This window comes from Flavobacterium sp. LC2016-23 (assembly GCF_009674775.1).
GTDB lineage: Bacteria > Bacteroidota > Bacteroidia > Flavobacteriales > Flavobacteriaceae > Flavobacterium.
The window spans coordinates 57672-105328 of the sequence record NZ_WKKE01000024.1; the positions used below are offsets into that span (position 1 = coordinate 57672).

Annotated in this window: 43 protein-coding genes and 1 pseudogene (1 of these 44 only partly in view); 31 read left to right on the top strand and 13 right to left on the bottom strand. The window is 37.4% G+C overall.

Features of this window, described 5'->3' with window-relative positions; all coding sequences use genetic code 11:
• From GJU43_RS18680 to GJU43_RS18705, 6 genes are all read right to left on the bottom strand, one after another.
• A protein-coding gene (locus GJU43_RS18680; RefSeq protein ID WP_154342827.1) for an RHS repeat-associated core domain-containing protein crosses the window boundary here: on the bottom strand, positions 1-3785 show its 5' portion. Its footprint begins 2659 nt before the window's first position; 3785 of the gene's 6444 nt are visible here — the first part of the coding sequence; it begins with the start codon at positions 3783-3785; its stop codon lies beyond the left edge, outside the window.
• A 3-nt stretch (positions 3786-3788) separates the two neighbouring features.
• Positions 3789-4247, bottom strand: a complete 459-nt coding sequence (locus GJU43_RS18685; protein WP_154342829.1) for a T9SS type A sorting domain-containing protein — start codon at positions 4245-4247, stop codon at positions 3789-3791.
• 21 nt (positions 4248-4268) lie between these two features.
• Positions 4269-5201 (bottom strand): hypothetical protein, encoded by a 933-nt coding sequence (locus GJU43_RS22845; RefSeq protein ID WP_195760066.1) that lies wholly within the window; start codon positions 5199-5201, stop codon positions 4269-4271.
• A 26-nt stretch (positions 5202-5227) separates the two neighbouring features.
• Positions 5228-5425: a hypothetical protein gene (locus GJU43_RS18695; RefSeq protein ID WP_154342831.1), complete on the bottom strand. Its 198-nt coding sequence runs from the start codon at positions 5423-5425 to the stop codon at positions 5228-5230.
• A 640-nt stretch (positions 5426-6065) separates the two neighbouring features.
• Positions 6066-6479, bottom strand: coding sequence for a hypothetical protein (locus GJU43_RS18700; RefSeq protein ID WP_154342833.1), 414 nt, complete (start codon positions 6477-6479; stop codon positions 6066-6068).
• A gap of 237 nt (positions 6480-6716) precedes the next feature.
• Positions 6717-7241 carry a hypothetical protein gene (locus GJU43_RS18705; RefSeq protein ID WP_154342835.1) on the bottom strand — a complete coding sequence of 175 codons (525 nt, stop codon included), beginning with the start codon at positions 7239-7241 and terminating at the stop codon, positions 6717-6719.
• Between the two features lie 457 nt (positions 7242-7698).
• On the opposite strand from GJU43_RS18705, the gene GJU43_RS18710 reads away from it, so the two are divergent.
• The 10 genes from GJU43_RS18710 to GJU43_RS18755 all read left to right on the top strand — a co-directional run bounded on the left by GJU43_RS18710 (position 7699) and on the right by GJU43_RS18755 (position 20410).
• Complete coding sequence (locus GJU43_RS18710; RefSeq protein WP_154342837.1) at positions 7699-8403, top strand: hypothetical protein; 705 nt, start codon at positions 7699-7701, stop codon at positions 8401-8403.
• Between the two features lie 245 nt (positions 8404-8648).
• A complete protein-coding gene (hsdR, locus tag GJU43_RS18715; protein ID WP_154342839.1) occupies positions 8649-11099 on the top strand; it encodes an EcoAI/FtnUII family type I restriction enzme subunit R in 2451 nt (816 codons plus the stop codon).
• Complete coding sequence (locus GJU43_RS18720) at positions 11100-11732, top strand: hypothetical protein (RefSeq protein ID WP_154342841.1); 633 nt, start codon at positions 11100-11102, stop codon at positions 11730-11732. It abuts the gene before it with no gap.
• Positions 11733-11735: 3 nt separating this feature from the next.
• Positions 11736-13172, top strand: a complete 1437-nt coding sequence (locus GJU43_RS18725; protein ID WP_154342843.1) for an N-6 DNA methylase — start codon at positions 11736-11738, stop codon at positions 13170-13172.
• Positions 13169-15106 (top strand): restriction endonuclease subunit S, encoded by a 1938-nt coding sequence (locus GJU43_RS18730; RefSeq protein WP_154342845.1) that lies wholly within the window; start codon positions 13169-13171, stop codon positions 15104-15106. The genes GJU43_RS18725 and GJU43_RS18730 overlap by 4 nt, the downstream gene beginning before the upstream one ends.
• Before the next feature lie 78 nt (positions 15107-15184).
• Positions 15185-17197 carry a hypothetical protein gene (locus GJU43_RS18735; protein WP_154342847.1) on the top strand — a complete coding sequence of 671 codons (2013 nt, stop codon included), beginning with the start codon at positions 15185-15187 and terminating at the stop codon, positions 17195-17197.
• A 274-nt stretch (positions 17198-17471) separates the two neighbouring features.
• Positions 17472-17885: a helix-turn-helix domain-containing protein gene (locus tag GJU43_RS18740; RefSeq protein ID WP_154342849.1), complete on the top strand. Its 414-nt coding sequence runs from the start codon at positions 17472-17474 to the stop codon at positions 17883-17885.
• A gap of 381 nt (positions 17886-18266) precedes the next feature.
• Positions 18267-19292 carry a virulence RhuM family protein gene (locus tag GJU43_RS18745; protein ID WP_154342851.1) on the top strand — a complete coding sequence of 342 codons (1026 nt, stop codon included), beginning with the start codon at positions 18267-18269 and terminating at the stop codon, positions 19290-19292.
• 12 nt (positions 19293-19304) lie between these two features.
• On the top strand, positions 19305-19457 hold the full coding sequence (locus GJU43_RS18750) for a hypothetical protein (protein ID WP_154342853.1): 153 nt from the start codon (positions 19305-19307) through the stop codon (positions 19455-19457).
• A 5-nt stretch (positions 19458-19462) separates the two neighbouring features.
• The gene (locus tag GJU43_RS18755; protein ID WP_154342855.1) at positions 19463-20410 is read left to right on the top strand and encodes a restriction endonuclease; all 948 of its coding nucleotides are present in this window, start codon (positions 19463-19465) and stop codon (positions 20408-20410) included.
• A gap of 169 nt (positions 20411-20579) precedes the next feature.
• On the opposite strand, the gene GJU43_RS18760 is transcribed toward GJU43_RS18755, so the two are convergent.
• On the bottom strand, positions 20580-21605 hold the full coding sequence (locus GJU43_RS18760) for a hypothetical protein (protein ID WP_154342857.1): 1026 nt from the start codon (positions 21603-21605) through the stop codon (positions 20580-20582).
• A gap of 197 nt (positions 21606-21802) precedes the next feature.
• Between GJU43_RS18760 and GJU43_RS18765 the strand changes: the two genes are divergently transcribed.
• The 9 genes from GJU43_RS18765 (at position 21803) to GJU43_RS18805 (ending at position 30138) form a co-directional block, all read left to right on the top strand.
• A complete protein-coding gene (locus tag GJU43_RS18765; protein WP_154342858.1) occupies positions 21803-22318 on the top strand; it encodes an RNA polymerase sigma factor in 516 nt (171 codons plus the stop codon).
• A gap of 50 nt (positions 22319-22368) precedes the next feature.
• Positions 22369-23268 carry a FecR family protein gene (locus tag GJU43_RS18770; RefSeq protein ID WP_154342860.1) on the top strand — a complete coding sequence of 300 codons (900 nt, stop codon included), beginning with the start codon at positions 22369-22371 and terminating at the stop codon, positions 23266-23268.
• A gap of 27 nt (positions 23269-23295) precedes the next feature.
• The gene (locus GJU43_RS18775; protein ID WP_229655083.1) at positions 23296-25800 is read left to right on the top strand and encodes a TonB-dependent receptor; all 2505 of its coding nucleotides are present in this window, start codon (positions 23296-23298) and stop codon (positions 25798-25800) included.
• A gap of 448 nt (positions 25801-26248) precedes the next feature.
• Positions 26249-27160 (top strand): hypothetical protein, encoded by a 912-nt coding sequence (locus tag GJU43_RS18780; protein ID WP_154342864.1) that lies wholly within the window; start codon positions 26249-26251, stop codon positions 27158-27160.
• A gap of 119 nt (positions 27161-27279) precedes the next feature.
• Positions 27280-27672: a hypothetical protein gene (locus tag GJU43_RS18785; RefSeq protein WP_154342866.1), complete on the top strand. Its 393-nt coding sequence runs from the start codon at positions 27280-27282 to the stop codon at positions 27670-27672.
• 21 nt (positions 27673-27693) lie between these two features.
• Entirely contained in the window at positions 27694-28536 is an 843-nt protein-coding gene (locus GJU43_RS18790) for a DUF5777 family beta-barrel protein (RefSeq protein WP_154342868.1), read from the top strand.
• 196 nt (positions 28537-28732) lie between these two features.
• A complete protein-coding gene (locus GJU43_RS22850) occupies positions 28733-29113 on the top strand; it encodes a cytochrome c (protein ID WP_195760067.1) in 381 nt (126 codons plus the stop codon).
• A gap of 5 nt (positions 29114-29118) precedes the next feature.
• Positions 29119-29673 (top strand): YceI family protein, encoded by a 555-nt coding sequence (locus tag GJU43_RS18800; RefSeq protein ID WP_154342870.1) that lies wholly within the window; start codon positions 29119-29121, stop codon positions 29671-29673.
• 63 nt (positions 29674-29736) lie between these two features.
• On the top strand, positions 29737-30138 hold the full coding sequence (locus GJU43_RS18805) for a hypothetical protein (RefSeq protein ID WP_154342872.1): 402 nt from the start codon (positions 29737-29739) through the stop codon (positions 30136-30138).
• 8 nt (positions 30139-30146) lie between these two features.
• On the opposite strand, the gene GJU43_RS18810 is transcribed toward GJU43_RS18805, so the two are convergent.
• Both GJU43_RS18810 and GJU43_RS18815 read right to left on the bottom strand, forming a co-directional pair.
• Positions 30147-31259, bottom strand: a complete 1113-nt coding sequence (locus tag GJU43_RS18810) for a PepSY domain-containing protein (RefSeq protein WP_154342873.1) — start codon at positions 31257-31259, stop codon at positions 30147-30149.
• Positions 31260-31317: 58 nt separating this feature from the next.
• Positions 31318-33705, bottom strand: a complete 2388-nt coding sequence (locus GJU43_RS18815; RefSeq protein ID WP_154342875.1) for a TonB-dependent receptor — start codon at positions 33703-33705, stop codon at positions 31318-31320.
• A gap of 304 nt (positions 33706-34009) precedes the next feature.
• Between GJU43_RS18815 and GJU43_RS18820 the strand changes: the two genes are divergently transcribed.
• From GJU43_RS18820 to GJU43_RS18850, 7 genes are read left to right on the top strand one after another with little or no spacing between them, the layout of a single operon-like run.
• Complete coding sequence (locus GJU43_RS18820; protein WP_154342877.1) at positions 34010-35134, top strand: NAD(P)/FAD-dependent oxidoreductase; 1125 nt, start codon at positions 34010-34012, stop codon at positions 35132-35134.
• Positions 35135-35848 carry a methyltransferase domain-containing protein gene (locus GJU43_RS18825; protein ID WP_154342879.1) on the top strand — a complete coding sequence of 238 codons (714 nt, stop codon included), beginning with the start codon at positions 35135-35137 and terminating at the stop codon, positions 35846-35848.
• Positions 35845-36897: a type III polyketide synthase gene (locus GJU43_RS18830; protein WP_154342881.1), complete on the top strand. Its 1053-nt coding sequence runs from the start codon at positions 35845-35847 to the stop codon at positions 36895-36897. The genes GJU43_RS18825 and GJU43_RS18830 overlap by 4 nt, the downstream gene beginning before the upstream one ends.
• Positions 36898-36916: 19 nt before the next feature.
• Positions 36917-37354 carry a 3-hydroxyacyl-ACP dehydratase FabZ family protein gene (locus GJU43_RS18835; protein ID WP_154342883.1) on the top strand — a complete coding sequence of 146 codons (438 nt, stop codon included), beginning with the start codon at positions 36917-36919 and terminating at the stop codon, positions 37352-37354.
• Positions 37351-38625 carry a beta-ketoacyl synthase gene (locus tag GJU43_RS18840; RefSeq protein ID WP_154342885.1) on the top strand — a complete coding sequence of 425 codons (1275 nt, stop codon included), beginning with the start codon at positions 37351-37353 and terminating at the stop codon, positions 38623-38625. The genes GJU43_RS18835 and GJU43_RS18840 overlap by 4 nt, the downstream gene beginning before the upstream one ends.
• 4 nt (positions 38626-38629) lie before the next feature.
• The gene (locus GJU43_RS18845; protein WP_154342887.1) at positions 38630-38884 is read left to right on the top strand and encodes an acyl carrier protein; all 255 of its coding nucleotides are present in this window, start codon (positions 38630-38632) and stop codon (positions 38882-38884) included.
• Positions 38881-39408 (top strand): 4'-phosphopantetheinyl transferase superfamily protein, encoded by a 528-nt coding sequence (locus GJU43_RS18850; RefSeq protein WP_154342889.1) that lies wholly within the window; start codon positions 38881-38883, stop codon positions 39406-39408. Before GJU43_RS18845 ends, GJU43_RS18850 begins: the two co-directional genes overlap by 4 nt.
• A 325-nt stretch (positions 39409-39733) precedes the next feature.
• Here GJU43_RS18850 and GJU43_RS18855 read toward each other — a convergent pair whose 3' ends face one another.
• The 3 genes from GJU43_RS18855 to GJU43_RS18865 form a co-directional block, all read right to left on the bottom strand.
• A complete protein-coding gene (locus GJU43_RS18855; protein WP_154342891.1) occupies positions 39734-40144 on the bottom strand; it encodes an ester cyclase in 411 nt (136 codons plus the stop codon).
• A gap of 76 nt (positions 40145-40220) precedes the next feature.
• The gene (locus GJU43_RS18860; protein WP_154342893.1) at positions 40221-41066 is read right to left on the bottom strand and encodes an AraC family transcriptional regulator; all 846 of its coding nucleotides are present in this window, start codon (positions 41064-41066) and stop codon (positions 40221-40223) included.
• A gap of 124 nt (positions 41067-41190) precedes the next feature.
• Positions 41191-41730 (bottom strand): YceI family protein, encoded by a 540-nt coding sequence (locus tag GJU43_RS18865; RefSeq protein WP_154342895.1) that lies wholly within the window; start codon positions 41728-41730, stop codon positions 41191-41193.
• 119 nt (positions 41731-41849) lie between these two features.
• Between GJU43_RS18865 and GJU43_RS18870 the strand changes: the two genes are divergently transcribed.
• The 4 genes from GJU43_RS18870 to GJU43_RS18885 all read left to right on the top strand — a co-directional run bounded on the left by GJU43_RS18870 (position 41850) and on the right by GJU43_RS18885 (position 44541).
• Positions 41850-42191 carry a helix-turn-helix domain-containing protein gene (locus GJU43_RS18870; RefSeq protein WP_154342897.1) on the top strand — a complete coding sequence of 114 codons (342 nt, stop codon included), beginning with the start codon at positions 41850-41852 and terminating at the stop codon, positions 42189-42191.
• A 195-nt stretch (positions 42192-42386) separates the two neighbouring features.
• Complete coding sequence (locus GJU43_RS18875) at positions 42387-42614, top strand: hypothetical protein (RefSeq protein WP_154342899.1); 228 nt, start codon at positions 42387-42389, stop codon at positions 42612-42614.
• Between the two features lie 207 nt (positions 42615-42821).
• The gene (locus tag GJU43_RS18880; protein WP_154342901.1) at positions 42822-42965 is read left to right on the top strand and encodes a hypothetical protein; all 144 of its coding nucleotides are present in this window, start codon (positions 42822-42824) and stop codon (positions 42963-42965) included.
• A 163-nt stretch (positions 42966-43128) separates the two neighbouring features.
• Complete coding sequence (locus tag GJU43_RS18885; RefSeq protein WP_154342903.1) at positions 43129-44541, top strand: MFS transporter; 1413 nt, start codon at positions 43129-43131, stop codon at positions 44539-44541.
• Positions 44542-44735: 194 nt separating this feature from the next.
• Here the strand turns inward: GJU43_RS18885 and budA are convergent, their stop codons facing one another.
• Positions 44736-45515, bottom strand: a complete 780-nt coding sequence (gene budA / locus GJU43_RS18890; RefSeq protein WP_154342905.1) for an acetolactate decarboxylase — start codon at positions 45513-45515, stop codon at positions 44736-44738.
• Between the two features lie 644 nt (positions 45516-46159).
• Here budA and GJU43_RS18895 point away from each other — a divergent pair.
• Positions 46160-47657 (top strand): annotated as a pseudogene (locus tag GJU43_RS18895) (hypothetical protein); the annotation flags it as partial.

The window sequence follows — 47657 nt, forward strand, 5'->3', positions numbered from 1 at the left end:
ATACCAGTACGAATTTTTCTGCCCAATTCGTCAAATAACTCTTCACTATAAGTGTCGTCCGTGTTTCCTGTCAGCGTAATTTTAGCTTTTTCGTTTTCCCTTACATACGTATAAGTATGGGGTTTACCCAAATAATCAGTGACTACAGTTTTCCTGAACCAGGAATCATATTCATAACCTGTTAACAAGGCATTATTCCAGGAACCAAGTTCACTTTGGTTGTTTTCTGATTTAAGTGTACCGTTAGGATAATACTCAAATGCTGTTTTAAATCCTTCAATATCAGTGCTTTCTTTTAAAAAAATACCTGTTGGATCATATACGAAATTTGTTTTTCTATCAGCCATACCAGGTGCTGATATCGTTTTTATTATAACATTCCCAAAAATGTCATACCCATTGGTTTCTGTAATAGCATTTGTATTATTACCCCATTTTTGAATTACTTTTAATAAATTACTTTCTGACCCTGAGCCATATTGATAAGTTTCCTTAGAATTCATACTATCACCAGAAGCAGTTACGTTTTGTGTTTTGCTTTTAAGCCTGCCTACCATATAAGGGGAGGTTATAACCGGATCATATGCTATTATACTAGTACTAATTTGCTGGTTAACTCCACCTGATCTAATTTTAGTTATAGACTCTAAAGGATTGTTGAAATTATCATATACAATATTCGTTTCATCACTGCTATCATTTAGAATATCGTAATTGTTGGACCTCACATTTTGGAGTTTAAAAACCTTGGATGCAGACAGGCTAGTTTCATAAAACGATAAGGATTTACTAATCAGGTCATATAGTGGTGTGGTATTTGTTTCTGTATATCCATTAGCGTCGTAATCAGAAGTGATTTTGGCAATAAAAGTATTACCTGCTCCTGGGCTAATAATTGCACCGGGACTAAAAGTAATACTGTTTGTTGCTAAAAGAGTTTCAGTTGCTGTTCTGGTGTTGTCTACGGTAACTTGGCTTGCTCTAGGAACGTTTGGAGCCGCATTATTTAAAGCAATTGAAGGGCTAACTATCCCTAAATAAGTATAACTCTCAACAATAGCTCCACGCAAATTTGGATCAAACTTAGACACGGTACTAATTGCCTTGCTATCATCTTCGAACCAATTAGTTCGCATTGAAGCACGAAAACCCATAAAACCTAATCCTTCTAAATTGGAAGTTGCACCCGCATAGGTAAACAATTGTTTTTTATAAACAGAGGCACTTTGTTTCTCCAATTTGGTAACTAGCTGTAGAGTTGCTGCAGATTCTATATCTATCTTGGGATAAGTCTCCGCATATCCAGTAGTATATATTGACATATATCGCTCATTATAAGAAGTCGTAGATAATGGCTGATAAGTAATTGATTCTCTAACTCCATTTCCTGTGGTTACAGTTCGCAGTAATTGATCTGTGGTGTTATCTTTATTAGAATTAAAATAAAAAATTTGATCGTTACCCAAAAATGCAATTTCGAGAGTTGGATTATAGGGTTTGCCGTTAGTTGCGATTCCCCTTCCTGTGGGTAGGTAAATCGGCATAATATCCAGTTTAATACCTGACCTGAATAAACTACTACTTGTATATCTAAAACTAGGGCTGAAACCACCACTAAGATTTGGATAATAGTTAACCTCTATTTGAGCGTATATACCAGCTTGGTCTAAATATGTTTTGGTACGAATTAAATCTGATTTTCCATCTTTATTACAATCAGAAACTATATAATTATTAGTACTTGACGTTGTGTTTTGTAAAAAGGTAATATTATTATTTTGAACTACCTTGATAAAATCAGTTCCTGTAGAACTATATTGATACCATTCTGTAAATCCATATCCTTTCGGTATCATAAAATCGGTTTTCCCATCACCATTATAATCACCTAATAAAATTGTTTTACTTAAATCTACAGAGATATTTGCATCTGGATAGTTCCATAATAAAACTAATTGATTCGCACTATTGAGTGTATAGGTTGTTACCTTTCCATTTTCAAAAACCATAAAATCAGATTTACCGTCTCCATTTACATCGGCCACTTCCACCTTAGAACTGGAAGTTATAACTGAAGCCAATTCACCAGAATAGGTTAAAAAATTGGTAGTATTATCTCTTTTTAAATCTACAAAATATACTTTCTTGGAAGTTATTATTTCTGAATTTGTTAAACAGCCAGAATAATAATCATCAGTATAACTAAATGATCGAAGCTCTAGGTCAATAGCAATAACATCAGTTATACCATCACCATTAAAATCTCCTGAAAGTATTTTTTTCGGGAAAATAGTTTCTACATCAACTGTTGAGCAATAATCATCACCAGATCCCCCAATAGTTTGAGTTGGAAAATTTACCACTTTTTCGTATTGGTAATAAATGGGTGACGATATTCCAGCAGAATAAACCGTAAAAGTATAATTGGTTGCTGACTTTTTTGCCACAGCCCAACCTTGTTTTGCATAAAGCTTATTATTCCAAGTCAACCAATTAACAGGGAAAATAGTCTCAAAATACCCCACTTTATGTTCGAAACCCAAATTAGTGCCGCCAGAATTTATATCAGAATACAGCCAATACTTTGATTTAGTATCTGGACCAATTGTAGGATATATCAAGAAATCCATTTTTTCATCACCTCCAAAATCTCCGGAAACAGTGGCTGCATTTTGAGCAGATATATTCCCAACGCTTAAGTTTGTGGTAATATCTGCATAAGATATTGATTCGAGGGAGTTTTCATAAGTGAATACCGTAGGGTTATAACTTTTAGTTCCATCCCCACTTAATTCAAATACTTTTTCTAAACGCTGATATCCTAAAGAGCTAGAATTGTATGAAAAGTTATAATTTCTATAACCTATTCCATTGCCTGTCACTTGAATTTTTTCTAATATCTTGTTATTCATTATGCTTTTACCACCTATATAGGACTGTTCTGGCCTGGTACGAGTACCATAAACAAACTGAATTTCGTTAATAGGAGCTGTTGTTCCTATTGTACCATATTTTATGCTAGTTATAGCAATAATGTTATCTGATTTCGTATAATTATATGAAATTCTTACTCCTTGCGGATTTTGCCAATAATTTATGGTCCATGTGGTAATTGATTGGGAGTCTAAAGTAGAACCAAACTCTGCTACAGAACCATCAGGGTAATTTACTAAGAAGGAGGCAGGTCCATAATTACTTCCTTGTGGCGATACTCCAACTGCAGTAATCTTTAGATTTGAGAAATTTTCGGTTTCATAAGTCGAACCAGCCGCGCCATACGCTGTGCCAGTTTTTAAAATTAACCGTTGTCCATCCAGAGCAAAACGATCCTTGGCATCAAGATTTATTCCTCCAACGTTTCCATCATGGAATTTTGTTCTAGGAATTCTAGTTATAGCTGAGACACCTGAAATGTTCCAACCGTAACCTGCAATTCCATTTCCTGCCTGACTGCTATAAACTAAATTTACCTGAGGAACTACACCATTAATTCCTGCTGGTACTGCAATTGGAATAGAATAACCTGCTACTCCGTTAAGTGAAACTGACAATTGACCTTCTGTAAAACCTACTTCTGTTGAACTTCCAGTAGGAGCTGGTATGGTATTGGCAACTAATAAGTTCGCGGTTTTGCTATTGATTTCAGCCTTATTAACTGGAGTTTTTAGTATTTCACTGCTTCTCTTTATGAGAGTTACTCCTTCAACAGGTGTTCCTCCGGAATCCTGAGCTGAAGCAAAAAACGATAAACTGATAAATAAAAATGTAAAGTAAAAATCTCTCATATATTATTTCTTGATAATTTTAATTGATTTTTGCTCACCGTTACTGTAGTAAAGCATAACAGCATAAATACCGATTGGATAATCCTGAAAAGCAATATTCTGGCTGTCATTTCGAACAGTTGGCTGATAGCTTCTGAGTAACTGTCCTGTTAAATTGAAAACCTGTATAGAGTTAACATAATTGTCATCTTTGAGTTCCCATTTTATATATAGCTCTTCTTTAACGGGGTTTGGATAATAGGAAATAACATCTTCCTGTGAGAATTTCAATAAATCTTCATCTACTAAAGCTTCAATTTCTTTTACTTCTTCTTTCGCCGGTTTTGCCAGTGGGTTACAACCTGAAAGGCATAATTCTCGTAGGATTTGATTCCCGGCAGAATCATAGTTGAAAGTTATTTTTTGTTGGGCATTTGAAAAAATGGTTATTCCAAACACTATAAGAGTAATTATTTTTTTCATATTTATATTTTTACGCTTAAATTATTTTCTTTCAACTTCTTCTAATCTTCTAGTGAGTGTTTCAATAACTTTAGTTAATTTTTCAGTGTTCTTCTGTTGTTCAATTGTATACAAGGTCAATTCTTCAATTTTCTGCAAAAGCTTTATATTCATCTCAGATAAATTAATCCCATCTTTTTTCATTTCATCAGCCGAAGCGATTTCAGGTAGATGTTTATTTTCTTTGATGTATTGGTCAACAGTATCCAGAGAAGGTAAATTGTAATTGTTTTCGAAAACAAAATCAGCACCGGCATCAACAGTAACTTTAACTTCACGAGAAGCAATATCTCCTGCTACGGTCAGTTTTGCTGTTGGATTTGTTGTTCCTATACCAACGTTACCGCCAATAGGATTTATTGCAATGTTTTTTTGACCAATGCCACCTTTTACAGCTTGTAAATAAGAATACTCCCCTGCCGTATTGATTCCAATATTAATACCCAGCCTATTAGTCGCTCCATCGTGTATAGCTATACCATCAGAACTGGACGTACCTGTACTTGTTGGTACTTTAACCTCAAATGTATTTAATGGATTAGTTACTCCGATACTAAGGTTGCCATTTATAATTTGAGTTCCCGTAAATGTATTGGCACCACGTATAGCTAATTCAAACCAGGGATTCCAAGTATTCGCATCACCATTTTTGGTTCTATACGATATATGGTTACCTCCATTAGGGCCATAGTCAGAACTTATTTGGGTATCGTAGCTGTTTGAAAGTCCTCCATAACTAATAAGGGAACCATTCCATGGAGTTCCTGCAGTTGCATAAGAAAATGTATAACCACCCTTAAAATTATTTGCTGCGCCTGAGTTTGCAATATTAGGAGTTGGAGTAAAACTTTGTGCTTTTGAACTGATCGTAAAAACGATAAAAAATATTATAAGTATTGTAGTTTTATTTTTCATTTATAATTGATTTGATATTTTTAATTTCATTTTTTTAATTCCGCAACTTTCTTCAACAAATTCATATTCATTTCGGCCAGCATTAAACCATTCTTTTCAATTTCATATGCAGAGGGAATTTCAGGCAAATATTTGTTTTCTCTTACGTAATCTTCTACTTCCTGTAATGATTTAAGTTTGTAGCTCTTTGCAAAAACATAATCAGCAACTAACGGTCCGGACATATCAACTCATTGCGAATATTTTTGAATTCATGATAATTATACTTGAATGATTTGGTATTACAAACACTTGTTAAAAAAATGCAAATAAATAAAAAACATACTGCAATTCCTATCTATTTAAAAAGTTTAAATAATAATAATACAACTATACATTAAAATAGTAGTATTCAACTTAATTACGCCATTTACTATTTGATTATTCTTAATTGGAAATTCATCTAAAAAATTAAACTCTACTAATACTGGATTTAAAGTTTTTAAATCATCTATAAAATGGTTCGAGAATTATCACTTTAAGTACAAGATCCTGTATTTCATTTCTAAGAAAGTTTAAAAGCTAGTTGCATTGAGTTTTGTGGTAAAATCGTGGCATTTAGTATTTTTAAAACAAGAAATTCAGCAATATCAAGCCCTAAGAAGTTTACGTTCGAAACTGTATATCTCTGCTCCAAATTGGATTCACTCACAATTGAATATTCCGCAACAAAATCTTCAAAATAATCATGCTAAGCTGTTAATTTCTGCATTGGAAAATAGCAATTAATAAACGAGTCAGGCAGCAACGCCCTATAAAAAAATACGCTGCAAAAAAAGGGTTGTCCCATCAGGACAACCCTCTTTCTTCTACAAAACGAATAGTTTACAAAGTCGCTTTATGAGCCGTTAGTTCGGCTACAAAAGTGTCTACTTCTTTTATTTCGTTTTCAATACGCTGAATATCCAGCTCTTTTTGCAGCAAGGCCAGGAGCCCGTAGGTTTGTTTGCGGTTTTCGAGTAAGAACTGTTTGTATTCTAATTTTTTTATCTTCACGCCCATGTCTGCCTTAGCCTTCCCCCCTTCAGGCAACCGGACTACTGCTACTCTTAGCGCCGATAGCTCGGCCAGTACCCCTTGTAAAATGGCTTCCACTTCTACTGAAGTAGTCTCAAATTTATCGGTTAAACGATCTTCAGACAACAGTTCAAAATCCAAATCTGCTTTCTCTCTTGCTGCCCATGTCAATAAGACATCGCAGTCTGCTACTTGTGTAATTCTCTTAATGGAATAACTCATAATGTTTCGGTATTTAAATTAATGGTGCAATACTATTAAAAATTAATATTGCTTATTTAATATCAGAAATAATTTACAATAATTTTAACAAATTGTAAGAAAAAAAGTATGTATTGTGAATTTTAAACAGATAAATATACTTATGATATACCCCATAAAGGCACCCATTACGGGGTATTCCTCCCTAAGTAATCAAAATTTATGCTGTAAAGTCACAGCTAATAGCTTAGATTTTTTTTATTTACCCGATAGTTTCTCTTTCAGTAACAATTCCTCGTGTTGCAATAACCGAAGTTTAAATTCGTACTGCTCCTGCAGTTCCGGGCCATTTTTCTGCATAACCGCTTCTGCCCTGTTTTTAATGTGCTGTAAAAGTTCTTGCTCCCATTTGGTTTCCTGTTCTTTAGTAGACAGAAAATTACTGAGCTGCCAGGCGATCACTGCCTGCTCATATTTTTCGGTACATTTTTCGAGGCTGGCTGCTATACGGGTTCGATTGAGTTGGTTATCAATCAGCTTCCCTTCCCAGAAATTATTTTTCTTTGATGCCGGCTGCCTTGCAGGTGGTAAATCAACTTTCTCTTTTTTATCTAATTGAGCTATAAAAGCGAACATTTCAGCCAGTTTTAGTTGCGCTTCCGGAGGTAGACCGCGCTCTCCCAATACATACATCGACCATTGGGTACGTGTGACCCGCAACAGCATCGCCATTTCTTCTTGCTGCATCCCTAATAACGCTCCCATATTTTTATCTTTTTTCATCACTCCCAATTTATGCGTTGCCATTGATTGTTGTGGCAAATTTATTTTTCATTTTAATTTTGCCACGAAAAGCGTGGCAATTTTATTCTCTTTAGTTTTTTTGCCACAAAAAAAACGTGGCAAATTTATTTTTATTTCTTTTTTTGCCACGGTTAAAATGTAGGTTACAATACTAAGTAGGCATTAGCAAAAACTCCTCATTGCCATTTAACAAGTCCCTTTAAAAAACAGCTATAGAACAACTGAAATAAATTTTATGAAACAGGTATTTCTACTTACAACATAATCAAATATTTAAAATATTTTTCAGTATTAATTTAAACCTGAAAAACCAAGCGTATCCAAAGCTATGCGTGCCATACTGCGGGCATCAATAGTAGGATTAAAATTATAGAACCTGCAAAAAAAATATAATAATAAGATTACAAATATATAGTGTATTCTAAATAATAACAATATGAAAAAATTAATTACTACCATTTTATTTTTTGGGTCTTCCATTTTTGTTTTTGCACAAAGCTCAAAATTGGTTACAGACTTTAAGCAAACAACAGTTATTGTATCTGACCAATTTGCTGATTGCAACCATGATCATAAATTAGGAAACTGTGTATCGATTGCGGTTATAAAATGTGCTCTGGGTCAGTTTGGTGCAATTGAAAATGTCTTTAAAAGTTTTATCAAAAATGATGATGGAAGTTTTAATGTAGAATTTTTTGACGGAATAAAAGTTAAAGTCACAACAAGTGAGATTGACATTGTCAAACAAATTTCGGGCATAACACCAAACGCGAATAGCAAATATTTTGAGGATGCGATTATAATTTATGCTTGTATGTGCAAACGAATCTACGAAGAAGCACAGTCCGAAAAAAAATGCATTTTAACTTTTACTAATGCTGTGGAATCATTAAATAGTGGTTACCCAACAATAGATGGAAGCAAATTACTGGGAATGGATAGAACTGATCTTACACTAGAGCAAATTAAAACAGAACCTAATGCCGTTATTTGGTGTTCTGCACATGCAGCTTATATATCATCCGGAACTCAGGACTTATTGGGCAATCCGATGCCGCTACGAAATAACAAAATGAGAAATCTTGCGAGGTATAGTAAAATTAAAGGCGGGTATAAACTGAAAATCAATCAAAAGAGTTAAGCTATCTTTTCGGCCATCATAAAACGTTACGATTTTTGCGGGCATTATCTCGGAAAGAAGATTTGGGATAAAGAAGTTTTTTATGAATAAGCAGAAAGAGTTTGCAACAGAGTCAAAAATTAATAATAACTATAATAAAACAAACCAGAAGAAATATATTTGTTTGCTATTTACGGTTTTCCTCAGCTAAAAAGTACTTTTTTTCAATATCTTAGCCAAAATTATATTTCCGTAATATAAATCTTATGAGTAAAAAAGATCTTTCAGAAAGAGACATTTGTACAAAATTTATAACTCCTGCTTTAGTACAAGCGGGTTGGGATGTACAAAAACAAATTTTAGAAGAAGTTTTTTTTACAGATGGAAAAATTTATGTGCGTGGTAAACTTACAGCACGAGGCGAAAGAAAAAGAGCCGACTATATACTTTATTATCAAGATAATCCAATTGCCATAATCGAAGCAAAGGATAACAAACATTCCATTCGTTCCGGAATTCAACAAGCTTTGGGGTATGCTATTATTTTAGATATCCCCTGTGTTTTCAGTAGCAATGGTGATGGTTTCTTATTTCATGATCGAACTGTAAATAATGAGGATATTGAAACAGAATTATCGAATGATGAATTTCCTACTCCTGAAGTTTTATGGGATAAGTACAAAAAATATAAAGGCATTGTAAATACAGAGGGAGAAAAAATTGCCTTGCAAAAATATTTTTATGACGGTTCCGGTAGAAAACCTCGTTACTATCAACAAAATGCTATTAATAGAACTGTTGAAGCAATTGCTAATGGGCAAAACAGAATTTTATTAGTTATGGCAACGGGTACAGGAAAAACCTATACTGCTTTTCAAATCATATACCGTTTATGGAAGTCAAAAAATAAAAAGAGAATTTTATTCTTAGCTGACCGAACTGCCTTAATCGATCAAACACGAAAAGGTGATTTTAAGCACTTTAAAGACAAAATGACCGTCATTAAAAAGAAAGTCTTAGAGGGTAATAATGGAAAAGAAGAATTAATAAGTAATAAAAAAAGAGGAATTGATACTTCTGATAAAGCTTACGAAATATTTTTAGGTTTGTATCAGGGTTTAACAAATAACGAACCAGGCATTGAAGATGCCTACAAAGATTTTTCTCCGGATTTTTTTGATTTAATAATTATTGATGAGTGTCATCGTGGTAGTGCAAACGAAAATAGTTCATGGCGTGAAATATTAACCTATTTTAAAAATGCAACCCATATCGGTTTAACTGCAACCCCAAGAGAAACACAAGAAACAAGCAATACCGAATATTTTGGTGATCCTGTTTATACGTATTCTTTAAAACAAGGCATCGATGATGGTTTTTTAGCACCTTACAAAGTAATTCGTGTGGCACTGAATGTTGACAGTGAAGGGTATCGACCCCAACAGGGAAAGACGGATAAAGAAGGAAACCTAATTGAGGATCGCATCTACAATCGAAGAGATTTTGATAAAAAATTAGTAATCGATGAGCGTACCGATGTTGTTGCTCAAAAGGTGACAGAGTATTTAAAAGGATTAGATCGATTTGCTAAAACTATCATTTTCTGTGTTGATATTGACCATGCTGAGCGTATGCGTAATGCTATAGCGATACACAATGCTGATTTGGTTTCTGAAAATTACAAGTACGTCATGCAAATTACGGGAGATAACGACGAAGGAAAGCGCGAACTGGATAATTTTATCAATCCGGAAGAAATTTATCCTGTTATTGCAACCACATCGGAGTTAATGACTACTGGCGTTGATGCCCAGACTTGTAAAGTTATTGTGTTAGATACTAATATCAATTCGATGACAAAATTCAAGCAAATTGTTGGGCGTGGTACAAGGATTAATGAGGAATTTGGTAAGCTGTATTTTACCATTCTAGATTTTAGGAACGCAACAGATAACTTTGCTGACCCAACATTTGATGGAGATCCATTAAGAGTTAAACCTATTACTGATGATGTAGATTTAATTACTATTATAGATGAAGAATATGATGATAGTACACCTATCCTAGATGTGGTGAGTGGCGAAGAAATAATAATTGAAAGACCACAAGTTAGAAATCCGGGAAATGACCAGAACACTGTCCTAGAAAGAAGAGGTAAACAATACATAAATGGTATTGATGTGAGTATTTTAGTTAGTCGTGAATTGTATTTCGATTCTAATGGAAAACCAATTACAATCAGTTTACAAGATCATACTAAAGGAATTATTAAAGGCAAATACGCTTCATTAGATGATTTCTTATTAACATGGAATCAAGCTGATCGAAAAGAAGCCATAATCAAAGAATTGCAAGAGCAGGGCATATTAGTTGAAGCTTTATATGAAGCTGTTGACAAAGATGTTGATTTATTTGATTTGATTTGCCACGTGGCATATGACCAAAAACCTTTGACGAGACAAGAGCGGGCAGATAATGTAAAAAAGCGAAATTATTTCACTAAATATGAAGCTAATGCACGTAAAATTTTAGAAACATTATTAGACAAATATGCTGATGAAGGAGTTGAAAATATTGAGAGTATAGAAGTTCTACGTGTAAAACCTTTTGATGATTTTGGTTCTACTATTGAAATTGTGAACGGAATTTTTGGTGGCAAAAACAGTTATATGGAAGCTGTAAAAGAATTAGAAACAGAATTATATAGAAAAGTTTAAATGGATGAATTAAATATTTTTGAAAATTTAATTATTATAGCACTTTCAAATGTTAATCAATCATATTATCAGACGACCTACAATAACATCCAAAATTTCAGAAGAGCTCTAGAATATAGAAATGGAAGGTTTTTTAATAATGATTTTGAAAGGTTTGGTGAACGAGTGTTCTGCTATGAATTTTATCATCAATTAAGAATACTAATTGATAATGAAAGAATTAATAATCCTCTTTTTCTTGATGGAGCTTTATTACAGGCCGAGGTAGAAAAAATGCAGATTATTGAACTTGTTGAGAGATTTGGGTTAAGAATACTAAGAGGGAGAATGTCTCCTGATTTTTTAATGCATACTCCTGGTAATGCCAATTTTCATCCTTATGTAATAGAAGTAAAATGCGAACATGAATTATCGTCAAGAAAATTATTGTTTGATTTAGAGAAAATAGATCAATTTATTACAAGATATAATTATCAGCGTGGTATATTTTTAGCAATTAACGTAAATAATGAGCTTATTCAAACAAGAATTGATGAAATTCAAGAAAGAATAAATGAACTCGAGGGCAGAAATAGAATAAAAATAATTAGTAAAACAACCCAATTAGCTGAACACAGAGTGTGGCAATTATAAATTATGAGTAACATTTCAAGCATACTAAAAAGCATACAAAACATCATGTGGCAAGACACCGGACTAAACGGTGATGCACAAAGAATCGAACAATTGGGTTGGATGCTTTTTCTTAAAATATTTTCAGATAAAGACAAAGAATTAGAACTACTAGATGATAACTATACCTCACCTATTCCTGATTTATTTCATTGGGTAAACCAAAAAGGAAATTGGGCTGGTGATCCAGAAGGAATGACCGGAGATGAATTATTAGAGTTTGTTGACAGACAATTATTTCCGACACTTCGTGATATTGACGTAAGTACTGGCAACCGTCGTGCATTGATTGTGCGTGAAGTTTTTGACGGCAACAATAATTATATGAAAAGCGGAACCAATATTCGTAAAGTATTAAATAAACTTAACGAAATGGACTTTAATATTGCTAAAGATCGTCATGCTTTCGGCGAGTTATATGAAACTATTTTAAAAGGATTACAAAGTGCTGGTAAAAGTGGCGAATTTTATACTCCTAGAGCTATTACTTCATTTATTACAGAAATGATCAACCCACAATTGGGTGAAAAAATTTTGGATCCAGCCTGTGGAACGGCAGGATATTTAACTTCTGCTATTGAGCATTTAAAAAAACAAGCGAATAGTGTGGAAGAGCTTCAGAGTATAGGCGAAAATGTGATGGGTTGGGAATACAAACCATTGCCTTATTTATTAGCAACTACAAACTTAATTTTACATGACGTAGTAGTGCCAAACATTAGATTTGGTGATGCATTAGATCAACCTCTAAGTAATTTTACTGAAAAACATAGAGTAAATGCAATTTTGGCAAATCCGCCATTCGGTGGAATTGTTGCCAATAATAACGAAACAAACTTTCCTCAAAATTTTAGGACAAAAGAAAGCGCTGATCTATTCCTGATTTTGATGATACATTTATTAAAACAAGGCGGTCGTGCAGGAATCGTTTTGCCTGATGGTTCATTGACTGGCGATGGCATAAAACAAAGGGTACGAAAAAAATTATTGGAAGATTGCAACCTCCACACGATTATCCGTTTGCCTATTTCCGTGTTCCAACCGTATGCTTCAGTAGCTACCAATTTATTATTTTTCACTAAAGGAACGCCTACTAAAGAAGTTTGGTATTACGAGCATAAATTACCCGAGGGGCAAAAAACCTACAACAAAACTAAACCAATACAAGCCAAAGAATTCAACCCTATAAAAACATGGTGGACAGACCGTAAGGAAAGTGATATTGCTTGGAAAGTTTCGATACAAACTATCATCAACCGTAACTATGATTTGGACATAAAAAACCCAACCAAACAAGAAGAATTACACAAATATAATAGTGTGGAATTAATGCAATTATTACATGCTTCTTTTGACAAAAGCAATGAGTTGTTGGAACAATTAAAGAAAGCTGTAAGATGAATTGGAAAACAGTTAAGTTGGATGAAGTTTTAAAACATCGGAAAGGTTTTATTACAATTGATGATAAACAAGAATATAAATTATGTAGAGTACAACTACATCGAAGAGGTGTTTTATTAAGAAATATTGTTTTTGGAAAGGATATAAAAACGAAAAAACAACAAGTTTGCAAAGCGGGTGATTTTTTAGTAGCAGAAATGGATGCTAAACTTGGAGGCTACGGATTCGTTCCCAAAGAATTAGATAAGGCAATTGTAAGTAGTCATTATTTTTTATTCGAACTAGATAAAGAAAAAATTCGTCCGAGATATTTAGAAGTTATTTCTCAACTTTTAATTTTACAAGATCAAATTAAAGCAGTTGGCTCTACTAATTATTCTGCAATTAGACCAAGAAATGTTTTGAATTGGGAAATACCAATTCCTTCTATTGAAGAACAAATTGAGATTGAAAAATTATTCGATGATACAAAATCAAATGGAGATCTATTAAAAAATGAACTAGATCACCAACTGAACCTTATCAAAGAACTACGTGAGGCATTTTTACGTGAAGCGATGCAAGGAAAGTTGGTTAAAAGCATGGATATCAAAGAAACTGGACAACACCTTCTAACAAAAATACTAGTCGAAAAAGCAAAACTCATTGCTGAAAAAAAACTCAAAAAAGAAAAAGAATTACCACCAATAACAAATGAAGAAATTTCTTTTGAAATTCCTGAACATTGGGCTTGGTGTAGGTTGGGAGTAATAGCCGAAATCAAAAGAGGAAAAAGTCCAAAATATTCTGAAAAAGGTGTACTTAAGATGCTAAATCAAAAATGCGTAAGATGGTTTACAATTAATGTAGAACATTCAAAAGCAGTTGATGAAGTTTGGTATAATTCTATTGATAATGAATTAAAAATTAAAATAAATGACTTGTTAGTTAACTCGACTGGCGATGGAACAATTGGCCGTTCTGGGTTAGCTGATATTTATTGTGATAGTTTTATGTTTGATTCGCATATTTTGAGAGTAAGAAGTTCAATGGGAATTCAACAAAAACTATTATGTTACATTATCAATTCTGACTATGGGCAAAGTTTAATAGAATCTATAAAAGGAGCAACAAGCACAAAACAAACGGAACTTGGCGTGAATAATCTATCCAATTTTCCTATTCCGCTTCCACCACTTCAGGAACAAGAACAAATAGTAGCCAAATTAGATGAGTTAATGTCATTTTGTGATGGCTTAGAGCAAAGCATCAATGAAAGCCAATATTATAACGAAATGTTGTTGCAACAGGTTCTTCGAGAGGCATTAAAGCCTAAAAAAAACACAAAAATCATCAATATTGAAACTAGAAAAATTGAAAATCCCTTAAAAACAATTCTGGCAGGTCATATTATTAACTTAAATAATACCACAGATTTTGGTAGAGTTAAGTTTCAAAAATTATTATTCTTAACTGAATACATATGCAAAATCGATTTTGATTCAAATTATATAAAAAAAGTAGCCGGGCCATATGATGATGTTTTAATCAAAAATATTGAATCTGACTTTAATCGTATGCGTTTTTTTAATGTTGTTCAGGATAAAACGGATAATAAAAGAGTACGCTATACTGCACTCGCAGGAGCAAAAGAATTAGAAAGTTTATTTCTGGAAAACTTTGCTGATGAATCACTAAAAATCAATAATATCCTTTTGAAATTTAGACCATTAAGCTGGGGAGAATGTGAGTTAATTGCTACTCTATACGCCGTTTGGAACAATCGTATTATAAAAAATGAGCTAATAACTGATGAATTACTTTACAGTGACTTTATGGCTTGGGATAAACAGAAAAGTAAATATCACAGTGTATTTCATAAATGGTTATTTTGGATGAAAGATGAACGAATAATTCCTGATGGCTGGGGGAAATATATTGATAAACCAAAATAGTATTACCTCTATTTTTAAGTAAAATGTTTAGGAATTGATTTAAATCACGGAATTAAAATTAAAGTAGCATTCAGATAGATGAATTGGACTAATATATTTTTTAAGGATAATATTAAATTATCAAATGAAATTTTAACAGAGAAAGTAATGGACAATATTAGTGAGGCGATATTAAATCATTTAAAAATGAAAACAACAGGAGCTTTGCTACTAACAGGGGACTGGGGAAGTGGAAAAACATACCATTTGAAAAATAATGTCTTTCCACTAATAGAAGCTACAACTAAATTCATTCCCGTTATAGTGTCATTATATGGGGAAACTGACAAGAACAACATTGCTCAAAAGGTTCTTTTTTCTTTTTTTGATAAAAAGGGAAAAAAAGTTAATTTATCAACTGGCACACTTGCTAAAAATATAAAGAACTTCTCAGAAGGATTCCCAATCTTAAAAAAATATGTTGATTTAGATAAATTAATTGTTGGCACAGGCGAAAATGTTTTTAGATTGCTTCCTCACGATAATTTGCTCATTTGTTTTGATGACCTTGAAAGAATGAGTGAAAAAATTGACGTAAACGATTTTCTTGGAATTGTAAATGACCTAGTAGAAAATAAAGGTTGTAAAGTCCTTCTCATTGCAAATGAAGAAGAAATAAAAAACGGAATTACATTCAAGGAAAAAACTATAGAAAAAACAATTCATTTTTCTCCTAAAATATCTGATATTTTTGATAGTATTATTACTTCTTACGAACCTTCAACATTCAAAGAATATCTTAAAATAAATAAAGAGTTTATTATTTCAACCTTAGTTCCAATCGTAGAAAATAAAGACGAAGAACAAGAATTAAAAAAATCATTTTCTAACATTCGTAGCTTAAAATTTAGTATTGAACATTTTAGATATTCATATTTGTTACTAACAAGTAAAAAAGATGAAAAAGATATACTCGTAAAACAGCAATTAAGGAGTTTATGGATTTTTACATTATCAATTTCAATAGAATTTAGAAAGCCGCAAAGTATCACATATAGAGATAAGAAAAAACTCGATGAACAGGCAACAAGCTTTTCTGACATTAATTTAAGTAATTTAAATTTTGGTAATACCCAGACTACAGAAGTTAAAACTGAAACTCAGTGGACTTATTCAGAAAATTTTAAAAGATTATATTACAACAGATTATCTGAAAACTATATCTACTTCCCAAGTATTTATGATTTAATTACATCAGGAAAAGCAATATCAGAAAACGATTTTTTTGCTCATTTAGATAAAAGTTTTAATATTAAGGAAGGAAAAGTAAATCCTGCCCACCAAATTCTTCATACTTTTCTTCATCTAGGTTATTGGAGTTATTCAGATTCAGAATTTAAGCAAGCTCTCACTAATTTACTTGAGTATTGCAAAAAGGGACAATTGGAAGATATTGTATCATATTTAAATGCGGGTGTTTATTTAATAGGATTTAGTGAAATTATTGAGAAAGAAAAAAATGATATTATCAAGAAAATACAAGAAGGACTTGCTATTTTTCTGCCTCAAATAAAAATTAATTATTTTGTTAAGTCTCAATTTGAAATGGTTCAGGGACATTTTAATGAACCTAATTTACAAAAGCTTGTTGAATTTATAAAAGAAAAAATTGTTGAAATAGAAACTCGTAATGCCCTGCTAGAAGTCAACGAAATAGAAACAAAATTTTCAAACGATTTAGAATCATTCGTAAAAGATTTTTTACCAGAAAATTCAGGATTTCGTACACCTGACAAACCCCTATTTCATAAATTTGAAAAGAAAACAATTCAGGAAAGTTTAAAAAAATGGCAACCAAAAGGCATAATGAACCTTACAAGTTTATTGAAAATTAGGTATTTAGAGACCTCTTTCAGCGAAAAACTAATAGATGAAATGACTTTTCTCATAAATCTTGAAACTGCTATATTAGAGAAAGACTTTAACGAAAAAACACTTTCAAATTATCTATTGAAAGACCAACTTTTACCGAGAATAGTTGAATGCAAAAAACAACTTCAAATTTTCATAGATCAAAAATCAGAACTGCATCAGACTTCTGAAGAAGAATAAGCTAGAAAACAAATATTTCATTTTATATTCCAAATAATTTAGAAATATGAATAATGTATTATATTATTATAGTTTTAGTAGTTTGGTATATACTATAAAAAAATTTGATTATAAAAATCCCAACTTAGTTACCCATCTCAAAATTTTACATTTTCAATAAAACTTGTATGAAAAATTGTACTTTTGCTTAAGAACAAAAAAGTGAAGCGCATCATTAAATGATGTATTTTACCAAAACTATATTTTTTTTATTCGTAATTATTATCTTTGAGCTATGAGCACACAAACAAAACCAAATCACATCGGGCGAAAAATAAGCCGTATTCGCGAACTAAAAGACATGAAACAGGAAGCATTGGCGTATGCTTTGGGAGTGAGCCAACAAACCATTTCGGCTATTGAAAACAGCGAAACAGTTGACGAAGAAAAATTAATTGAAGTAGCAAAAGCTTTGGGTGTAAGTGTGGAAGCCATTAAGAATTTCTCGGAAGAAGGTGTCATTAATTATTTCAACAGTTTTAACGAGGCAGTAAATAATAGCCACTTTGGAAATAATATTTCCTGTACTTTCAATCCCTTGGATAAGTTAGTCGAGTCTTTCGAAGAAAATAAAAAACTCTACGAACGTTTATTACAAGCCGAAAAAGATAAAATCGAATATCTGGAAAAATTAGTAAAAGGAAAATAAACCTTTACAAGATAAAGTAAAACAAAAAGAGAGACCCGGGAGTCTCTCTTTTTGCTTTTACTATTTAGCATTTTTCGCCTCTTCCCTATTCTATTTATTGTTTCCCCTGCTTCCCTAAGTCTTCTTATGAAAAGCTGGCAACCCCGAAAGCCTTCGGGACTGACTTTTTAAGTTTAGTTCTTATACTGCGTTTATTTTTTACATACATTAAGCAATATTATAAGAAAATTAGTTTTAAAGTCAGAAACTTTATAAGGTTTGGGTTTTTCAATTATATTTGTTGAAGGGCGTAAAGTCAGTCCCGAAGATTTTCGGGATTGCGGAGCGTTACCAATGAAAACGTACCGGAAAGGGTAGTAAAAGAATACAGGAACGAGTTTTATGGACGAACAGCGTAATAGGAATACAGGAGAAATACTTATTTATCAAAATACTGAAGGCAACATTAAAGTAGATGTTCGCCTGGAGGAAGAAACCGTTTGGCTAACGCAAGCGCAATTGTGTGAATTGTTTCAAAAATCTAAAGCAACAGTCAGTGAGCATATAAAAAATATTTTTGAAGAAGGAGAATTAATCGAAAATGTGGTTGTTCGGAAATCCCGAACAACCACTCAACATGGTGCTATTGCTGGGAAAACGCAGGAAGTTGAAGTAAATCTATACAACCTCGATGTCATTATTTCTGTTGGTTATAGAGTAAAATCGCAGCAAGGAACACAATTCAGGATTTGGGCAACACAGCGTTTAAAAGAGTATATCATAAAAGGTTTCGCTCTAAATGATGATCGCTTTAAGTCGGGTACTTCAATGAATTATTTTAACGAATTGCAGCAACGCATTCGTGAGATCCGAATATCCGAAAAGTTCTTCTACCAAAAAATAAAAGACATTTACACCACAAGTATCGATTATGATCCGAAAGACGAGAAAACAGTTTCATTTTTCAAAATTGTACAAAACAAACTCCTTTGGGCAATCTCACAAAATACAGCAGCTGAATTAGTCTACCGCAGAGTGGATGCCTCTTTACCCTTATTAGGTATGCAGTCTTTTGATAAAAAGGAAGCCAAAGCGGTTCAGAAAACAGATGTCAGCATCGCCAAAAAATATCTTAATGAAGATGAAATAAAACTTTTAGGACTACTGGTTGAGCAATATTTAGCATTTGCCGAGACGATGGCGCAACAACAAACTCCCATGTACATGAAAGACTGGGCAGAGCGCCTGGATAGTATTTTGCAGCTCAACGGAAGAGAATTGCTGTCGCATGCCGGAAAAATTACACATCAAATGGCATTGGATAAATCTAACGGGGAATTTGAAAAATTTAAAGAAGTTCGAAAAACAATAGAGATCGAACAGAGCCTGAAGGAAATTGAGGCAGATATTAAAAAATTGAAAAAATAACCTAAAAATACAATGACTACCACAATACAGTCTGAAAAGCAAACCAAAGCACTTATTGATGTTAAAAGAGCGCAAAGTCAGTCCCGAAGGCTTTCGGGATTGCGGAGCGTTACCAATGAAAACTTAGCGGAGCGGAGCAAATTTATTAACCATTTCGTCAAATAAAAAAAATGGATAAACCAAGAATAGCAGTTTTCGATGAATGGATTCCCTTCCATATTGGTACTGAAATAAAATTACCTGAAAATGATAATCCCATAAACTGGTCTGAATTTATCAATTCTCCAGAATTCCTTCTAACTTATGATAATGGAAGTAGAAAAGAGTATCGCTTACAAGATGAAAAAGCAATTGACGAAATTCATAGGATCTTAAAATTTCAAACTTGTCCTATCTGTAAAAGTAAAATGGCTCCTCGTCCTCAAGATTTTAATGAACAAATATATATTTGTCTAACCTGTGGTTTTTGGGGAGGCAGAGGCAGCAGAATGGATAATGTGTCTTCAAAAATTGGTCTGCGGGGTGTGTTAGGAATTTATAAACCATTAGTACCATTACAAGATTCAACAACAGAATATCTTGTAAGTCATTTAAAAAAACATCCTGATCAGCTTCCTAATATCGGACCTAAACGTGCAGAAAAATTTGTTATGGACTTATTGTCAGATTATTTAAATTGTGAAGTTAAAAATGTGGGTGGATATAAAGATAAAGGGATTGATGGCTATATTATTAAAGGGGATGAAATTAGTTCAATAGTTCAAATAAAATGGCGAGAAAACATGAACGGTGCTGAAAGCGTAAAAGTTATCAGAGAAGTTGCCGGTACTTTATTAGCGAGAGGTATTCCATCAGGAATTTTAGTTTCAAATAAAGACCATTTCTCAAAAGATGCAATTGAAGATGCCAATTTAATTTCTAAAAACGAAATAAATAAATTAGGAACAATGCAATTGGAGTTAATGGATTATCATAATATATTAGATATGCTAGAAATATCAAATACAAAACTTACAGATAAAATGAGAATAGAAGACTGGATTAATTTTGAGCAAGGACATCACGTATTTGATGGTGCCATGAGAATATCTGATGATTTCGTTAAAATGTTTAAATAATCAAATCTTCCTTTAACAGCTTTTACAAGGGTAATTGCTATTTTTTTGGATATTTTTTCTTCTGATTGAAAAAATAAAGAAACATTCTATTTGCGGTGAATAAACAACTTAATCACCGCATTTTTTGCGGAGAATAAGTAAAATATTTTTTAAATTAGTAAATCAATAATTAGCTTTTACTTTTTTCAAAATAAAGATACTGTGTACCATTACTGACATTGCGAAAACGTATAATCGAATTGTTAAACTCAAACAACTTCCAGCTGGTATTCAATTTGGCGAGTTCGGGGGAACTGAACGTAAGCTGAAATACCCTTACCCCATACTGTACGCTGCTTTGCCATTGTCCTGTTTCCGAAATTCCATTTTTGGTCGCTACAACCGACTGGTCATTAGCAAACACCAGGCAATAGCCGTTATAGGAAGCCGTTTTATCGGAATCGGCAAAATAATACGGAATTTCCCAGGAACCGCTGGTCAGGGTTGCCGTGAAATCGAGTGGCGTAATGTTGTTTTCGGGGCAGTAATCGATCGCGTATTGGATGGCATTTTCGAAGTCGAGATTGTTCGTAATCGCTTTTGTCTGATTGTTGTAATCGGTAACCGAAATCGGATATTGCAGGGCGATATACTGGCTGGCGTTCAGGTTTTTGATAAAATTGAAAAAGGCCTGATCGCTGGCAATCGACACCGAACCGGCGATCTGATTGGCGCTGTTATAGGTATTGATCGTAATCGGATAGTTGATATTGAGTCCGTTGATTTTGGATAACAGGTCCGGGTACATGTTCCAGTAATCGATTAGGTCCTTAAATTCTGTTTCGTTCGGAATCACTTTCTGGATGTAGTTGTAGTACACCATGGTGACCGGAAAAGTGATCCTGACAATATCATCATCGTAATTGTTCGCTTTGATATTGTCGACTACTTTTTGATAATCGGCAGTGGTGTTGACGGCAATGGTGGTGTTATTGACCGTCACGGTATACGGGAGTTTTATGGTACAGTACGTAGAGCCGTCGATGACATTGTCCTGCACGGTGGGTACCATGGCCACCCTTTGCAGATAGGTGGTAAGCGGAGACGTATTGGTAACGGTTCCCTGTACATAATCGTTCTGCTCTTCTGAATCGCTCTGACAGCCAAACAGGAACAGTACAACGACAATGGATAGATATTTTTGGAAAGGCAACATAGTGATATTTTTACAAATGTAATAAAATTTAAGAAACTGTTTTTTAATAAATTCGTCCTCAAAGGTTTCTGTCCCCTGGTATGTACTAATTTATCAAAAGGGAATAGTATTTATACTCCTATAGAACAATCTTATTTGCTTTTACCCTACTTATACTAAAAACAAATACTTTTGCAGCATACCAATTGAAAATTGAAATGCCAGATCAGAACCAATCCAACACTTGTGATGAAATCGTTTTTTCGTCTTTTTTTAAAAGTCACGTCAAAGCGCTTCGGAATTTTCTTTTTTATAAATTTGGCAATAGCGACCAGGCTGAAGATGTCGCCCAGGAAGCTTTTGTAAAGCTCTGGCAAAACTGTGCCTCGGTACCGCTGGAAAAGGCGAAGTCGTATCTGTATACCATTGCCAACAACAGCAGCCTGAATGCCATAGCCCACCAGAAAGTGGTTTTGCGCTATGAAAAAGATTTTACAGGCCTCGATAAAACCAATGAAAACCCCGAATACCTGCTGGAGGAAAAACAGTTTCAGGCCAAACTCCTGAAAGCGATTGAAAACCTGAACGAAAAACAGCGTGTTGCTTTTCTGATGCACCGGATTGACGGAAAAAAATACAGTGAAATTGCCCTGGAGCTCGACCTGAGCGTCAAGGCCGTAGAAAAACGCATTCATCTGGCTTTGTTAAGCCTGCGTAAAGAAATAGATTTATAAAAGTAGGGTAAATGGAATCCCGATTGTTTTACTAACATAATACGAGTACAATGAAAGAAAATCGCTTATTGGCAAAATGGCTCAGCAATGATTTGACTGAAGCCGAATTGGCCGAATTTAAGGCAAGTCCCGATTTTGAAAAATACGAGAAGATCAAAAGGTACACGGAGCATCTGGAGGTGGGTGAACTGGACGAAAATGCGATGCTGTCGAACATACTGGCGCAGAAAAAAGCAAATCCGAAAGTGGTTCCCTTACATAAAAAATGGGTCTTTCGTGCTGCAGCTATTTTTGTACTGGCACTTGGAATTACCCTGGTGATGCAATTTATACTGCCACAGACGCAAACGGCCGGTTTGGGAGAAAAAACCACTTTTTCGTTACCGGATCACTCGGAAGTAGTCCTGAATTCCGGTTCTGAAATACAGTATAAAAAATGGAATTGGGACCACCACAGGCATCTCGAACTACAAGGAGAAGCCTATTTCAGGGTGGCCAAAGGCCGACGCTTTGAGGTACAGACCCATCTTGGAAAAGTAACGGTTTTAGGGACTCATTTTAACGTGAAGGCCCGTAAAAACAGGTTTGATGTGGTGTGTTACGAAGGAAGGGTAAAAGTAAATTATGGCAATACCCAAATGCTGCTGACCCACGGACAGGGGGTTCGTTTTGAAAACGGAAAACAACTGAAAAGAAACATACAGGCCGCACAACCGGAATGGATGGACAATGAGATTAGTTTTTATCAGGAAAACATCCAAAGCCTCTTAGACGAAGTACAAAGGCAATACAACATTTCCATAGAATTGCATACCAAAGATACGACCGCTTTGTTTACCGGAAAATTACCTGCCCACGATCTGGAGGTAGCTTTGCAGATTATTAGTACCACCTGTCATTTAAAAGCCACAAAAGGCCCTGATAATAAAATAATTTTTGACGAAAAATAAATGTTGCTCCCCAAACAAGTTCATTTTTTGTTTCTCCCCTTTTTCCTTGTCCTGAACCTTTTTGCTCAGGACAAAGGAAAAGTCATGCCTTTTCAGAAAATCATCATTGCGATCGAGCAGCAGCATCAGGTGAGTTTCAACTATACCGAAGACCTTATTGCCGGACTGCAATGCGTTCCGCCCAAAAAATCATTTTCGCTAGACCAGAAACTACACTACCTGGCGCAGAAAACGCATTTGTCTTTTGAAAATATCGGCAACCGCTTTATTAATATTTATAAGAAGGAAAATACAGCTCCGCTGCTCTGTGGTTACGTTTTTGGTGCCGCAGATCATAAACCGATTGAAAACGCCAATATCAGCTTACCGAATGGGACACAGATTGCCACGGATTTTAACGGGTATTTTGAGTTGGGTCAAGGCGAGGTCACTGCTTTTGGCGTCAGTCATGTGGGGTTTGTCTCCCAAAAAATTACGTCTGTTCATCCTGATGAAAATTGCCTGCAAATCTTTCTGGAACCCGAAATTACGGAACTCGAAGAAATCAGGGCCAGTGCGGTGCTGGCTTCGGGCATTTCCAAAAATACCGATGGTTCTTTTGAAATCAAACCCAAGAAGTTCGGGATCCTGCCTGGGCTTATCGAACCCGATGCCTTGCAGACCATGCAGCAGATTCCGGGCGTGAACAGTCTGGACGAAAGTGTGTCGAGCATCAACGTGCGCGGCGGTACGCACGACCAGAATTTGTTTTTGTGGAACGGCATACGCATGTTTCAAACCGGACATTTTTTTGGTTTAATCTCGGTTTTCAATCCGAATCTGGCACACACCATTTCGATCTATAAAAACGGAAGTTCGGCTTTTTACGGCGAAAGTGTTTCGAGTGTGGTCGCGATTTCTTCCACTCCGGAAACCACAGAAAAAAATAGTTTCAGTGCCGGAATCAATATGATTAATGCCGATGTGTACGGCAAGTACAACCTTTCGAAAAAGAGTTACATCGAAATTTCGGCCCGTAAATCGATTACTGATTTTGTAGAAACCCCCACCTACAAGGAATATTTTAATAAAGTATTTCAGAACACTACCATTACCGATTTTGCCCAAAACCAGGATGTCGATTATAAGAGTGACAAAAAATTCGGTTTTTATGACGCCACGCTGAAATACGCCCAGAAAATTGGCTCCAAAGACCAGATCGTACTGGACTTGATTACGATAAAAGACAATCTTGAAGTTTTTCAGAGTGCCACTTTCTATGCCATCAACCGATCGGAAAACAATGTGCTGCGCCAGCAGAATTACGGCGGTAATTTGTCGTGGAAAAGAAACTGGAATCCCTTTAATACGACTAAAATTAATATCTACAACTCGACTTACGAGCTGGTGGGCAACCAGAAAACGACCAATGCCAACCAGACCGTGATTCAGGAAAATACGGTAAACAATAATGGGTTTAATGTAGAAAATAATCATACCCTTACGTCTAAATTTAGTTTTAACAATGGGTATCAGTACAACGAAATAGGCATTACCAACTTAGAACAGGTGACGAATCCGGATTTCTTCCGCAGGGTCAAAGATGTCCTGAGAACCCATGCCCTGATTCTGGAGGGAAAATACAATGATACCCTCTCCCGACTCTCGCTGAAGGCCGGAGCGCGTTTTAATTATATTGAAAAGTTTCAAAAATACAGGGTAGAACCACGCCTGCAAGTACGCTACGAGATCAGTAAAAGCGTTAGTATCGAACTGCTGGGCGAACTGAAAAGCCAGAATTCACAACAAATTATTGATCTGCAGAAAGATTATTTCGGCATTGAAAAAAGACGCTGGATCATCTCCAATAATACTACTGTCCCAATTCAGCGAAGCAAACAGCTTTCGCTTAATGTATTTTATAAAGAAAACGACTGGCTGCTGGATATCGAAAATTTTTATAAAAAGGTCAACGGCATCACTACTTCGAGCCAGGGTTTTCAGAACCAGCTGGAGTTTGTGCGTACCACGGGCGATTATGAGGTTTTGGGAACCGAATTCCTGATCCAGAAAAAAATCAACCACTTCCTGACCTGGTTCAGTTATACCTACAATAAAAACAATTATCATTTTCCGGATTATGAATACCCTACTTTTCCGAACAATTTTGAGCTGACGCATACTTTGTCGTGGGCCGCTATTTATGAGAAAAACAATTTTAAGATTGCCCTGGGCACCAAATGGTCTTCCGGCAGGCCCAAAACCGCTGCCGATCTTTCGCAAATAGATCCTTCAGCTCCTGTACTGGTATACAACAAACCCAACAATACCAACCTGCATATCTTTTCGCAGGTGAACCTTTCGGCTACCTACAAGTGGGAAACAACGAATGGCATTCAGTACAAAGCAGGCCTCTCGATCCTGAATATCCTGAACCGCAAAAACGAAATCAGCGAATATTACCGCATCAGTTCCCTCACCAATTCCATCGAGGAAGTGGAAACTTTCGCACTGCAAAGAACTCCGAATGTAAGTTTCAGGGTTTCTTTATAAGCCTGTATTCCAACTATTTGTAAAGCTTTACTTCCCTTTTTTTACTTTTTTTCAATAAAACATCAATTCTTTGGTAGGGTAATCTGCTATGAGGCTGTTTTATTGTTGTTGGTTGTTTGTTATTAGTTGTTAGTTCGATGTGAAAAGTTCTAAGTTTTTAGTCCTTAGCTCTTAGTCCTTAGTTCATGGTGCTGAAAAGTGAATATAGAGTAGAGAGCAAAGAGTATAGAGCAAAGAGTATAGAGCAAAGAGTATAGAGCAAAGAGTATAGAGCAAAGAATATAGAACTCAGACTGATCCCAATAGCTATCTGGACAGACTAAAAACCAACAACTAAAAACTAAGGACTAAAAACTAAGGACTAAGAACTAAAAACTAAAAACTAAGGACTAAAAACTAAAAACTAACAACCAACAACAATTACAAATAAGTTAAAATTTTAAAACCCATGAAATCAAAACAAATTACATTAGCATTCGTTGCGCTTATCGCAACCACCTTTTTTGTAAGCTGCAGCAGTGACAGCGGCAGTGATACTCCTGTTACTACTCCGCCTGTTACTGTCGTTAAAAAAGAAATTTCCCTTTCTACCAGTGCTACTTTAGGTTCTTACCTTTCGGATAAAGACGGAAGATCTTTGTATTTTTTCGCGACAGATGCCAACGGACAAGCCTCTTGTACCGGCGGATGTGAAGCATTATGGCCTGCTTTTAATGTCGATAATTTAACGGCTGATAAATTAGGTGACGGACTAAACTTAGCTGATTTTGGAACGATTACTACTGCTTCTGCCAAAAAACAGGTTACTTATAAAGGCTGGCCGTTGTATTACTATGCACCTCTTTCTTCGGGTGACGGGTATGGCGGTGCCGGAACGAATGTACCGGAAGCGGCAGGTAAAACAACCGGTGACGGTGTTGGCGGTATCTGGTTTATTGCCAAACCCGATTATTCGATTCTGTTGGTACGAAGCCAGCTGGTAGGACATGATGGTAAAAACTACAAATCGGATTATACGGTGGGCGATGGTGTAACGACCTATTTTACAGACGCAAAAGGAATCACCCTGTATACGTTTAAGAACGATAATTTCAAGAAAAACAATTTTACAAAAGCTGATTTCTCCAACAATGCGGTTTGGCCGATCTATGAAACCGACAAAATCGTGGTGCCTTCTGTTCTGGACAAAACTAAATTTTCTGTGATTACCGTATTTGGTAAATCGCAACTGGTGTACAATGGCTGGCCTTTGTATTACTTCGGACAGGATGCCAACGTAAGAGGCGCTAATAAAGGAATCAGTTTCCCTAGTCCGGGCGTTTGGCCGGTACCGGTGAAAGATTCGCCGCTGGCCATCTAAGCCGATTCGTTTTAAAATATTCTGCAACACCAATCTCTATTTCAGATGGGCCTGGTTTTTACCGGGCTGGTCTGAGATAAAAAAAAGTACGGGTGCTGCCTGACCATTAAAGCATTATTATGAAAAGAAAAAGAATCGCCTTTATCATCGTGGCGGTACTGATCGTGGCTTCGGCGGGTATTTATTTTTATTACGGCTTTCTGTTTAAGGAAGCACGCAATATAGCCGCAGAAAGTCCGGATTTCAGTATCACAGCCGGAAAATTACTCGAAGAATACAACGCTGATCCGAAAAAAGCGGATGCGCTGTATCTCAATAAAACCATTGCGATCACAGGCACCGTTACCAAAGAAACGGATTCGGTAATCACGCTCGAAAATACTGTTTTTTGTCTGTTTACCCGAAAAATAAAAGAAAAACAGCTCCATTACAAAGTAACCGTTAAAGGCAAATGTATCGGATATGACGAACTTTTTCAGGAAGTGAAACTGGACCAGTGTACCCTTAATTAACCCCACACAATTAATGTAATTATGAAGAAATTTTTAGTTCCAATCTGCCTTTTTCTGGCTACTATGGCCTATTCGCAGGATGATCTGCTAAAGGATCTCGATTCGACTCAGGTCGAACCCACCTATTCGACGGCCACTTTTAAGGCTTTACAGCTCGTGACCTTACAAACGACCAAAATGCCGGCGAAAAAAGAGTTCTATTTTGTAGTCTCTCACCGTTTTGGTACCGTTAAAGACGGTTTTGACAGTTTTTTTGGTCTTGATAACGCCACGACCAAACTGGGTGGTATTTACGGTGTGACCGACTGGTTATCGGTTAGTCTCTCCCGACATACCCTCAACAAAATGTATGAAACCGGTGTGAAATACCGAATGGCACGACAAGATGCTAATTTTCCGGTAGATATTGTCGGGTACAGTGTGGCTGACATCAATACTTTTTTGGAAAAGGATCAGTATCCGGGACTGGAATTCAAACATCGTATGACGTATGTACAGCAATTGCTGGTCTCCAGAAAGCTAAGTGAAAAACTTTCGCTAGAGTTAGTGCCGTCCTTCATTCATAAAAACCTGTACAATCCGGCCATCGAAAACGACAACCAGTTTTCGTTTGGCGGCGGCGGACGCTATAAAATCACCAAAAGATTGTCGGTAAACTTAGAGTACATGCACAACTTTGACACTCCTGACTTTTACAAAAATCCACTATCCGTAGGTCTGGATGTAGAAACCGGCGGGCATGTCTTTCAGCTGATCTTCACCAATTCACAGGCAATGAGCGAGAGCGGTTACCTTACGAATGCTTCCGGCGACTGGGGCAAAGGCGATTTCTTTTTCGGATTTAACTTGTATAGGGTTTTTTAAGAATTAGATAATTAGATAATGGGAGAATTTGATAATTTGATAATTGGAGAATGAGAGATTTACAAGCGACTCCCTCCTTACATCTAACCCCAAACACACAACCCATAACTCATAACCCATAACCCATAACTCATAACCCATAACTCTTAACCCATAACCCCTAACCCTTAACCCTTAACCTTTAACAACAACAACTATGAAAAAACTAATAGCCCTTAGCTTATTGCTGGCAGCCTTTACGAGCTGCAGCAGTTCTGATACCTACGAGGATATCGCTACACCACCGCCAACCGGAACGCCAAATCCGGATCCGACAGTTGCTTTTAGCTACAGTAAAAATGCAAAAGCGATTATAGATGCCAATTGTATCAGCTGTCACCAAAACGGAAGATCGGCTTCTTTCAGACCGCTGACTACGTATGCAGAGGTAAAAGCTGCTGTTCAAAATGCCGGTTTGTTAAACCGAATTCAGCTGCAGAATGACCAGCAGGGCATCATGCCTCAGGGCGGAAGAATGTCTCAGGCGAATATTGATGTGATTGTGAAATGGAATACGGACGGACTTCTGGAAAATTAACGATCATGAAAAAAACAGTTCTTTATTTCTTCGTATTCGTATTGCTTATAGCTGCAAATGCAGACGGGCTTGCACAAAAACTGATTACCAAAACGGGGAATATAAAATTTCAGGCTTCTACGCCTTCTAACGAAGAAGTGGCGGCCGAAAACAAAAGTGTTTCTGCGGTTTTAGAGACTTCTACCGGAGATTTCGCGGCCTTGGTCCTGATCAAAGGGTTTCGTTTTAAGGTGGCCTTAATGGAGGAACATTTCAACGAAAATTATATGGAATCTGAAAAGTTTTCAAAAGCTACTTTAAAAGGTAAAATAGAGGATTTTGATGTTTCGAAAGTGACCGGTACCGCTAAAAGTTTTACTTTAAAAGGAGACCTTACCGTTCACGGAGTAACAAAACCGATAACCGTAACCGTAAAAGTGTCGAAAGCAGCCAACGGCGTTATTGCTATGGGTTCTTTTGACGTGAAACCGGAAGATTACGGTATTGAAATACCGAGTCTGGTACGAAAAAAAATTGCGGATAAAATAAAGGTTAATTACAATTTTTTACTGGTTAAATAAATATGGCCCGAGGTCAGTTGTTACAGACTGACCTCTTTTTTAACAACCCTAAACTAAAAGGAAATGATCTGCAAAAATTATGTTGTTTCGGGAGAAGATGTCAATGACAGCATGGTCATGGAAAGCAGTGCCTACCTTTCTTATACGCTTCGGGTACTGTATCGTTTTTTATTTGCGAACGGATTTTCAAAAGAGCGGCTCCATGCTTTGCAGCTTGGTTTGCAGGAAGGCGATCATGTATTGGTTTGTTATAAAGACCTGATGTTTACCGAACCCTTTTTTGTGGAGCTGAAACAGTGTTATATAGGCGACAAAATCCGTATTGAAAGCCACTTCTTCAACTCCGGAAACGAATGTTGTGCAGCCGTGACCAAAGAGGTCGAGTGGTTTGACCCTGTTCAAAGCAAAGTAATCGCGGCACCGAAACAAATTCTGCGGCATTTTAATCCGGCGAAGAGCGCGTAAACCCCATTCTACCCTTTCCCCTTTTTGACTTTTTTCCCTTTTGATTTCTTTCCTTTCTTCCACCAGATGATAAACCCGGTTACCGGAAGGGAGGCACCTATAAGACTGACCACACTCCAGAGTATTTTACCCGCCAGTCCGAAGAAAGCGCCGGTATGCAGATCGTGATTGCTCGCTTCATATACGTCCGCGGCATTGTTGTCTTTGTACAATTTGGTTCGTACTAACGCTCCTGTTTTTCCGTCGAAAAAGATACTGTTCTGCTTTCTGGCACTTGCCCATTGGTTGGGATAGGTCATTCGCACCCGGAGTTCACCCGTTTTCCGAACTGAAAAACTTATGGAAGAGGCTCCCGGATATTGAGCGTTCACACTTTCATAAATCTTGTTGTATCGCACCGGAATGGTCGTCGAATCTATTTTTGCCGGAGGTACGGCTTCCGTTCCTTTGCTTAAAGTGGTTCGGGTCACGACATTGACTGCTTTTTTGGCCGTATCAAATTTAAAATAGAGTCCTGAAAATGCAATGAGCAGCAATACCACAGCAGCATAAAATCCCAGCACCTGATGCAGGTCGTAATTGACCCTTTTAAAAGAACCGCTCCATTTTATCTGAAGCGACTGTTTCACCAGACGCATTTGATTCGGAAACCATAAAATAAGTCCGGTGATGAGCATAATCAAAAAAATCACCACGGACCAGCCCTGAATGAATTCCCCCGCCTCGCCCAATAAAAGGGTACGATGTACTTCTAAAACCGTATTGAGCCAGTCTGCGCCTTTTTCATTGACCAGGCTCCCGTCGTATGGGTTAAAATAGTAGGTCTTTTTCTTTTTGGTGGAAATCTGAACGGTGGCGTTCGCTTCTTCCTTATTTACTTTTAAAGCCGTTATTTTCTGTTTGGGTTCCAGGCGCTGGTAGTTCTCCAGTATAGCGGTAAGCCCTATAAAAGGTTTTTGCTGAACGGGCACGTGCAGAAATTCCTGTTGTGCCGCATCGCGGATTTCTGCTTCAAAAACATACAAAAACCCCGTGATACTAATGATCAAAACGATGAGGCCCGATGCTAAACCGAGCCATAAATGTATTTGTCGTACTGCTTTTTTAAATCCTTTCTTCATAGGGTATCGTAAAGTTCAAATATAGAGAATCTGCTTTTAAAATAATTCACGGGAATACTTAGAATTTAAAGGTAATATTCCCGGTCACCCTTGTCGGATTTTGCGCTGCTAAACGGTACGACCAGTATTTCTCGTTGGTCAGGTTATCTACTTTTAGTCCTAATCGGTATTTGGGCCTGTCGTAGAATACAGAAGCATCCAGAACGGTATACGAAGGAATACTAAACTGAAAGTTTGTGGTGTTCGTCTGGTAATATTCACTTCCGTAAATCCCTCCGAAACCGAGTCCCAATCCCGAAAGCGATCCTTCCACCAGACGGTAACTGGCCCACAGGTTGGCAGTTCTTGGCGAACCTGCCGTTGTCGGGCGTAATCCGTTGATGGTGGCATTGGCTTTAGTATACTTACTGTCATTATAGGTATAACCGGCTACGATATTCAGACCCCGAATCGGGTTGGCAATCAGTTCGGCCTCCAATCCTTTACTGAGCTGTGTACCGTCCTGAAGCTGAAAGTTAGCGTGATCGGGATCGTCACGGGTAATATTTGTTACCTGGATATCATAATAACTTAAAGTGGCGCTGATTTTATTAAAGTCGAACTTCACTCCTCCTTCTAACTGGTTCGCCTGGTTCGGCTTGAAGGTATTTCCGTTAAAATCAGATCCGCCCACATTGTTAAATCCGTTCATGTAATTAGCAAATACGGATACCTTTTCTTTTACAATCTGATACACGGCCCCCAATCTTGGCGAAAAGGCGGTCTGATTGTAACTTCCTACCAATGAATCACGGCTTGGGTAATAGACACCTTTATTAATATAGCGGTCTACCCTAACCCCGCCCATTACAATTAATTTGTCTGTAATATTTAGTACGTCTGATACATAAGCACTATAGGTTCGCTCGTTATTGGAGACATAATTACTGAATTTAACATTCGCCGGTAAAAACAGCGGATCTATTTTATCGGCAGTAAAATTATTGTAGGCATCCCCCGGTTTTTTATAGTTGATGGCGGGCATGTTGACGGTTGCATCGTTACGGGTGGCACGCAGGCTGTAGAAATCGAAACCGGCCACGACCCTGTTACGCAGTCTTCCGATTTTGAAATCACCGTTCAAGTTTTGCTGAATATCGGTTCCGTAGTACGGATTGTCCTGTTTGGTCACCGCCTGTCTCAGCGTCGTATTGCTCAAAGCGGTTAGCGCTACCGTATAGCCTTCTGCTGAAGAGCGGGTACGGGACACAATAGTCTGCGACGTCCATTCGTCTGATATTTTATATTTTAACTGGGCAAATATATTGTACTGCTGTCCGGTATAATTTACCGTATTGTTGGCGAAAGAAAGTTTGTACGGAATACCCATTTCGGTGATACTTCTGGCCGTAGCGTCTTTTCCGGTATAGGGCGCGAGTCGTGTTGGCGAAGTCCCTTTTAAAGAACTGAACTCGGCGTCAATCAGTAAAGTCAGCCTTTCGTTTACGGCATAGGAGAAACTGGGTGCGATAAAAAAGCTTTTATTAAAACCGGCATCCTGAAAACTTCGCTCGCTGTGCAAAGCGGTATTAATTCTGAAAAGCGCTGTTTTATCGTCATTCAGAGGGGTATTGATGTCAGCCGTAAAACGGTTCAGGTCCCAATCGGCAGCGGAATACGAAACCTCACCCTTAAAGAAATCGAAAGGTTTTTTGGTGACCCTGTTGAATAAACCTCCGAAAGAAGAAATCGTGCTTCCGAACAACGTCGCCGATGGTCCTTTAATGACTTCAATGCGCTCTAAATTGGCCGGATCAATAGAATTATAGGTAAAACTTCCGACCCCGTTTCGTACCAGCTGCGGCGTGGCAAAACCTCTTGAAATATTGGTGGTTCTTCCCTGATTCCGAACCTCGGCAATACCGGCTCCCGGAACGTTTTTAAAAGCACTGTTGTAATCGGTTATCACCTGCTCTTTCATCAGTTCCTTGCTTACGATGGTATACACCTGCGGGTTTTCCATGTTTTTCAGCTTCATCTTAGAAACTTCTTCGCTTTCTTTTCTGGCAAATCGGTTTCCGCCCGAACTGACAATGACTTCCTCTAATTCCTGTGAGGTATAAATCAGTTCAAAATCCAATTGCACAGCCGTATGAGTTGGATCGAGCAGTACGGAAGCCGGGGAGGAATCGTAGCCGTTCATCACAACTTCGACTACATAAGTGCCAAAAGGGATGTTTTTGAGTTCATAAGTACCATCGGCATCGGTAACCGTTGTTTTATTCAGTTCCGCAATTTTTACTTTTGAACCTTGTACAGAATTTCCGTCTTTTACCAGTACCTTCCCTGAGATTGTTCCGCTATTGGATTGCGAAAAAGCGGTCAGCGGACATAAAAGAAGCAGTAGCAGCACCGCGAATATTTTAGCTAAAACATTATTTAGTAGTGCATTAGTAATTATTTTCATGTGAATTAAAATGATTATTTTTATTTAGAATGAATACAAATATAAAATTAATGTGAATGTATACAATTAAACACACCCAAATTTTATCGGGAAATTGTATAACATTTAAGGGTAATGCTATAAACCTTTTCAGGTACTAAAATCTAAATTTAATCCTGTGTACTTTTCTAAAGTAAGAAGTAAAGACCGGGGAAGCAGATCGGACGCCTTACCTCTGAAAAATACTGCTTTTTTTATGCCATTTGACTTAAAAAAAAAGGCACAGTCTGTATCCTGTTAATAGATTTATATCTAACTTGCTTATATGAAAACAAACACTAATGTACTTATCATTGGCGGCGGACTGGCAGGTTTGGCGAGTGCTATTCATTTATCCGGACAGGGAATGCAGGTAACGCTTATCGAAAAATCCGGGTATCCCAGACATAAGGTTTGTGGCGAATACATTTCTAATGAAATTTTACCCTATTTAACCTGGCTTGGTGCAGCGGTTGCTACATTAAAACCCACCACTATCTCCAACTTTGAGTTCACCACATCGAACGGGAGGATCGCAAAAGCAAAACTTCCTTTAGGTGGCTTTGGTATCAGCCGGTATGCCCTGGATCATTTTCTCTATGAAAAAGCCATAGCCAATGGCTGTAAAATTATACAGGAAACGGTTACGGATATTGCTTTTGATCAGGAGGTATTCAGTGTTCGGACTCCCAGCCAGACTTTCACCTCAAAAATTGTATTGGGCGCTTACGGCAAACGCTCCAATATCGATCAGGTTTTAGCAAGGGATTTTATTCATAAAAAATCGTCCTGGCTGGCCGTTAAAGCACATTATTCCGGTGATTTCCCCGATGATCTCGTCGCTTTACACAACTTCAGTGGCGGTTATTGCGGCATTTCCAAAGTAGAAAATAATAGTATCAATATTTGTTATCTGGCTGATTATGCCACTTTCAAAAAATATAAAAACATAGAAGCGTATCAACGTAAAGTGCTTTATAAAAACAAACGCTTAAAATCTATTCTGGAAAGCAGTGCCCTTCTTTTTGAAAAACCCATCACCATCAGTCAGATCTCATTTGACCCCAAACAGCCTGTAGAAAATCACATCCTTATGATTGGTGATACTGCCGGCCTTATCCATCCGTTATGTGGTAATGGCATGGCCATGGCTTTACACAGTGCTAAAATAGCTGCTGAATTGGTACTGGATTTTCAAAACGGAGCTATTTCGCGTGAGGTTTTAGAAAGAACGTATACCCAAAGATGGAAAGCGAATTTTGGGAGACGCTTGTTTATGGGGCGTGTACTGGCTAAAATATTAAGCCGGAAAAAAATGGCAAATTTTCTTATTTCAATCGTAGCCTCCTTCCCGGGACTGCTTCCGTTCATTATTAAACAAACGCATGGTAAACCCATAGAAATCTATTAAATGGCCATAAACACCCAATACAGAACACAGGAAACCGAGATTATGGATGATTTTTCGCTTACGGGCGAAGAATTACGATCTGCGCTGGATCAGATTGCCCGTATCAACCGGTTATTAGGCGGTAACAAACTAACGCTGAATGCTACCCGGCAGTTGTTGAAAAAAAGGACTGTTTCGGAACCCATCGTAATAACCGATATAGGCTGCGGTAATGGGGATATGCTGAGAATGCTGGCCGATTATGGGGCTGAAAATCAGCTGAATTTTAAACTTATTGGTATTGATGCCAATGCTTTTACGGTACGGTACGCCGAATCGTTATCTGCTGAATTTTCGAATATTGAATATCGGTGCGTTGACATTTTCAGCGAGGAATTTAAATCCCTCCAACACGATATTGTTTTATGTACCCTGACCCTGCACCACTTTACAAACGAGCAAATCCTTCATATAATGCGTATCTTTCATACGAATACAACGATTGGGATTGTCATAAACGATCTGCACCGCAGTACACTGGCTTATCGGCTTTTTCAACTGATTGGCTTTGTTTTCAATCTCAATACAATGTCGCGCGAAGATGGCCAGGTATCCATATTAAGAGGTTTTAAAAAAAATGAACTGAAGGAATTTTCCAAAAAACTAAATTTAAACAACTATACCATAACCTGGAAGTGGGCTTTTCGCTACCAATGGATAATTACTAAAAAATGAGTGTAAAAATAACAACAGTAGCCAAGCAGCTGCCCCAATATTCCCGCACCACGGCAGAAATCATGCCTTTTCTGGATGCCTGGCTGTTCGGACATGAAGAGCGTTTTATAAAAAAAGTAAAAAAAATATTTGAGGGGGCAGCCGTTGATAAACGCTACTCGATCATGGAGCCCAGCGAAGTTTTTACTGCGACCTCCTTTGAAGAGAAAAACGATATTTACAGCCGTGAAGTGATCGTGCTAGGCGAACAGGTGCTCGAAAAAGCACTAAAAAAAGCCAATTGGGACCCCCAAACACTGGATTATATTATTACGGTAAGCTGTACCGGAATCATGATCCCTTCACTGGATGCCTACCTGATCAATAAAATGAACCTTCGACAGGATATTGTACGCCTGCCTGTTACTGAAATGGGCTGTGCCGCCGGAATATCGGGTATACTCTATGCGAAAAACTTTCTGAAGTCCAATCCCGGCAAACGGGCTGCGGTGATCGCCGTAGAATCGCCAACGGCTACTTTTCAGCTGAATGATTTTTCGATGCCCAATATTGTAAGTGCCGCTATTTTTGGGGATGGTGCCGCCTGCTGCCTCTTATCTTCGTATGAAGAAGATGAAGGCCCTGAGATTATCGATGAGGAAATGTATCATTTTTATGATGCAGAACATATGATGGGTTTTAAAGTGACCAACAGCGGCTTGCAGATGGTTCTGGATATTGAAGTGCCCGATACGATTGCTGCCCACTTTGGTGACATTATTCATCCGTTCCTGCAAAAAAACAAGCTGGAGATTAAAGATCTGGATCATATGATTTTTCATCCCGGCGGCAAAAAAATTGTGACCACCGTGGAAGCACTCTTTTCCGGACTGGGCAAAAATATTGACGATACGAAAGCAGTACTGAAAGAATACGGCAATATGTCGAGCGCCACGGTGCTGTATGTTTTAGAACGCATTATGGAGAATAAACCACAAGCTGGGGAAAAAGGACTTATGCTCAGTTTTGGCCCGGGATTTTCGGCACAACGTGTTTTATTGCAATGGTAATTACTTTTTAAAAACAAACATGGAACTACAAAATATTATCGCGCAGCTGCCATACAGTAAACCCTTTTTATTTGTGGATGAACTGCTTCATGCCGATGAAAATGGCATCACCGGAACTTATACTTTTCGGGAAGATCTGGATTTTTATAAAGGGCATTTTAAAGACAATCCCGTAACCCCGGGTGTAATCCTGACGGAAACCATGGCCCAGATCGGTATGGTTTGCCTGGGTATTTTTTTATTGGGAAATGAATTGAAAAAAGATACCGTGGTGGCTTTTACGTCTGCGGATATGCAGTTTCTGAAACCGGTGTATCCCAATGAAAAAGTAACGGTCACATCAACAAAACTATTTTTCAGGTTTGGGAAACTCAAATGTGAAGCCATTATGAAAAACGAAGCCGGACAGGAAGTCTGCAAAGGCATCATTGCCGGCATGATTACGACAAAATTATGAAAAAACGTGTGGTCATAACAGGTCTTGGTGTCGTTGCTCCCAACGGAGTTGGCATTGCCGCGTTTACCCATGCCCTGAAAAACGGAATTTCGGGTATACGCCATGATATGCAATTGCAGGAGCTGCAGTTTTCCTGTCAGATTGCGGGACAGCCTCAAATTTCGAAGGAACTTAAAGCGCAGTATTTTACGGAACTGGAATTGCGCGGCTTTAACAGCACCGGTATTCTCTATGGCGTTATTGCCGGTATGGAAGCCTGGCAAAATGCCGGATTGCCGATAGAAAAAAACGAAGAACCGGACTGGGACAGCGGAACTGTTTTTGGCTCCGGAACTTCGGGAATTGATAAATTTCGCGAAAGCATTTATAAAATAGACGATTTGCAAACGCGGAGACTGGGCAGTACCGTTGTGGCCCAAACCATGAACAGTGGCGTAAGTGCGTATCTGGGCGGGAAACTCGGCCTGGGAAATCAGGTGACAACCAATTCTTCTGCCTGCTCTACCGGTACCGAAGCGATCCTGATGGCGTATGACCGTATCCAATCCGGACAGGCAAAACGGGTATTGGCCGGAAGTACCGGAGACAGCGGCCCTTATATCTGGGCGGGATTTGATGCTTTGCGCGTCTGTAGTTCCAAATACAATGACCATCCCGAAGAAGGCTCGCGTCCGATGAGTGCTTCGGCGGCGGGATTTGTGCCCGGCAGCGGCGCCGGTGCTTTAGTGGTTGAAGAGCTGAACAGTGCTTTGGAACGCGGTGCCACGATCTATGCTGAAATACTGGGCGGCCACGTCAACTCAGGCGGACAGCGCGGCAACGGCAGTATGACAGCACCCAACAGTACTGCGGTACAAAGGTGTATTACTACCGCACTCCGCAATGCCGGAATATCGGGGGCGGATGTGGATGCTATCAACGGCCATCTTACCGCAACCACAAAAGATAGTCTGGAAATTGAGAACTGGACGAAGGCTTTGGGACGAAATGGCACTGATTTTCCGTACATCAATTCTTTAAAAAGCCTCACAGGCCACTGCCTGAGTGCGGCGGGAAGTATAGAAAGCGTTGCCTCGGTGCTGCAGCTACATGAAGGTTTTATCTTTGGAAATACGAATTGCGCCGATCTTCATCCTGAAATTACGTCCCTTATTGATGCCTCGAAAATTCCTTTACAAACATTGGAAAAAAGCGCTGCTATTATTGCCAAAGCGAGTTTTGGTTTTGGCGATGTAAACGCCTGTATCCTCTTTAAAAAATTTCAAAAATAATACTATGAACAAACAAGAACTTATACTGAAACTAAAAGCAATTATAAAGCCTTACACCACTAATACGGAAGCTTTTGACAATCTTACAGAAGAAACTGATTTTATCAATGATCTTAGCATCAACTCTGCTAATCTGGTTGATATTATTCTGGACATCGAAGAAGTTTTTGATGTCGTTATTGACAATACCGATATGGAACGGATGCTGGATGTAAAAACCGCAGTGGAAATTATTGAAACCAAACTGGCTGCAAAATGATCGGCAATGATGTGATTGACATTTTGCAATCGCGTCAGGAAAGCAACTGGCAGCGCAAAGGTTTTTTAGAGAAACTTTTTACGCCTGAGGAACAGCTGCTTATCGATCGGGATCTAAACTCTGAAATGATGGTGTGGCTGCTTTGGAGTATGAAGGAAGCTGCGTATAAAATTTATAACCGACAAACGAAAATCAGGGCGTATATACCTCAAAAACTGGTCTGTACCATCGATACTCAAAGCACAAGCGGTGCTTCGGGAAAAGTAAGCTGCTTTGGAAGGGTGTATTATACCAAAACGATTTTTCATAAAGAGTACCTGCACACCATAGCAGTCTCCCATCCGTACCAGTGGGCTACCGTGCTTGAAATTAAAAAAAAGAATATTCTCAAAAACGAGCAGGGTATTCCGTTTTTGGCATCTGCCCCATCGAAGACCAGTCAGAACGTTTCTGTCAGCAATCATGGCCGTTTTGAAAAAGTTGTCTGTCTGTCTGCCTTAAACACAAGAGCTTCAGCATTGTAAGTAATTTGAAAAGCAAACGTACTGTTGCAGAGTGGGATTTTATAACTTCACCCTGAATAATGAAGAGAAGGGATAGCTTATTTAGATGCGAGATGTAAGAACCAAGATGCTAGATGCGAGATGAAAGATGCAAGATGGAAGATACAAGATGCAAGATACAAGATGGAAGATGGAAGATGCGAGATGTAAGATACAAGATGGAAGATACAAGATGGAAGATACAAGATGGAAGATACAAGATGGAAGATACAAGATGGAAGACGCAAGATTTTCGGTCTTGGCTCTTGTATCTTGCGTCTTACACTTTACTCTATACTTTACTCTTCTACCCTTTCAAAGATGCTACAATGGCTCCAAAATTATTTTCTCCCCAATGTTCCGCTAGTTTTCCATCGACAATAGTAAAAATGTCAATCACTTTTATGGTTACTTTTTTACCTGTTGCTTCTATCCCAAAGAGTGTGTTGGTATGGGTTGCCTTTATTTCCTTTCTTGTCACTACTTTGTTATTTTCCGCAATCATGTCGAGTATATCCACTGTCAAATCCGTAAATGCGGTGTGTAGTATACCGGAAAAAAAATAGAGTATACCGTCAATTCCTTTTGACATTCCTTCCGGTGCAGAATGATTGATAAAGTCGGGAGTGGCAATTTGTTTCAGTACTTCCATATCTCCCTTTTCTACTACTTCTTTGTTGTAGTGCAGAAGCAGATTCTTGTTTTGCATTGTGCTCATGTTATATCATTTTTATACGACAAAATTAACTGAAGCACAGTTTAAAAGGCTACTGCAAAAGGGTCATATTATGTTGCTAAAAGTTCATTTTAGTATAATCCCTGGGTAATACGCCAAAATGAGCCTTAAAGGCCTGCGAAAAGCTGGAATGGTTTTCATAACCTACCTGTAGATATACCTCACTTGGTTTCGAACCTTTTTGTAATAAATCTGCTGCCGAAGTAAGCCTTTGCTGCTGAATCCATTTGGCCGGAGGCTGATTGTATAACTGCCGGAATTTACGTTTAAAGGTTGGCAGGCTCATGTGACAGCAAAAAGCAAGTTCACTAACCGAAAGGTTTGTAAATACGTTGTGTCTGATAATCGTCTGAATTTTTTCTTCTGCTGTTTTTGTAGCGGCAGCATTTTGAAAATTGCTAAACTCTTCCGGATATTTCAAAAAAAGGTAAAGCAGCAATTCATTGAGTTTGGCTGTCTGCAGTGCTGCGCTAAAAACATCCTGATGGAATAAATCCTGAACAGATTTGATAAAATCATTGACATACCTATCCTTTGCTATTACAACATAAGGAAATTTTTCGGCCTTCTGTTTACTGATTTTTAAACTCTCTTTACGGGCACGCTGCAAAAAATCATCCTCAAAAAAAACAAGGATGCTTTTTACTTTTTCAGGTCCATCATGCTTCTCCGTCATTAAATAATTACCTTGGGAAAGAAGCAGAATCGTTTCTGCCGAAATATGAATGGGCCTGCCGTTGCTGTAAATTGTCTTTTCGCCTTGTGTGACGAGACTAATCATATGCTGTGTTAAACGACTTTTACCCTTGACCACTGGCTTGTCTGATACATACGAAAAAAAACTTACGGCCTGTTTTTCACTTCCTGCGGCCCATAACTTATCCGGCATTAAAACATACTCCATTGATTTTATTTTCTAATGATGGTCAAATGTCTGAAAAACAAATTAAAATTATGGAAAAAAAATACACAGGTAAAAAGTAGTTGTTCTTTTTTACCTGTGTACTGAGTAAATAATAAACTATGACTTATTCCACTAATTGCCCCACCTGGATATTGGCCATAAGCTTAATGTCTTCTCCTAATCCCAAGCCGCCTGAATCCGTAATTTTATTCCAGGTCATTCCAAATTCTTTTCGGTTTACGATTCCGGTTATTTCAAAGCCATGTTTTATCATACCATGACCATTATTTTCAGAACCGCCATATTCAACCTCTAATTCAATTGGTTTGGTTACCCCTTTTAACGTCAGATTACCGGCCAGTTTATAAGCACTGCCAGCCGTGTTTACAAAAGAAACAGATTCAAAAGTGATTTGCGGATAGAGATCTGCATCAAAAAAATCACCATTTTGTAAATGTTCATCCCGTTGCGGCTGATTGGTATCGATACTTTTAACATCAATTACAATGGAAACTTTTGCATTGTTGAAATCTGTTCCTTCTGTAATGATATTCCCTTCAAATTTTCGGAAGGAACCGGTCACTGTTGAAATAAGGAGGTGCTTAATTTTAAAAAAAACTTCGGAATGCAATGGGTCTATTGCCCATGTTGTTTTATTGCTCATATTTGTTTTTTTAACTGTTATTATAAAAACAAAATTACCTAAGTTTGCTATACAAAATATAGTAGTTACCCCTGAGTAAGTAGTTACCTTCAGGTGAGTTGTTTTTAAATCAGATCGTTATGAGTCAAAAAGATGAAGTTTGCCAACACCGGTTAATGATTGCCAGAGATACTTTAGAAGTGATTCAGGGAAAATGGCGTTTGCCCATAATCATTTCATTAACTCATGGTAACAAGCGCTTTGGAGAAATACAGAGAGACATTTCAGATATTTCGCCAAAAATGTTGTCACAGGAACTGAAAGCTTTAGAAACCAATAAAATCATTACCCGTACACTTTATGACAGCATGCCGGTAACGGTGGAATATTCGCTAACCCCTTTGGGTATGACCATGAAAAAATTACTGGACGAGATTCTAAATTGGGGGGTTATTTTCAGAAAAGAGATTTTAGAAAAATAATTTGTTGCTCCTCTGCAAACATTTGGTACCAATTTTTCTGTAAAAGCAGGAGGTAAAAAAGCACCAATAAACTGATAATTAAACAACTATAGCTAAAAATTATATAACGGTTTTGCGTTAGTATCGTTTTAATTTAGCCAAAGTTTAAAACCGTGCACTATCTATCAATTAATCCCTTTACTAAAAATTGAAATCATGAACACTGCAAACTCAACAAACTCAGAAAGCCATGCGGAATTGCAAAAAGGACAACACCTCTATTGTGCCTACAGAACGATCAAAGAACAATTATTAAATTGGGGCGAAGATCCAAAATATCCGGACAACGAATCTTCAAATGATTTTAACGAGCGCCCGGATCAGGAAGAAGAGCATCTCGATGACGTTGATTCTTACGGAGATTTCGAAGTAAAAGAATCCTGATATACCTCTGTTTTCTTACTATTTTTTATATCAACGGTTACATTAATACTCTTTCCGGGCTTTGGGATATTTTATTCTTTAAGCCTGACTTTTTTGCCTTTTACGAATTGCAATGAACTGTTACTACAATAATTACTAACAATCAGTGTTATCATGCAAACGTCATTTCAGGGGCTACCTTTGAATTCTAACTTAAAAAACAGCGTTATGACTACTTCAAATCACAAAAACAATGTTTCAAGTTCCCGAACTTCCGATAAAAAAACGGAATCAAAATCGACCTCTTCGAGACACAATGAGAAAGCCACTTCTGAAGTAAAAAAAACGATGTTGACGAAAAATAATCATTAAATTCATAAAATCTTCCTTAATTTTACCGCTGCCGCTAGCTGTTATTTTTTAAAAAAGTTAGTTTCAAACTCCCGTACGTCAGCCAAATCAATTTTAATATTGGAACCGTGCAGTCAATAGTGCGGACTTTCCGTTATAAAAATGTTTAAAGCCTGAAAAAGAAATGAGTACAACTGCTTCGGAACAAAACAGTTCGACTACAAAAAAAATATTACCCGTTATTTTGGCTACTTCCATTTTTATGCAGATGCTTGATTCTACTATTCTCAATACGTCGATCACCTCGATTGCGCGAGATTTAAAGGAGTCGCCTTTGGAAATGCAAAATGCCATTATTAGTTATGTTTTAACCCTGGCTCTTTTTATGCCGGTAATCGGCTTCCTGTCGGATAAATTCGGGACTAAAAAAGTATTTATTTTTGCCTTGTTTTTATTTAGCCTGGGTTCCCTGTTTTGTTCGCTTTCGCAAAATCTTACCCATTTAGTTTTCGCCCGTGTGGTACAGGGAATTGGCGGAAGCTTAATGACTCCGGTGGGAAAACTGGCGCTCATCAGGACATTTCCTAAAAAAGAACTCTTAAAGGCCATGAATTTTGCTATTATCCCTGCCCTGATTGGTCCGGTACTGGGTCCTTTGGTTGGAGGTTATATGGTTGATTATCTTTCCTGGCACTGGATCTTTCTTATTAATATACCATTTGGAATTATTGGCGTTATTTTAAGCCTTAAATACATGCCGGATTATAAATCTCCCGTAATTGATTTTGATTTAAAGGGTTTCCTTATTTTTGCCGCAGCCTCGCTGTTTTTGTCTGTGGCACTGGAATTGTTTGGCAATACTGTTCAGGTATCGCCGGTTTTAGCGCTCTTTATGTCGGGCTTTTTAATGCTGTATTGGTACTATCGCCATGCCGTAAGGGACAACAACCCTCTTTTTCCTTTGAATTTATTTCAGGTTCGGACCTTTCGGGTGGGTATTATTGGAAACCTGGCTACGCGGTTGGGTTTTAGTTCCATTCCCTTACTGCTCCCGATGATGATTCAGATTGCTTACGGACAGTCGGCGGTTACCTCGGGATGGATTGTTGCTCCTATGGCCCTAACCGCGATGTTTGGAAAATCGGCTGTCATACACATCTTAAACACTTTTGGTTATCGAAAAACTTTAATGGTAAATACTTTTATTATCGGTGCCCTGATTTGCGCGCTGGCCATTCCGTCTATTCATACATCGATTTACTGGTATGTTCCTATCATTGCCGTATTGGGTTTCTTTAACTCCATACAGTTTACGTCCATGAATTCCATTTCAATTGCCGATTTGCGCGTCTACCATACCAGCAGCGGCAACTCACTGGTTTCTGTCAATCAGCAGCTGGCGATTGGTTTTGGTATCGCTTTCGGGCTGTTGGTGCTGAAAATTTTTCAGGGCGATATAAAACTCATTCACCATGAAATTCACAATGCTTTTCGCTATACCTTTTTGGTCGTTGGTTTTTTAACGATTTTATCGGGTTTTGTTTTCAGAAGACTCCATTTTAAAGATGGTGATAATCTGAAGTCGGATCAACGCTAAATATTGTAAAAGAACATAAAAAACAGAGGTATTACATACTTTTTTACCGCAAAGAACGCTAAGATTTTTATGTAAGAATACGCTGGAAAGCACAACTTCGCCATCACGATAGCTATCGGGATTGTATTGCTTTAGCTCTTCGAACTTTGCCTCTATAAGAGCTAAGAGTAAAAAAACGGGTTTAACCAATACAGTTAGTAAACACTTTTAATAGCAGACTGTTGCGGCCAGGGTTTATCAAAAGTTTTATTTTGCTTAGGCAACACAATCTCATAGCCTGATTTTTCGTCAATGCTAATTTTTATTTTTGCAGCCGCTAATACTCCTGAAATGAAATGACCTCCAAATGTTTTGTCAACTGCAATAAAATGAAAATGAAAAGGGGATAAATCTACAGCTGAAAAAGAAGGCGGCGTATAGAAGCCCACCATTGTTCCCGAAATATGCTCTTTCTGGTATAAAGGCCTTGTTTTCATTAATTCTGCCAAACCTGTAGTATCCTTAGCCTCCAGTTTTGCTGCGCTGCCCACTACAATGGAGTCAAAAGAGCATTCAATACGCAGGGCATACGGTTTATTGGAAGAGGGAAGCCTGTTTCGTATTTCGTTTTGAAGCGCCTCTATAGTTGCAATACCGCTCATTTCATATTGGTTATCGGCACTAAATACAGCTAAACAAGCAAATGGGACTTCTCGTTCAGGCTCTGCTTTGGTAACTTTTCCATCAGAAGGTATTCGATAAAATACCCCATCCAAAACAACCATTTCACCATCCAGAAAATTATAAGTCCCTAAGCCAAAATTTCCTTTATTCTTCAGTTCTTTTACTGTAATATCCCCCTTGTAAACGCCATTGCGCAGCGCATCCATTACTGAATAATGAAAAACGAATTCCTCTTTCTGAACTTGTCCGCGTACCGATACAAAACCGGTTACACAAAGAAGCAAAATTAGTACTGTGTGTGTAGTTCTCATATTATCTTTTTGCATTTATTAAGTCATTGGTTGTCATTTACTTAAAATAGGATTCGATCCAAAAACAAGTAGATCAAAGTATCAATTTGAATAAAACATCTTTATTCTTATAGAAATCAATGTCAGCTTGAGCAGAGTCTAAGGCTTTTTCAGAACAAAGGGGCTTCGACTCGGCTCAGCCTGACATCTGTTTTGAATTATATCCAACGCGTATTTGTTACTTATTTCTTATTATGGAAATTTCCAAAACAGTGCCTTTCAAATTTTAAAAAATTGAATTGAAATCAAAAATAACAGGAACCCGGTAAATAATTTAGACCCTTTAAACAATGCGTCAATTAAAGAAATAACGTAACACAACAAAGTAATATCTGGAAAAAAAGAATGCTTAATTTCATCCTTTCACTACCTAATTTTAAGTCTCTTATCGGAAACTCAATAACACTTCTTCCCTTTTGAATCACGAAGCTATACACAGCGACAAAAAACATATCTAACTAACTATTAGGTCTTTAAAAAATTAAATACTATTATTTTAATATTTATTTTCTTAAATTTGGTTATTAACAAAATTTGCCTCATTGGTTTTGAATTCATTTTTTACGCATTCACATTACTATTCTTAAAAATTAAAAAGTAAAGCCATGAAAAAAAAATTACTTCTCCCCTTGTTACTATTCCCTTTTATTTCCTTTAGTCAGGTTGGTATTGGCACTGTTTTACCCAATACCTCTTCTCAACTTGACGTTGTTGCTACTGACAAAGGAATACTTATTCCGAGGGTTGCTTTAACAGGAACCACAGATAATGCTACCATCAGTAATGGAAATATAAATAGTTTACTGGTCTTTAACACAGCAAGCAATACTGATATAGTTCCTGGTTACTACTATTGGTTCAGTAACAAATGGAACAAGTTAAAAGCTCCCGAAACAGGCAACGGTGCTCCCACTTTAGCCGGATCTACCGGGGATCTTTATGTGGATGTAAACACCGGAAAACTATATGTTTATAACGGAACTGCCTGGATTGCCAGTATTTCACAAAACGAAACGCTGACTTCTCTTTCTTTAGCCCCTCTAAGCGGTATTCTGACGTACACTGATGAAAAAGGAACAGCCAATACGCTCAATCTGGGTGCCGTCATTCCTAACTTTGAAACGTTGACCAGTATTTCGCAGGACGCTACAGCGGGAACGATTACCTATGTAGACGAAAAAGGAATTTCAACTGTATTAAACCTTAAAACCTTAATTGCACAAAACGAGACCTTAACTTCAGTAACCTTTGATCCTGCAACGGGAATGCTGGTTTATAAAGATGAAAAAGGAACTACTAACTCCGTCAATGTCGCCGCGATGATTCCGAATTTTGAAACGCTGACCAGTATTTCGCAGGACGCTACAGCCGGAACAATTACCTATGTAGACGAAAAGGGAGTTTCGAAAATCTTAAATATCAAATCTTTAATCACCCAAAACGAAACTCTGACGGCTGCCACATTCGATCCGGAAACAGGAATTTTGGTTTATAAAGATGAAAAGGGAATTAATAATTCCATCAATCTGGCCGCTATGATTCCGAATTTTGAAACGCTGACCAGTATTTCGCAGGATGCTGCAGCAGGAACGATTACCTATATAGATGAAAAAGGGGGTTCGAATGTGTTAAACCTTAAAAGTTTAATCGCTCAGAATGAAACCCTGACCAGCGCCACATTCGATCCTGTAACCGGAATTTTGGTCTATAAAGACGAAAAAGGAATCGACAATTCCATTAATCTGGCTGCGATGATTCCGAATTTTGAAACCCTGACCAGTATTTCACAGGACGCCACAGCGGGAACAATTACCTATGTAGACGAAAAAGGAGTTTCGAATGTATTAAATCTCAAAAGTCTAATTGCCCAAAGCGAGACCCTGACCAGTGCCACCTTTGATCCTGTAACCGGAATTTTGGTCTATAAAGATGAAAAGGGAATTAATAATTCCATCAATCTGGCCGCTATGATTCCGAATTTTGAAACGCTGACCAGTATTTCGCAGGATGCTGCAGCAGGAACGATTACCTATATAGATGAAAAAGGGGGTTCGAATGTGTTAAACCTTAAAAGTTTAATCGCTCAGAATGAAACCCTGACCA

Bases quoted from the DNA above. Each gene is read 5' to 3' on its own strand.
- GJU43_RS18720 (WP_154342841.1), top strand. From the start codon at position 11,100: ATGGATGAATTAAATATTTTTGAAAATTTAATTATTATAGCACTTTCA.
- GJU43_RS18880 (WP_154342901.1), top strand. From the start codon at position 42,822: ATGACTACTTCAAATCACAAAAACAATGTTTCAAGTTCCCGAACTTCC.
- GJU43_RS18685 (WP_154342829.1), bottom strand. From the start codon at position 4,247: ATGAAAAAAATAATTACTCTTATAGTGTTTGGAATAACCATTTTTTCA.
- GJU43_RS18845 (WP_154342887.1), top strand. From the start codon at position 38,630: ATGAACAAACAAGAACTTATACTGAAACTAAAAGCAATTATAAAGCCT.
- budA (WP_154342905.1), bottom strand. From the start codon at position 45,515: ATGAGAACTACACACACAGTACTAATTTTGCTTCTTTGTGTAACCGGT.
- GJU43_RS18740 (WP_154342849.1), top strand. From the start codon at position 17,472: ATGAGCACACAAACAAAACCAAATCACATCGGGCGAAAAATAAGCCGT.
- GJU43_RS18765 (WP_154342858.1), top strand. From the start codon at position 21,803: ATGCCAGATCAGAACCAATCCAACACTTGTGATGAAATCGTTTTTTCG.
- GJU43_RS18730 (WP_154342845.1), top strand. From the start codon at position 13,169: ATGAATTGGAAAACAGTTAAGTTGGATGAAGTTTTAAAACATCGGAAA.
- GJU43_RS18705 (WP_154342835.1), bottom strand. From the start codon at position 7,241: ATGAAAAAAGATAAAAATATGGGAGCGTTATTAGGGATGCAGCAAGAA.
- GJU43_RS18695 (WP_154342831.1), bottom strand. From the start codon at position 5,425: ATGTCCGGACCGTTAGTTGCTGATTATGTTTTTGCAAAGAGCTACAAA.
- GJU43_RS18700 (WP_154342833.1), bottom strand. From the start codon at position 6,479: ATGAGTTATTCCATTAAGAGAATTACACAAGTAGCAGACTGCGATGTC.
- GJU43_RS18875 (WP_154342899.1), top strand. From the start codon at position 42,387: ATGAACACTGCAAACTCAACAAACTCAGAAAGCCATGCGGAATTGCAA.
- GJU43_RS18820 (WP_154342877.1), top strand. From the start codon at position 34,010: ATGAAAACAAACACTAATGTACTTATCATTGGCGGCGGACTGGCAGGT.
- GJU43_RS18780 (WP_154342864.1), top strand. From the start codon at position 26,249: ATGAAATCAAAACAAATTACATTAGCATTCGTTGCGCTTATCGCAACC.
- GJU43_RS18710 (WP_154342837.1), top strand. From the start codon at position 7,699: ATGAAAAAATTAATTACTACCATTTTATTTTTTGGGTCTTCCATTTTT.
- GJU43_RS22850 (WP_195760067.1), top strand. From the start codon at position 28,733: ATGAAAAAACTAATAGCCCTTAGCTTATTGCTGGCAGCCTTTACGAGC.
- GJU43_RS18830 (WP_154342881.1), top strand. From the start codon at position 35,845: ATGAGTGTAAAAATAACAACAGTAGCCAAGCAGCTGCCCCAATATTCC.
- GJU43_RS18790 (WP_154342868.1), top strand. From the start codon at position 27,694: ATGAAGAAATTTTTAGTTCCAATCTGCCTTTTTCTGGCTACTATGGCC.
- GJU43_RS18860 (WP_154342893.1), bottom strand. From the start codon at position 41,066: ATGGAGTATGTTTTAATGCCGGATAAGTTATGGGCCGCAGGAAGTGAA.
- hsdR (WP_154342839.1), top strand. From the start codon at position 8,649: ATGAGTAAAAAAGATCTTTCAGAAAGAGACATTTGTACAAAATTTATA.
- GJU43_RS18855 (WP_154342891.1), bottom strand. From the start codon at position 40,144: ATGAGCACAATGCAAAACAAGAATCTGCTTCTGCACTACAACAAAGAA.
- GJU43_RS18745 (WP_154342851.1), top strand. From the start codon at position 18,267: ATGGACGAACAGCGTAATAGGAATACAGGAGAAATACTTATTTATCAA.
- GJU43_RS18760 (WP_154342857.1), bottom strand. From the start codon at position 21,605: ATGTTGCCTTTCCAAAAATATCTATCCATTGTCGTTGTACTGTTCCTG.
- GJU43_RS18865 (WP_154342895.1), bottom strand. From the start codon at position 41,730: ATGAGCAATAAAACAACATGGGCAATAGACCCATTGCATTCCGAAGTT.
- GJU43_RS18885 (WP_154342903.1), top strand. From the start codon at position 43,129: ATGAGTACAACTGCTTCGGAACAAAACAGTTCGACTACAAAAAAAATA.
- GJU43_RS18770 (WP_154342860.1), top strand. From the start codon at position 22,369: ATGAAAGAAAATCGCTTATTGGCAAAATGGCTCAGCAATGATTTGACT.
- GJU43_RS22845 (WP_195760066.1), bottom strand. From the start codon at position 5,201: ATGAAAAATAAAACTACAATACTTATAATATTTTTTATCGTTTTTACG.
- GJU43_RS18785 (WP_154342866.1), top strand. From the start codon at position 27,280: ATGAAAAGAAAAAGAATCGCCTTTATCATCGTGGCGGTACTGATCGTG.
- GJU43_RS18800 (WP_154342870.1), top strand. From the start codon at position 29,119: ATGAAAAAAACAGTTCTTTATTTCTTCGTATTCGTATTGCTTATAGCT.
- GJU43_RS18870 (WP_154342897.1), top strand. From the start codon at position 41,850: ATGAGTCAAAAAGATGAAGTTTGCCAACACCGGTTAATGATTGCCAGA.
- GJU43_RS18840 (WP_154342885.1), top strand. From the start codon at position 37,351: ATGAAAAAACGTGTGGTCATAACAGGTCTTGGTGTCGTTGCTCCCAAC.
- GJU43_RS18815 (WP_154342875.1), bottom strand. From the start codon at position 33,705: ATGAAAATAATTACTAATGCACTACTAAATAATGTTTTAGCTAAAATA.
- GJU43_RS18850 (WP_154342889.1), top strand. From the start codon at position 38,881: ATGATCGGCAATGATGTGATTGACATTTTGCAATCGCGTCAGGAAAGC.
- GJU43_RS18735 (WP_154342847.1), top strand. From the start codon at position 15,185: ATGAATTGGACTAATATATTTTTTAAGGATAATATTAAATTATCAAAT.
- GJU43_RS18750 (WP_154342853.1), top strand. From the start codon at position 19,305: ATGACTACCACAATACAGTCTGAAAAGCAAACCAAAGCACTTATTGAT.
- GJU43_RS18835 (WP_154342883.1), top strand. From the start codon at position 36,917: ATGGAACTACAAAATATTATCGCGCAGCTGCCATACAGTAAACCCTTT.
- GJU43_RS18810 (WP_154342873.1), bottom strand. From the start codon at position 31,259: ATGAAGAAAGGATTTAAAAAAGCAGTACGACAAATACATTTATGGCTC.
- GJU43_RS18825 (WP_154342879.1), top strand. From the start codon at position 35,135: ATGGCCATAAACACCCAATACAGAACACAGGAAACCGAGATTATGGAT.
- GJU43_RS18805 (WP_154342872.1), top strand. From the start codon at position 29,737: ATGATCTGCAAAAATTATGTTGTTTCGGGAGAAGATGTCAATGACAGC.
- GJU43_RS18725 (WP_154342843.1), top strand. From the start codon at position 11,736: ATGAGTAACATTTCAAGCATACTAAAAAGCATACAAAACATCATGTGG.
- GJU43_RS18755 (WP_154342855.1), top strand. From the start codon at position 19,463: ATGGATAAACCAAGAATAGCAGTTTTCGATGAATGGATTCCCTTCCAT.